The organism is Oceaniglobus roseus (genome assembly GCF_002869745.1).
GTDB lineage: Bacteria > Pseudomonadota > Alphaproteobacteria > Rhodobacterales > Rhodobacteraceae > Oceaniglobus > Oceaniglobus roseus.
Window position 1 is genome coordinate 1 of the sequence record NZ_PNOS01000010.1, and the last position, 53,888, is coordinate 53,888.

A 53,888-nucleotide genomic window follows, 5' to 3' on the forward strand; every position below is an offset into this window, starting at 1 on the left:
GGCGGCGCCTCGGGCGGTTCGGTGCCCGCGGGCTGCGCCGCCTCGGGCGCCACGTCGGGGCGGGTCAGGGCGGCGAACTGCTCCTCGCTCATCAGCGTGACGTTGGCGACCTCGGGGGGCGGCAGCGGTTCGCTCGAGAACATTCCGCCGAACAGCGCGAAGCCGATCAGCAGAAGGTGCGCGCCTCCCGAGATGTAGTGGCCGGTGTTCACGGGCGGCCCCCTAGTTCCCTGTGCCGGTCTGCGGCGCCGGGTCCGTCCCGTCGAGACGCGGGCCGCCGGAATCAGTGACGAGCCCGATGTTGGAGAAACCCGCCGAATTCAGCGCCCCCATCAGCTGCACCACCCGTTCATAGGGAATGGTGCCGTCGGCGCGCACGAAGACCTTGTCCGACGTCCGCTCGGCCGCGATGGCGCGCAGCTGGGCGATCAGGTCCAGGCTCTCGGTCTCGTTGTTCATCAGCAGGATCCGGCCGTCGCCGGTGAGCGTGATCGTCAGCGGCTCCTCGTTCTCGACCGGCAGCGCCTCGGCGCTGGTCTTCGGCAGGTCGATCGGCACGCCCACGGTCAGCAGCGGGGCGGCCACCATGAAGACGATCAGAAGCACCAGCATCACGTCCACGAAGGGCGTGACGTTGATGTCCGACATAGGCTTCCTGCGGCTCCTGCGGCGCCGACGTCCGCCGCCGCCGCCGCTGTCCTTCGCGATGACCCCTGCCCCCATGTCAGCTGTCCAGCTGGCGCGACAGGATGGTGGCGAATTCGTCGGCGAAGCTTTCGTAGCCGCGCACGATCCGGTCCTGGTCGGACGAGAGCTTGTTGTAGAAGATGACCGCCGGGATCGCCGCCATCAGGCCAAGGCCCGTGGCCAGCAGCGCCTCGGCGATGCCCGGCGCGACGACGGCCAGGTTCGTGTTCTGCGCCTGGGCGATGCCGATGAAGGCGTTCATGATCCCCCAGACCGTGCCGAACAGCCCGACGAAGGGCGCGGTGGACCCGACGGTGGCAAGCAGCGGCAAGCCCCTCTCCAGGCTTTCCGACTCCTTCGCGATGGCGACGTCCATCGACCGGTCGATGCGCGCCTGCGCCCCCGGGATCAGCGCGCCGTCGTTCCTGTGCGAGCGGCGCCATTCGGTCATGCCCGCGGCGAAGACCGACTCCGCCCGCCCCGAGGGGTCGGGACCGATCTTGTCATAAAGTTCGTCCAGCGGCTCGCCCGACCAGAAGGCGGCGTCGAAGCGCGCGGCCTCGCGGCGGGCACGGGCGAAGACGATGTGTTTCTGGATGATGATCGCCCAGGCCCAGAAGGAGGCGAAGATCAGCAACAGCATGACGAGTTTGACCGTCAGCGTCGCGTGGGCGAACATGCCCCACAGCGAGAAGTCGACATCCTGCGCCAGCGCGAGGGTTTCCGTTTCCATATGACCTGCTCTTTTCCGCGGCCGTTCTGTGCCGACCTTCGGAACGCGATTCTATAGTATCGCCGCAAGGATTCCAACGCCCCTCGGATCACAGGCCCGTTTCCCCGCCGATGCCGCCCCCCTCGCCCGGGTCGGATCACCCCAGGCGGGCACGCAGCGGGGCGGGCAGGCGCGCCGCGCGACCGTCCGCGCCGATGGCGGCCAGGGTCACGCGGGCGCGGAACAGTTGCGTATCGCCGCGCAGCACCGACTGGCGCAGGACCAGCCGCGCGCCGGTCGCAGCTTCCAGGGCGGTGGTGACGGTCAGTTCGTCGTCGTACTGCGCCGGGCTCAGGTAATCCGCCTCGATCCGGCGGACGGCGAAGACGATCCCCTCCTCGGCGCGAAGCCGCCGCTGGTCGATGCCGATGCTGCGCACCCATTCGCTGCGTCCGCGCTCGATGAACTTCAGGTAGTTGGCGTAATAGACGATCCCGGCGAGATCCGTGTCCTCGTAGTAGACGCGGCAGATGAATTTGTGGACGGCGTCCTGCATGGCGGTCCCCCTTGGCTGTCCGAGGTGCGTGGGTCGCACGGAGGGCGGGGCGGCTGCAATCCCCGGCGCCTGGCCGCCGCCCGGAGTGCGCGGGCCGTCAGCCCGCCCGGTTCATCCGCGCGAAGAGGCGCAGCGCATGGGACGGGTCGCGCGCGGCTGGCGGCAGGACCGGATCGTAGGCGGCGCGGACCAGGTCGCCGATCTCGGGGCGCAGGATGGTCTGCCCCGATGGCACGGTGGCGAGCGGCGAGCGGGTGGTGAAGGCGGTGTCGGACCACAGCAGGATCGTCTGCACCGCCTGCGACAGCGACAGCGTGTCGGCCGAAACCGAGGACAGGTGATCGTCCATCCGCAGGAACACGAAGGCCGCCTTGATCGCCCCGGCCTCGTCGAAGCGGAAGATGCGGTACTGGTTGGCATCGGCCGCCTTCAGCCGGTCGAGCAGCGGGCCGAGGTCGGGAATCATCCGCTCCAGCCCCGGCACGCCGGTCAGGTCGTCCCAGGCGCGCAGGAAGAAGATCATCAGGTTGGCGCCGAGTTCGGGGTCGGTCTCGGCCATCTTGTGCCCGGCGAGGGTCACAACGGCCTCGATCGCGCCCTTCACCACCGGCAGCGTCTCGTCCTCGACCCCGAAGACCACGGGCACCAACGGCCGCCCCCATCGCGCAAAGGCGAAGCTGCCGTCGGCGCGGGTGAAATGGGCGGTGACGTCCTCGGGGGTCATCGGCCGCGGCCCGGAGCACGGGGGTCTTGCGTAGGATGGGTGATATCACCCATCCTGCCGGCGAGAGGCAGGCAATACGCCATCACAGCGCCGCAGCCACCTCTTCGGAAATGTCGAAGTTGGCGGTGACGGACTGCACGTCGTCGTCGTCCTCCAGCGCCTCGATCAGCTTCATCAGCTTCTGCGCGTTCTCGAGGTCGAGCTCGGTGCGGGTCTGCGGCTTCCAGATCAGCTTCGTCGTCTCGGACTCCCCGAGTTGCGCCTCCAGCGCCGTCGCGACCTCGTTCAGGTCGGTGTCGGCGCAATAGATCCAGTGCCCGTCGTCGTCGCTCTCCACGTCCTCGGCCCCGGCCTCGATCGCGGCCATCATCACGTCGTCGGCGGACCCGGCCGAGGCGGGATACATGATCTCGCCCTTGCGGTCGAACATGAACGACACGCTCCCGGTCTCGCCGAGGTTGCCGCCGTTCTTGGTGAAGGTCGAGCGCACGTTGGACGCGGTGCGGTTGCGGTTGTCGGTCATCGCCTCGACGATCACCGCCACGCCGTTCGGCCCGTAGCCTTCGTAGCGGATCTCGTCATAGTTCTCGGCGTCGCCGCCGACGGCCTTCTGGATCGCCCGCTGGATCACGTCCTTCGGAACCGAGACCGCCTTGGCTTCCTTCACCGCGAGGCGCAGGCGCGGATTCTTGTCGGGATCGGGGTCGCCCATCTTGGCGGCGACCGTGATCTCCTTGCTCAGCTTGGAGAACACCTTCGCACGGGCCGCGTCCTGACGCCCCTTGCGATGCTGGATGTTCGCCCATTTCGAATGGCCTGCCATGGCTCCGACTCTCCCGATCCCGACTGTCGTGATGATGCGCGCCTCTCTAGCGCAAGCCGGGGGGGTGCATCAAGCCTTGCGGCGGGGGGCGCGGGAAGGGGCGTTCAGCGGTCGCTGTCCCAGGCCTGGATCCGCGACATCGCCAGCTGGAACAGGCCGTAGACCAGGGCGACCCCCGGCAGCAGCGCCATCCAGCCGTCGTCGGCCAGGGCGATGCTCGCCACCGCCACGCCGACGAGCATCGCGGTGAGCGTCAGCCCCAGCAGGAAACAGGCGACCGGGCGGCGGAGATGCATCAGCGCCTCTCCGAGGCCGAGGCGCTGGCGCGCGTAGTCGGGAATGTAGTTGGCCTCAGACATCGGAACCTCTCAGGCAGGCGCGCATCAGCAGCAGGCTGGCACAGACAAGCGGGATCATCGCGACAAGACCGTGGCTCAGGTGGACGGGATCGGCCCGCAGGACCGCGACTGCCAGGATGGCCAACGCGGTGAACAGGACTGTACCGAGAACGAGCGGCAGAGCAGAGCGGCGGGTCATGTCGGTTCTCCATCTGGATGCAACCTCAGGGTGTTTTTGAATCGTGTCGGAATCCGGGCAAGGATAAGGCGCGGCCGGATTTGCCGCGAGAATCCTGACCGACAGGACAGGTCAGCCTAAAAAATGGGCAAAAAACCTGACTTTTGAGACAGGTGGCCAGGCCGCCTCAGGGCGGAACCTGACCCATAAGTCAGGTTTACGCGCCGAATGGGCACAATCCGCCCTGGATCACCGCATTGTCGCGGCGTTGGGGCCGGACCGGGCGAATCGCCAGTCGGAGAGAAAACGCCGAGTCGCCTTTCCAGACCGTTAATCGTCCGCCTCCGCCTTTGCTCCCCGGGGCGCCGCCGCTAGAGTGGCGAAAAACGAACCGTATGAGGATCGGCAGTCATGTCCATTTCACGACGCAACGTCACGCTGGGTCTCGCGCTGTCCGCGCTTTCGGCCTGCGGTGCCGCGCCGCGTTTCTCCGGTCCCGCGGCCGGCGGCCCCGACCCGGCCTTCCTGCCCCAGCCGAACCCGGGCTGGGACGCCTGGGTCGCGGGCTTCAAGGGGCGCGCCGCCGCCCGCGGGATCGCGCCCGCCACCCTCGACACCGCCTTCCGCGGCGCGGGCTTCCTGCCCGGCGTGATCGAGCGCGACAGGAACCAGACCGAGTTCAAGCGCTCGCTCGAGGATTACCTCTCCATCGCCGCCAGCGACGAACGGGTGGCGAAGGGCCGCGCCAACTATGCCCGCTACCGCGGCCTGCTGAACGAGATCGAGGCGCGCTACGGCGTTTCCGCCGCCATCGTCACCGCCGTCTGGGGGCTCGAAAGCATGTACGGCGAGCGGCGGGGCACGGTGCCGGTCGTCTCCGGCCTCTCCACCCTCGCCTACGAGGGCCGGCGGGGCGAGTTCTTCGAGAACCAGCTGATGGCGGCGCTGAAGATCCTGCAGAACGGCGACACGACGCCCGCCAACATGACCGGCAGCTGGGCCGGGGCGATGGGCCACACGCAGTTCATCCCCGCGTCCTACCTGGGCTATGCCGTCGACTTCCGCGGCGACGGGCGGCGCGACATCTGGAGCGAGGATCCCACCGACGCGCTGGCCTCCACGGCCAACTACCTCTCCCGCTCCGGCTGGCGGCGGGGCGAGGCATGGGGCGGCGAGACCGGCAGCCCCGGCGCCGCCGTCGGCGGGCGGACGCTCCAGCCGCAGGCGGGCGGTCCGGTCTTCGTCGTCGGGCGCAATTTCGGGGTCATCAAGCGCTACAACAACTCCGACGCCTATGCGATCGGCGTCGGCCACCTCGCCGACCGGATCGCCGGGGCGGGACCGCTCCGGGGCACCTTCGGGCCGGACGAGAACGGGCTCACCAAGGCCGACCGGCAGGAGCTCCAGAACCGCCTGACCCGCGCGGGATATGATACCGGCGGCACGGACGGGGTGATCGGGACGAACAGCCGCGCGGCGATCTCGGCCTACCAGCAGGCCCGCGGCATGGCGGTGACGGGCGAACCCTCGGTCGCGCTGCTCGCCAGCCTGCGCTGAGGCCGCCGCAGCGCGTCACGGCGCGCCGAGGGGCGGCGGGGCCCCGTCCCCGCCGAAGCGGGGATGGGGAACAGGGCGTGGCGCGGAACGCGCCGCCTTGAAATCGGTCCTGCCGGATCAGACGCCCCCCGGCAGGCCGAAGGCGGCGTTCTCCAGCGACAGGACCGTGGTGCCCCCGCCCTCGGTCCTGACCAGCACCCGGCGCGGGGCGAGGCGGCCCGCGGGCAGCTCCACCCGGTAGGGCAGCAGGTGCGGGCAGCCCTGGAGCGTGCCGCTCCACTGCCGCGCGGCGCCGGGTCGGATCGCGACGCAGAGGCTCGCGTCGGAGAACTGCACCGTCACCGTGTCGCGGTAGAGAATCGCCTGGCGCGGCGCGGCCCCGCCCCCTCCGGTCGCGGACGCCGGGACCGGCGCGGAGCGCGGCGCCGCCCCGCAGCCCGCCAGCGCGGCGCAGAGCAGAAGGAGGCCGAGCCGCCTCACAGCGGCCAGATCAGCGGGATGGTCACGCATGCGGTCAGCCCCAGCAGGATGTTGAGCGGGATGCCAACCCGCAGGTAATCGGTGAACTTGTACCCCCCCGGCCCGTAGACCAGCGTGTTCGTCTGGTATCCGATGGGGGTCGAGAAGGCCGCCGAGGCCGCGAACATCACCGCCACCACCAGCCCCCGCGGGTCGAGCCCGAGGGCATTGCCAAGCTCGATGGCGATGGGGGTGAAGATCACCCCGATGGCGTTGTTGCTAACCATCTCGGTCAGGGTCGAGGCGATCAGGTAGAGGCAGAGGATCACCGCCACCGGCGGCAGGTGTTCGAGCCATGGCTCCAGGGCGCCCACCAGCAGTGTCACCGCGCCGGTGGACTGCATCGCCGCGCCCACGGCGAGCATCGCGAAGATCAGCGCCAGAAGCCGCCCCTCGACGAAGGAGAAGGCCTCGTCGGCGTCGATGCAGCGGCTGAGCAGGATCACCGTCACCGCCACCACCGCCAGCGCGAAGATCGGCGCGATGCCGAGCGCGGCGAGGATCACCACCCCGGTCAGCGCGCCGATGGCGACGGGCGCCTTGTTGCGCCGATAGGCCAGGTCCGAGGGCCTCGCGATGTCGACGAGGTCCATGTCGGCGGCGAGGCGCTGGATGTCGGCGGGCGCGCCTTCGAGGAGCAGCGTGTCGCCGACCCGCACCACCACGTCGTCGAGCTGCCGCCCGATGTTCTGGTTCCGCCGGTGCACCGCGAGCGGATAGACCCCGTAGCGCCGACGCAGGCGCATCGAGCCCAGCGAGCGGCCCACCATCCGCGCGCCCGGCGTGATCAGCACTTCCACCGTGTCGGTCTGCACCGAGGACAGCTTGTCGACCGAGCGCAGGTCGGCGCTCTGCTGCATGCCCAGCAGCTCGGCCATCTCGGTCCTCAGCACCACCCGGTCCCCGGCCTCCAGCGTCACGTCGGGGAACTGGCGGCGCAGCGAGGCGTCGCCGCGCAGCACGTCGATCACCCGCACGCCCTCGCGCTTGAACAGGTCCGCCTCCATCACCGGCTTGCCGATCAGAGAGGAGGATTCGGGCAGCGCGACCTCGGTGAAGTACTTCATCTTCCGCCGGTCGCCGAGCATCGCCACCATGGTCTGCCGCTCGGGCAAAAGGCGGCGCCCGACGATGGCCATGTAGGCGCCGCCGATGCAGACCTGCAGGATCCCGAGCGGCGCGATCTCGAAGATCGAGAAGCCTTCCATCCCGGACTGCCGCGCCACGCCGTCGACAAGGAGGTTGGTGGAGGTGCCGATCAGCGTGATCGTGCCGCCGAGGATCGCGGCATAGCTGAGCGGGATCAGCAGTTTCGAGGGCGAGATGCCCATGCGCTTGGCCAGTTGCACGAAGACCGGGATCATCACCACGACCACGGGCGTGTTGTTCATGAAGGCCGAGCCGGCGGCGACGATCACCAGCGACATCACGATGGTGCGGCGCGGCGCGCTCTCGGCCTGCCGGTCCGCCTGTTCGGTCAGCCATTGCAGCGCGCCGGTCCTGACCAGCCCGCCCATGATCAGGAACATCGCGGCGATGGTCCAGGGCGCCTGGTTCGAGAACACGGCGATGGCGTCGTCGTAGGGCAGCAGGCCGAGGACGAACATCAGCGACGCGCCCGCGATGGCGACCACCTCGGTCGGATAGGTCTCGCGCGCGAACATCACGAACATCACCACGACGACCACGAAGCACAGGATCGCCTGCGTCATCGGGTCGAAGCTGAAATAGGTCATCGTTCGCGCATCTCCGGGCCGGGCAGGCCGTCGGCGACCATATCCGCCCGGCCCGACCGATCAAGCCCTCGATGTCGCGCGCCACCGCCGGGTGTGTCTTCGAGGTCCGGCAGGCGCGGGCGCGGCTGGACCAGGAACAGGCCGGCGAACATCACCGCCACCGCCGCCCAGATCCAGCCCGTGTAGCGCTCGCCGAGCAGCGCCATGGCCCAGAGCAGCCCCGCCGCGGTCACGAGGTAGCTGACCTGCGCCGCGAAGACCGCGCCGGCCCGCCCGACGAGCCAGACATAGGTGGTGTAGACGACGGCGTGGATCACGGCCGAGACCAGGATCGCCACCTCGGGCGGACCCGGATCGGCCAGCGGGTTCACCCACTGGCCCGTGACGACCGCCAGCGGCAGCGCCACGACGGCCCCCGCGATGGAGGCGCCGAGCAGCACCTCCACGGGGTCGAGCCCGTGGGTGCCCCAGCGGCTGACGACGTTGCCTTCCAGCGCATAGAACAGCGGCGCGACCAGCGCGAGCGGCAGGAACACCGCCATCGCCGGGTCGGGCAGCGCCGTTTCCGGCGCGGCCAGCAGGATCACCCCCGTCGCCCCCAGCAGCAGGCCGAGGAGGCGCGCCTTCGAGAAGCCCTCGTTGCGCATCGCGAGTGCCACCGGGAAGGCGAACATCGGCACCAGGGACAGGAGGATCGAGATCACGCCCGAGGGCAGGTGCCGGATCGCGGCGTAGGAGGCCGAGTTCGGCAGCACCGTCCCGATCAGCGCGATCAGCAGGTAGAAGCCCACCTGCCGCCGCCCGCCCGGCAGTCCCCGCCCCCGCACCGCCTGCACCGTGCCGAGGATCAGCGCGCCAAGCGTCAGCTGCCAGAAGATCAGCCCCAGCGGCTGGTGCCCGGTCGAGACCGCGATCTTGCCCAGCGGCTGCGTCGCCCCCCAGCCGATGCCGAGCAGCACCAGAACGCCCATCAGTTCCAGGGTCTCGCGCCGCATCGTCCTGCCTTTCGGGTGTGGTTTCCGGAACCCCTGCCGCAATCGGCCGGCGGGGGCAAGGGTGCGGGCCGATGTGCGGACGGGGCCGGGGGCTTGGCGGCCCGCGGCGGATCGGCGTAGACTGGCGGCAGCGGAGCGGGAGAAGGCAGATGTCGGGTTTCGTTCAATGCACGGTCCTTGTCCTTGCCCTGGGCCTTCCACCCGGCCCCGGTACGGCGCAGACGGAGCTTCCCGCCGCGCTCCAGCCCGACGCGATCCGCGCCGCCTATGCCGCGGCGGTCGAGGATACGGACCCCCTGCCCCCGCTCGCCCTTGCCGCGCTGGTGGCCGCGGAGGACCGAGATTTCTTCGACCGCCCACCCGCGGCCTCGACCATCTCGCTGGCGATCGCCGCCTGGTATCCCGACCCCTCGGCGGACCGCCTGTCGCGGATGGCGGCCGGCATCGCCATCGGCACCACGCTCAACTGGGAAGAGATCCTCGACTGGTACGCCCGGCGCGTGTTCTTCGGCCAGGGCTGCTTCGGGATCGAGGGCGCGGCGCGCGCCTATTTCGGGCGCGAGATCGGGGAGCTCGGCCCCGGAGACTTCGCCTTCCTCGCGGCCCTGCCGAAGGCCCCTGCCCGCTTCCATCCGGTGCGCGACCTCGCCCGCGCGACCGGGCGGCGCGACTTCGTGCTGGGCGAGATGGTGAAGACCGGCGCCCTGGACGCGGAGGAGGCGGAGGCGGCGCGGGCGCAGCCGCTCGGGACGCTGGCGGTGCCCGGAACCTGCGCGCGCTGAGGGGGCGCCCGGCCTGCGACTTTCGGAAAGGGGTCAGCCGCGCAGTTGCGACAGGGCGGCAAGGGCCACGACCAGCAGCATCGACGCCGCCATGGCGACGTTGATCGCCCGCTGGGTGCGCGGCGGCAGGTCCAGCCGGTTCAGCGCGATCCCGAGCCAGAGCCAGCCGAGGTGGATCGGCACCCAGATCAGGTTCAGGATCAGGAACTTCGCCGCCATCTCGGCCCCGGGACTGCCCGGCAGGAAGGGAAAGCCCGAGAACAGCGCCGTGTTGACCGCATAGGCCTTGGGATTGATCGCCTGCAGCATCAGCCCGCCGACGATGCCAGGGGGCCGCTCGGCCTCGATGAAGGCGAGGCGGGCGCCCGCGAAGGCGATCCTCAGCGCGAGGTAAAGCAGGTAGCAGGTGGAGGCGACGACCAGCAGCGTGCGGATCGCGGGCGCCGCCAGCAGAGCCGCCGCCAGCCCGCTGACCACCGCCAGGGCAACGAGGTTGGTGCCGATGAACAGCCCCAGCACATAGCGCATCCCGGCCCGCGCCCCGAACCCCGCCCCGACCCCCGCGGTGGACAGGACGCCGGGGCCGGGTGTCACGATCAGGAAGAAGACGGCGGCGGCGAAGGTCAGCATCGCCCGGTGTCCGTGCGGGCGCCTCGGGTCACTGGCGCCGTCCCGCGACCCAGACACCGGCGATGGCGCGGTCGTCGCCCATCATGATCGTCGGGAACACCGCTTCCCAGATGTCCGCCGCCCGGTCCGCCCGCTGCGCGATGGCGGGGGTCGAGGCGAGGTCGAGCGCGACGAGGTCGGCCTCGGACCCCGCGGCCAGCGTGCCGACGCGATCCGCCATGTGCATCGCCCGGGCCGAGCCTTCTGTCGCGAGCCACAGAAGCTGCGCGGGATGCAGCGGCGTGCCGCGCAGCTGGCCGATCTCGTAGGCCGCGGCCATGGTCCGCAGCATCGAGAAGGACGACCCGCCCCCCACGTCCGTCGCCAGCGCCACCGGGAGGCCGCGCGCCTTAAGCCCCGCCATGTCGAACAGGCCCGAGCCGATGAAAGTGTTCGAGGTCGGGCAATGGACCAGCGCCGCCCCGGCCTCGGCCAGCCGGTCGACCTCGCGCGGGGCAAGGTGGATGGCGTGGCCGAACAGCGCCCGCTCGCCCAGCAGGTCCGCCGATTCGTAGGTGTCGAGATAGTCGCGCGCCTGCGGGTGCAGGTCCTTCACCCAGGCGATCTCGTCCAGCTGCTCCGAGAGGTGGGTCTGCATCAGGCAGTCCGGATGCTCGCGCCAGAGCGCACCGAGCGCGTGCAGCTGCTCGCGGCTCGACGTCGGCGTGAAGCGCGGCGTGATCGCGTATTCCAGCCGCCCCCGCCCGTGCCAGCGCCGAAGCAGCGCCTTGCTGTCGTCATAGGCCGACTGCGCGGTGTCGCAGAGCCCTTCGGGCGCGTTCCGGTCCATGCAGGTCTTGCCCGCCACCGCGCGCAGCCCCCGCTCCGCCGCCTCGGCGAAGAAGGCCTCGACGCTGACCGGATCGGAGGTGGCGAAGGAGCAGACGGTGGTGGTGCCGTTCGCCAGCGTCAGGTCGAAGAACCGCGCCGCGATCGCGGCGGCATAGTCCGGGTCGGACAGGCGCATCTCTTCGGGGAAGGTATAGCTGTTCAGCCAGTCGATCAGCCGCTTGCCCCAGCTCGCGATGATCCCAGTCTGGGGGAAGTGCACGTGGGCGTCGACGAACCCCGGCAGCAGCAGCGCCTCGCCCATGTCGCGGACCGGCACCTGCGGGTGCGCCGCGCGCAGCGCGTCGGCGGCGCCGGTGGCGCGGATCGTCCCGCCCTCGACCAGCACCGCGCCGCGGCGTTCGTGGCGCACCGCCTCGTCCGGCGGGACGGCGAAGGGATCGGCGTGGAACGGCAGCAGCTGACCGAGGATCAGCTGCGCGGGAGCGGTGGACAGGGGGGAGGGAGCGGCGGACATTCCCCTTCCTACGGCGGCCCCGAAGCAAGGTAAATTCCCCTTATCCGCTGGCCGCACCCCCTGCCCTGCCCTATGGTCCGCGCAACGCCAGACAGGGGAGATCCGCATGAGCGATCAGGACGTCGTCACCGAGGAGAGAGAGGACGAGGACGACGCCTATGCGCTGGACCAGAAGACGGTCGCGGCGATCCTGGAGGCGGTCGAGAACGGCGACGCGGCCGAGCTGACGCGGCTGATGGAGCCGCTGCACGCCGCCGACATCGCCGACCTCCTGGAACAGATCGACAGTTCCGACCGGCGCGCGCTCATCACGCTCTACGGCAAGGAGTTCGACGGCGAGATCCTGTCCGAGCTCGACGAGTCGATCCGCGAGGACGTGATCTCGGCCCTGTCGCCACAGGTGCTGTCGGACGCCGTGCGCGAAATGGAATCCGACGACGTCGTCGACCTGCTGGAAGACCTCGAGAAGCCGCAGCAGGACGCGATCCTCGAGGTGCTGGAGGCCGCCGACCGCCTCGCCGTCGAGCGCGCGCTGTCCTTCCCGGAATACTCCGCCGGCCGCCTGATGCAGCGCGAGGTGGTGATGGCGCCCGAGCACTGGACCGTGGGCGAGGCCATCGACTACATGCGGAACAAGGACGACCTGCCCGACCAGTTCTATCATCTCATCCTCGTCGACCCGCGGCTGCGTCCCACCGGCTATGTCGCGCTCGGCAAGCTGATGGCGGCGCGGCGCGACACGAAGCTGACCGACCTGCTGGAGACGAGCTTCCGCACCTTCGACGTGGACGAGGAGGAGGGCGACGTCGCCTATGCCTTCAACCAGTACCACCTGATCTCGGCCCCGGTGGTGGACGACGACGGGCGCCTTGTCGGCGTCATCACCATCGACGACGCGATGATCGTGCTGGACGAGGAGCACGAGGAGGACATCCTGCGCCTCGCCGGGGTCGGCGACGAGAGCCTGTCGGACAGCACCCTGACGATCGTGCGCCAGCGCTTTCCATGGCTCGCCATCAACCTCGGCACCGCGATCCTGGCCTCGGCCGTGATCGCGCAGTTCGAATCGACCCTCGCCGCGGTGGTGGCGCTGGCGGTGCTGATGCCCATCGTGGCCTCGATGGGCGGCAACGCGGCGACCCAGACGATGACCGTGGCCGTGCGCGCGCTCGCCACCCGCGACCTGACGCGGTCGAACGCGCTCAGGGTGATCCGGCGGGAACTGGTGGCGGGGTTCCTGAACGGCTGCGTCTTCGCGGTGCTGATGGGGGCGATCGGCATGGTCTGGTTCGGCACGCCGATGCTGGGCATCGTCCTCGGCGCGGCGATGATCATCAACCTCGTCGTGGCGGGGCTGGCCGGGGTGCTGGTGCCGCTGACGCTGGAGAAGGTGGGCGTCGATCCCGCGCTCGCCTCCGGGGCCTTCGTGACCACGGTGACGGACGTCGTCGGCTTCTTCGCCTTCCTCGGCCTCGCCGCCTTCCTGCTGATCTGAGGCCGCGATGGCACAGGAAACCCCCGAACCCGCAGACGACCCGGCCGCCGACCTCGCCGCCGCCAAGGCCCTGGCCCGCACCGCGGCCCATGCCCGCCGCAAGGCGGCCTTCGCCGCGCGTCCCGCCGATTCCTGCCGCCACCTGTCGGACATCCTCCGGCAGCACCGCGGCAGGCCGCTTTCGGGCTACCTGCCGATCCGGACCGAGATCGACCCGCTTCCGGCGATGGCCGAGGCCGCGCGCCACGGGCCCGTCGGCGTGCCGGTGATCCCGGGGCGCGACATGCCGCTGCGCTTCGCCCGCTGGACGCCGGACACGCCCCTGGTCCCCGGTCCGTTCGGCGCCATGGTCCCCGAGGCCCCCGAGTGGATGGTGCCCGGGATCCTGATCGTCCCGCTCCTCGCCTTCACCGCCACGGGCGCGCGGCTGGGCTACGGCGGGGGCTTCTACGACCGCACGCTCGAGGTTCTGCGCGCCGGGCGGCCGACGCTTGCCATCGGCTTCGCCTTCGCGGCACAGGAGGCGGAGCGCCTGCCCTTCGATCCGAACGACCAGCCGCTGGATCACGTCGTGACCGAGCGGGGCGTCCTCACGCCGGAGTAGCGGGCACGCTTCGCCGCCGCGTATCGAATGACGGGCGGCGCCCCCTCACCCCCCTGCCCCCCTCTCCCGAGGGAGAGGGGGGATCCCTGGCGGGGGTCTCGCCGCGACGGGCTCAGTAGCTGTGTTCGGCGTAGATCCGCTTCAGGTCGCCCTGCCAGGGGCCGTCGTATTCCGCCAGCAGCTCGTCGGCGGGGGTGCGCCCCGTCTCGACCGATTCCTTCAGCGCGTTCAGGAAATGCGTCTCGTCCGGGACGAGGCCACCCGCGCCGGGACGGGCACGGGCCTTGAGCCCCGCCTCGGCGATCGCCACCGCCTCTCGGGCGAGGTCGTGCATCGACAGCTCGCCGACCTTCGCCTGGAGCCCCTGTTCCGAGGCGGCGACGCGCAGCGCCTCGCGGGTCCCGGCGTCCCAGCCCTTCACCATGTCCCAGGCGGCGTCGAGGCTGCCCTGGTCGTACATCAGGCCCACCCAGAAGGCCGGGAGCGCGCACAGCCGCCGCCATGGGCCGCCGTCCGCGCCGCGCATCTCGATGAACTTCTTGATCCGCGCCTCGGGGAACAGGGTCGTCAGGTGGTCGGCCCAGTCCGACAGGGTCGGCGTCTCGCCGGGCAGCGCGGGCAGCTCGCCCTTCAGGAAGTCGCGGAACGACTGGCCGAGGGCGTCGATGTACCTTCCGTCGCGGTAGACGAAGTACATCGGCACGTCGAGCGCGTACTCGGCCCAGCGTTCGAACCCGAAGCCCGCGTCGAAGACGAAGGGCACCATCCCGGTGCGGGCGTCGTCGAGGCTGCGCCAGACGCGGGAGCGCCAGGACTTGTGACCGTTCTTCTTCCCTTCGAAGAACGGCGAGTTGGCGAAAAGCGCGGTGGCGACGGGTTGCAGCGCGATGGCGACGCGCAGCTTCTGGACCATGTCGGCCTCGGACGAGAAGTCGAGATTCACCTGCACGGTGCAGGTGCGGCGCATCATCTGGGTGCCGTGGGTGCCGACGCGGCCCATGTAGCTGTCCATCAGCTTGTAGCGGCCCTTGGGCATCAGCGGCATCTGCTCGTGCGTCCATTCCGGCGCGGCGCCGAGGCCGATGAAGCCGACGCCGATCTCGTCGGCCACCGACTTCACCTCGCGCAGGTGCTCGTTCACCTCGTCGCAGGTCTGGTGGATCGTCTCGACCGGGGCGCCGGAAAGCTCCAGCTGGCCGCCCGGTTCGAGGCTGACGTTGGCGCCGTCCTTCTCCAGTCCCAGCAGTTTTCCCGCCTCGGTCACGGGCTTCCAGCCGAAGCGGTCCCTCAGGCCCGCGAGGACGGCGTGGATCGAGCGTTCCCCCTCGTAGGGCAGCGGCAGCAGCGTGTCCTTGCAATAGCCGAACTTCTCGTGCTCGGTGCCGATGCGCCAGGCGTCCTTCGGCTTGCAGCCCGAGGCCATGTAGTCGGCGAGCTGCGCGAAGTTCTCGATCGGGCCGCCGCCGGACTGGGGGATGGACATGGGCGAGGTCTCCGGATCGTTTGGGCGCAGGGAACCCGAGGGTTGGAAGGATTTTCCGGCCTTGTCAATGCAGCCTAAGGCGGGGCTTCTGCCAGATGACGAACAGGCCGTGTGCGCGGCTGTTGCCCGCCTCGATCGCCCGCGCATAGTCGACGCCGGGCAGCGGCGCGAGGGCGTCGAACAGGGCCGACGCGTTCTCGGCGTCGCCCGGGATGGTCAGGGGCGGCGCGCCGTCCGCGTGCAGGATCCAGTCCATCCCCGCCGGGCCCTTCCGGCGGCCGTGGCGGCGGACCTCGATCCGCGCAAGGCTGTCGATCGAGACGGCGCCGCCGCTCTCGGGGCCGAAATAGGTGATCTGGCGCTCGGTCACCTCGACCATCCCCGCGCCGCCGCCCCCCGCGGGGAAGCGGGCGCGCCGGATGCCCTGGATCAGCATGCCGGCCCCGAGCAGCGCGAGCGCCGCGCCGATGGGGCGCAGGAGGCCGGTGCCGCCGGTGAGCCAGCCGAGGCCCGGAACCAGCAGCACGCCGCCGACGATGGCATCGCGCCAGCGGTGGAGGGCCGCGCGGGCCTCGGGGCGCAGGAAGCCGGTCACGGGGTGGCGCCCTGCGGGCCGTCGAAGAGGACGAGGGCGAAATCCTCGCCCCGCGTGAAGCCGAGGGCGCGATAGACGCTGGCGGCGGCTTCGGAGGCGGCGAAGAGGACGGCGCGGGCGGCGCCCGCCCCTCGCGCCTCGGCCAGGTGGAGGGCGAGCGCGCGGGCGGCGTGGCCGCGGCGGCGCAGCTCCGGCGGGGTGAAGACGCCGCCGACCTGCACGGCGTCGCGCCAGCGGGTGTTGAAGCCGGTCATCGCGACGGGGGCGCCGTCGCGGCAGAGCAGGCGGTGGCTGTCCTGTTCGATGTAGTGGGCGATGTCCTGGGCCGCTTTGGCCTGGGCCTCGTCGGCGGGGGTGCCGAGGACTTCGACGTGATAGGCGGCACGCCACTCGGTGGCGAGGGCGACGTTGGCCGCGTCGATGGGGTGCAGGGTTGCCCGGGTCGTGTCGGGCAAGATGAGGTCGGAGAGGTCGATCATGTAGCCCTGTTCATCCTCGCCCACCCGCGTGGGCGCGGTGTCGAGGGCGAATGCGCGGAGCGTGGCGCGGACCTGCGTGGCCTCGCCCGCTGCGCCGATGAAGGGCCCGAGGAAGACTTCGCGGAGGGCCTGCCAGTCGGTCTCCATGAGCGGGGGGACCTGCGGCAGGATCATCCCCTCGTTGGTGACGGCGAAGACGGCGTCGACCTTTGGCGACCTTCGCAGCAGGACGTTCAGCGCGCGCGGGTGGCCGCCGCCAAGCCCGTGGGCTGCGAGATTGCCCAAGGGAAACATCGAGGTTTGGAGGCGGGCGGAGAGGAAGGCCTCGATCTCCGGCACGTCGGCCCCGGTGGCGGCGTGCCAGCTCATCGCCAGTCCCCGAGCGTGGTCTGCCAGAGGGTCAGCGCCGCGACCGCGGCGGTATCGGCGCGCAGGATCCGGGGGCCGAGGCTGACCGGCGTCGCGAAGGGCAGCCCGTGGAGGCGGGCGCGCTCAGGGTCCGAGAAGCCGCCTTCGGGGCCGATCAGGATGGCCCAGGGGCCGGGCTTGGCGGCGGCCAGGCGGGCGGGTTCGCCGGTGAGGGATTCGTCGCAGAACATCAGGCGGCGGCCCTCGGGCCAGCGGTCAAGCAGCGCGGAGAGCTTCGCGAGCTCGGCCACCTCCGGAACGTATGTCGCGCCGCACTGCTCGGCGGCCTCGACGGCGTGGGCCTGGAGGCGGTCCTGGCGGATGCGCTCGGAATTGGTGAAGTCGGTCTGGACGGGACAGATCCGCGCCGCCCCCATCTCGACCGCCTTCTCGACGATGAAATCGGTGCGGGCCTTCTTGATCGGCGCGAACAGCAGCCAGAGGTCGGGGGGCGGCACCATGGGCGCGGTCCGCTCGACCACTGCAAGGGTGCCATTGCGCTTGTGGGCGCGGGCCACCTCGGCGGAAAAGGCGCCGTCGCGGCCGTTGAACAGCGTCACCGGCGCCCCCTCGGCCAGCCGCATCACGCCGAAGAGATAGTGCGCCTGGGCGTCGCTCAGGGCAACCGATTGCCCCGGAGACAGGGGCTGGTCTACAAACAGCCTGATCTTCGCAGCCAAGGAACCGCTCCATGTCCGACACATCGGGGACACCTGAAGGACAGGTGGCCGACGCCGTCAAGGGCAACTGGGTCGACCGGCTGGCCCCGGCGGCCGCCCGCCCCTACCTGCGCCTGTCCCGCGCCGACCGGCCCATCGGCACCTGGCTGCTGCTCCTGCCCTGCTGGTGGGGGCTGCTCCTGGCCACCGCGATGACCGGGGAGTTCGGGCTCTCGGACCTCTGGATCGCGGTCGGCTGCGCCATCGGCGCCTTCCTGATGCGCGGCGCGGGCTGCACCTGGAACGACATCACCGACCGCCACATCGACGGGTCGGTGGCGCGGACTCGGTCGCGGCCGATCCCCTCGGGGCAGGTCGGGGTGAAGGGGGCGCTGGTCTGGCTGGTGGCGCAGTCGCTGCTGGCGTTCTGCATCCTGCTGACCTTCAACCTCGCCGCCATCGCCCTCGGCATCGGCTCACTGGCGCTGGTCTGCATCTATCCCTTCGCCAAGCGGTTCACCTGGTGGCCGCAGGTGTTCCTGGGCCTCGCCTTCAACTGGGGCGTGCTGCTGGCATACACGGCCCATACCGGCAGCCTCGGCTGGCCGGCGGTGCTGCTGTATCTCTCGGGGATCGCCTGGACGCTGTTCTACGACACGATCTATGCCCACCAGGACGCCGAGGACGACGCGCTGATCGGGGTGAAGTCCACCGCGCGGCTGTTCGGCGAGCGCTCGCCGGTCTGGCTGCGCCGGTTCCTCGTCGCCACGGTGCTGCTGATGAGCGCGGCGGTGATCCTCGCGCTCGCCGGCCCGGCGAACCCGCTGACGCTCGCGCTGGCGCTCGGCGCGCCCTGGGCGATGGGCTGGCACCTGGCCTGGCAGCTCGGGCGGCTCGACACCGGCGATCCGGACCTCTGCATGCGGCTGTTCCGGTCGAACCGCGACGCGGGGCTGATCGCTGCGCTGTTTCTCGCGCTATCACAGCTGGTTTGATTGCCCCCCCGGGCGGGCAGCAGTAAAGACGGCCCGATGATCGACAGAAGATCAGAGCCACCGGAGCCCCGGATGAGACTGTCCTCCTACCTTCCCGCCGTGTTCGCCTTCACCATCGCCGCCGTCGTCAGCATCTTCTCGGCCAGCTTCGCGGTCGAGCAGATCGAGCGGACCTCGGTCCAGCAGGTCACGACGGCGATGCGGGACAAGGGATACGACTGGGTCACCGTCTCGGCCAACGGGTTGCAGGTGGGGCTGGCGGGCACGGCCCCGGACGAGGCCAGCCGCTTCCGCGCGCTGACCGTGGCCAACAACATCGTCGATTCGGCGCGGGTCATCGACGGGCTGGAGGTGGCCGCGGCCGAGAAGATCGACGCGCCGCACTTCTCGATCGAGATCCTGAAGAACGGCACCGGGGTGTCGCTGATCGGCCTTGTCCCGGCCGCGACCGACCGCGCCGCGCTGATGGACCGGATCCTTGCGATCAAGGGCGCGGGCCAGGTGTCGGACCTGCTGGAGACCGCCGACTTCCCCGCCCCCGACGGCTGGGAGCACGCCGTCGCCTACGGCATCCGCGCGCTCGAGCGGCTGGGCCGCGCGAAGGTGTCGATCGCTGCGGACCAGGTGACGGTCAGCGCGATCTCGGACAGCCGGCTGCACAAGAAGCAGCTCGAGACCGACCTCACCTCGGTGAAGCCCGCGGGGCTGGAACTGGTGCTCGACATCGCGGCGCCGCGGCCCGTCATCACCCCCTTCACCCTGCGTTTCCTGATCGACGGCGACGGCGCACGGTTCGACGCCTGCTCGGCCGCGACCGAGCAGGGGCGCGCCCGCATCGTCGCCGCCGCGCTCGCCGCCGGTGTGCCCGAGCCGGTGGACTGCACCATCGGCCTCGGCGTGCCGAGCCCGGACTGGCCGAAGGCGGCCGAGGCGTCGATCCAGGCGCTGGCCGCGCTCGGCGCCGGATCGGTCACGCTCTCGGACGTGGACGTGACGCTGGTCGCCGACGAGAACGCCACCCAGGCCGATTTCGATGCCGCCGTCGGCCAGCTGGAAGGCGCCCTGCCCGCCGCCTTCTCGCTGACCTCGGTGCTGCCCGAGAAGGCCGAGCAGCAAAGCGCCGAGGGCAAGGGCCCGCCCGAGTTCACCGCCACCAAGGGTGACAAGGGCATGGTGAAGCTCTCGGGCCGGATCCGCGACGACCGCGCCCGCACCGTGGTGACGAGCTTTGCCCGCGCGCGGTTCGGCATCGAGAAGGTCGAGGACAGCCTGCGCTCGGACGAGGCCCTGCCCGACGGCTGGTCGCCGCGGATCCTCGCGGCGCTGAAGGCGCTGGTGCAGCTGAACAGCGGTTCGATCGTCGTGAAACCCGACGTGGTCGAGGTGAAGGGAGTCAGCGGCAACCCCGACGCCCGCGCCGACGTCACGCGGATCCTCGGTGACCAGCTGGGCGCCCAGGGCAAGTTCAAGCTCGACATCCGCTACGACAAGAAGCTCGACCCGGTGCTGGGCCTGCCGACGCCCGAGGAATGCGTCGACCAGATCAACCAGGTGCTGGCGGCGCGCAAGATCACCTTCGCCCCCGGCTCGGCCGAGATCGACGCCGACGCGCGCGAGACGGTGGACAAGATCGCCGAGCTGCTGCGCACCTGCGACGACGTGCAGATGGAGATCGGCGGCTATACCGACAGCCAGGGCCGCGAGGTGATGAACCAGCAGCTGAGCCAGGCGCGGGCCGAGTCGGTGCTGACCGCGCTCGCCGCGCGGCGGGTGGCGACGGCGAACCTGACCGCCGTCGGCTTCGGCGAGGAGCGCCCGATCGCCACCAACGAGACCGAGGAAGGGCGCGAAGCCAATCGACGGATCGAGTTCAAGCTGATAGTGCCCGAGGGCGCCGAGACCGCGGCCTCCGACGCCGGGACACCGGAGGGGGGCGACGGGGCGGACGCCGCCGCAGCGGACGCCGGAACCGGCGACGCCCCGGCGGCGGAAGGCAGCGGCGACGAAGACACGATCACGGGCGGCGCGGGGACGGCAAATGAACAGAACTGAATTCATCATCGCGACCGCGATCGTCCTGTTCGTCGCCTTCATGCTGGGCTGGTTCGCCAGCTGGCTGGTCCACCGCCTGTCCCGCGTCAGCCAGAGCGACATCGGCGAACTCGACAACCTCGCCCAGCAGCTCCACGAGGCCGAGCAGACCCGCGACGAGGCCATCGCCTATGTCCAGAGCCGCGAGGCGGAGATGAACAACCAGCTGGCCCAGACCGAGGCCGAGCTGCGCGCCGCCATGGAGGGCCTGCGCGACGCCCGCCACGAGGCGGAGGAGCTGCGCGACTATATCGAGCGGGTGAACCAGAACGTCTGAGCGCACGCCCGGCCCGGCGAGGGCGGCGCGGGGGGCTGGCCGGGGATGGCTCCGGCGGGGATTTTCTGAAGCAAGGATGGGGGCGTCGGCCCCCCGGGGCCCGACGCTGCGGATCGGGCCGAGGCGGGAGCACGGTCGCCGCCACGACCGTCCCGCCAGTCATCAAACTGTCAACAAGCGCCTCTATCGGGAGTACCGTTCTGGGTGCCGCCATCGCGCGGTGCCCGTCAGAGAAATGGGGACACCGATGAAGAACACGATTTCCGCCTCCGTCGCGGCGCTGCTGGCCGCCGGGGCCGTGAACGCGCAGGACCTGCCGCAGGCCTCGAACCAGTGGTTCGCCAACGGCCAGGCCGCGATCCAGGAGCGTCTTGCGCGCCAGCCGAACACCGGCCGCGCGAAGAACATCATCCTGCTGGTGGCCGACGGCAACGGCGTCGGCACCAACTATGCCACGCGGATCTTCATGGGCCAGCAGGCCGGGGGCCTCGGCGACGATTTCGTCCTGCCCTACGAGGCGTTCCCGAACCTGGCGCTGGTGAAGACCTACTCGACCAACGGCCAGACGCCCGATTCGGCACCCACCGCGGCCGCGATGAACTCGGGCGTGAAGACGAAGAACGACCTGATCAACATCATGGACAGCGTCGCCGTCGGCGATTGCGAGGCGGGCGCCAAGGCCGGCACGAAGACCTTCGCCGAGATCGTGTCGGAGGAAGGCAAGTCGGTGGGCGTGATCTCGACCGCGCGGATCACCCACGCGACCCCGGCGGCCGTCTATGCCCGCACCGTGAACCGCGACTGGGAGGACAACTCGCTGGTGCCCGAGGGCTGCGCCCAGAAGGACATCGCGATGCAGCTGTTCGACCAGATGCAGGCCGGGGTGATCGACCTCGCCATGGGCGGCGGGCGGCGCCACTTCATCCCCGAGGACGTGACCGACGCGGAAGGCAAGACCGGCAAGCGCACCGACGGGCGCAACCTGGCGCAGGAGATCGTCGACATGGGCGGCGCCTATGTCCAGACCGAGGACGAGTTCCTGGCGATGCAGGCCCCCGGCAACGCGCCGATCCTGGGCCTGTTCGAACCCTCGCACATGATGTACGAGGCCGACCGCTCGGGCGAGCCGTCGCTGGCCGAGATGACCGAGGCCGCGATCAAGGCGCTGTCGGGCAACGAGAACGGCTACTACCTCGAGATCGAGGCCGGCCGGGTCGACCACGCCAACCACGACGGCAACCTCGCCCGCACCGTGCGCGACGGCGTCGCCTTCGCCGAGGCCGTCGCCAAGGCGGACGAGCTGACCGACGACGCCGACACGCTGATCATCGTCACCGCCGACCACGAGCACGCCATCGCCTTCAACGGCTACTGCGGCCGCGGCTCGGACATCCTGGGGCTCTGCATGGGCATAGACGAGGCGGGCGAGAAGAACACCGGCGAGCCGCTGCTGGGCGCCAACGGCAAGCCCTACACCGTCGCGGGCTTCCTGAACGGCGCCGGGTCGGTGCTGAAGGAGCAGGCGGACGGCAGCTATTCCGGCAGCTATCCCGAGCTGACCCAGGAGCAGGCGACCGACCTCGACTTCCTCCAGCCCGCGCTGGTGCCGATGTCGTCCGAGACCCACTCGGGCGAGGACGTGGCGGTCTATGCCAAGGGGCCCTGGGCGCACCTGTTCAACGGCGTGATCGAGCAGAACGAGATCTTCCACGTGATGAACTACGCCGCCAACCCGAAGTAGGGGCGGCCTTGCAACCGAAGGGGCCGCGGCGCGATCCGCGGCCCCTGCCGTTTCCCGCCCGGGGTGCATCCCCGCGGGCCGAATCCAGATCCTCCGGAGGACAAGATGCTGTCGCGACGCCTGTTCCTGGCCACCCTCGCCCCCGCGCTCGCCGCCCCTGCCCTGCTGCGCGCGGCGGAGGGGCCGCTGAAGATCCGCGACCTCTACGCGCGCGACCGGAGCCTGTCGGACCTCGCGCAGTCGCTGGTGGGCGAGCGGGCGACCTTCGCGGGCTTCATGGCGCCGCCGCTGAAGGCCGACTCGTCGTTCTTCGTGCTGACCCAGCGGCCGATGGCGGTCTGTCCCTTCTGCGAGACCTCCGCCGAGTGGCCCGACGACATCATCGCCGTCTACACCAAGCGCACGGTCGAGGTGACGCCGTTCAACGTCGGCATCGAGGTGCGCGGCGTGCTGGAGGCGGGCGGCTACAAGGACCCCGACACGGGATTCTGGAGCCTCGTGCGGCTGACCGACGCCACCTATGGCTGAGACGCCCGCCCTGTCGGTGCGCGATCTCGTGGTGCGGGAGGGGGAGCGGGTGCTGCTCTCGCTGCCCGCCCTGGACCTTGCGCCGGGGACGACGCTGGGGATCCGGGGGCCGTCGGGGGCGGGGAAATCGACGCTGCTCTTCGCGCTGGCGGGGCTGGATGCGCGGGCCACCGGGCAGGTGCTGTGGGGCGGTCTCGATCTTTTGGCGCTGCGTGGCGGGGGGCGGGCGGCGTTCCGGGCGCGGCGCATGGGCATCGTGTTCCAAGACTTCCTGCTGTTCGACGAGCTCGACGCGCTCGGCAATGCCAGTGTCTCGACACTCTACCGTACCCGCGGGGACAGGGCGCCCCTGAAGGCGCGGGCCGGGGCCCTGCTGGAGCGGCTAGGCGTTCCGGACGGGCGGCGCGCGGTGCCGACGCTGTCCGGCGGCGAGCGGCAGAGGGTCGCCGTGGCGCGTGCGCTGGCCCATGGGCCGGACATCCTGCTGGCCGACGAGCCGACGGCGAACCTGCACCGCGAGGCGGCCGAGGCGCTGGCGGGCGATCTGCTGGCGGCTGCGGCGGGGCCGGGCAAGGTGCTGGTCGCCGTCAGCCACGACGAGGCGCTGCTGGCCCGGATGGACCGGGTGATCGCGCTGAAGGACGGGACCCTGGCCGATGCGTGACCTCTGGGACGGGCTGCCCGCGGGGGTGCAGGACGTTGCCGTGCTGGCGCTTCTCCTGCTGCCGCTGCTGGTGACGGGGCTGGTCGTCACCCGCGGTTTCGCGCCCTGGCCACTGGCCCGCGCGATCCTGTGGCGGTTCCGCTGGCCGGTCCTGATCTTCGCGCTGCTGATCGCGGTGGCGGTCGGCACGGGGATCGGGCTGATCGCACAGGAGCGGGCGCTGCGGCAGGGCACGGCCGCCGCCGCCGACCCGTTCGACCTCGTGATCGGTGCGCCGGGCAGCGAGATCACGCTGCTGCTGGCCGCCGTGTTCCTGCAACCGAGCGACGTGAGCCTGCTGGACGGTGCCGCCTATGAGGCGATCGCGCAGGCGCGGGGCGTGGCGTTCGCGGCGCCGCTGGCCTTCGGGGACAGCGTGGACGGCGCGCCCGTGGTCGGAACGACGGCGGAGTTCGTGACGCACCTCTCCGGCGGCGCCCTGGCCGAGGGGCGGATCTGGGCGGAGCATGGCGAGGCGGTGGTGGGCGCGGGTCTGGGCCTGCCGCTCGGGGCCGGGATCGAGCCCGCCCACGGCACGGGGCCTTCCGCCGAGAGCGATGCTCACGCGGGCGAACACTTCACCGTCACCGGACGGCTGCCGCCGACGGGCACACCCTGGGACCGGGCCGTGCTGGTGCCGGTCGAGACGGTCTGGGAGGTTCACGGACTGGCGGCCGGCCATGCGCCGGAGCGGGCCGAGCAGGTGGGGCCGCCCTTCGACGCCGCCTATTTCCCCGGAACCCCCGCCGTGGTGGTCCGGCCCGAGTCGCTGGCCGCGGCCTATGCGCTGCGCAGTCAATTCAACGGAGAGCCGGGGACGATGGCCTTCTTCCCCGGCGCGGTGCTCTCGCAGTTCTACGGGATCATGGGGGACGTGCGGGCGGCGATGTCGCTGATGGCGCTGGTCAGCCAGGGGCTGGTGGCGGTCAGCGTGCTTCTGGGCCTGTTCATCCTGTCGCGGCTGACGCGCCGCCAGATGGCGCTCTTGCGGGCGCTCGGGGCGCCTGCGCGCTTCGTCCTCGCCGTCGTCTGGTGCCATGGCACGGCGCTGCTGGCTGCGGGGACCGTTCTGGGCGTCGCGCTCGGCTGGGGGGCGGCGGCGGTGCTGTCGCGGATCATCGGCGCGCGGACCGAGATCCTCCTGCACACCTCGCTCGGCTGGACCGAGGTTCACCTCGCCGCGGCCTTCCTGTCGCTCGCCAGTCTCGCCGCGTTGCTGCCCGCCGCCGCGGCCCTGCGCGCGCCGGTGATCGAGGGCTTGCGCGCCTAGCCGCCGTGGGCGTCGCGGCTGTCCGCCGGCGCCTCGGCGCGGTCGGTCATGCCGTAGTCGCGCAGGACATGGGCGACGCGCAGCCGGTAACCCGCGAAGACCCCGCCCCTGCCCTTCGCCTGCGCCGAGCGGTGGGCGTGGAGCGTGCGCCAGCGGGCGACGGCGTCCTCGTCTTCGAAGAAGGACAGCGACAGGAGCTTTTCCGGGTTGGTCAGGCTCTGGAACCGCTCGACCCCGAGGAAGCCCTCGACCTCATCGACCATCGGGCGCATGGCGGCGGCGATGTCGAGGTATTCGTCGCGGCGGCCCTCGGCCGGTTCGACTTCGAAGATGACGGCGATCATTGGCGGTCCTCCATGCCGTTCAGCTTGTGGCGCGTCGTTGTCTCACGTTGCGCCGGGCCGGTCCACGGGCGTCCGCGAGGACGGAACCCGCGCCTTGTCCTTCCCTGCCCCTCTGCCTAGTCTGCGCCGGAATTTGATTTGGGAGAGCAGGCACATGGCCGAGCGGATCGAGAAACACGGCCTTCAGGTCGACCGTCAACTGGCGGAATTCCTTGAAACCAGGGCAATTCCCGGCACCGGCGTCAGCCCCGACGCCTTCTGGGAGGGGCTTTCGGCGCTGGTCCACGGCTTCGGGCCCGAGAACCGCAAGCTGCTGGAGATCCGCGAGGAGATCCAGGCGAGGATCGACGAGTGGCACAAGGCGCGCCGCAACCAGCCCCACGACCACACCGCCTACAAGGCGTTCCTGGAGGAAATCGGGTATCTCCTGCCCGAGGGGGACAATTTCGAGATCGAGACGCAGAACACCGACCCCGAGATCGCCTCGGTGCCGGGGCCGCAGCTGGTGGTTCCGATCACCAACGCCCGTTACGCGCTGAACGCGGCGAACGCGCGGTGGGGGAGCCTCTACGACGGGTTCTACGGCACCGACGCCATGGGCTCGCTGCCGCCGAAGGGCGGATACGACCGGGGCCGCGGGGCGCGGGTGGTGGCGCGGGCGCGGGTGTTCCTGGACGAGGCCTTCCCGATCGAGGGCGGCAGCCATGCCGACGCGCGGCGCTATCACGTCCACAACGGCGCGCTGCTGGTGGACGACATGCCGCTGGTGGACCCGGCGAAGTTCGTCGGCTACCGCGGCCATCCGCGGGCGCCCGAGGCGGTGGTGATGCGGAACAACGGGCTCCACGTCGAGCTGGTGTTCGACCGGACGCACCGGATCGGCGCGCGGGACCAGGCGGGGCTGGCGGACGTGCAGATGGAAAGCGCGATCTCGGCGATCATGGACTGCGAGGATTCCGTCGCCTGCGTCGATGCCGAGGACAAGACGCTGGCCTATTCCAATTGGCTGGGCCTGATGAAGGGCGACCTGGAGGAGACCTTCGAGAAGGGCGGCCAGAGCCTGACCCGCCGCCTGAACGCCGACCGCGAATACACCGGGCCCGACGGAAAGCCGGTGGTGCTGAAGGGCCGGGCGCTGATGCTGGTGCGGAACGTCGGCCACCTGATGACCAACCCCGCAATCCTCGACCGGGACGGGAACGAGGCCTTCGAGGGGCTGATGGACGCCATGGTGACGACGCTGATCGCCATGCACGACCTCCAGCGGCAGGGCGGCAACTCGGCCACCGGGTCGGTCTATGTCGTGAAGCCGAAGATGCACGGGCCCGACGAGGTGGCCTTCACCGACCGCATCTTCACCCATGTGGAAGAGGTGCTGGGCCTGCCGAGGAACACGGTGAAGCTCGGGATCATGGACGAGGAGCGGCGCACCTCGGTCAACCTCAAGCAGTGCATCCGGGCGGCGAAGGCGCGGGTGGCCTTCATCAACACCGGCTTCCTGGACCGGACGGGGGACGAGATCCACACCTCGATGGAGGCCGGGCCGTTCTCGCGCAAGGATTTCATCAAGCGGAAGGCCTGGATCGGCGGCTACGAGAACCGCAACGTCGACATCGGGCTGGAGTGCGGGCTTTCGGGCAAGGCGCAGATCGGCAAGGGCATGTGGGCGATGCCCGACATGATGGCGGCGATGCTGGAGCAGAAGATCGAGCATCCGAAGGCCGGGGCGAACTGCGCCTGGGTCCCCTCGCCCACGGCGGCGACGCTGCATGCGCTGCACTATCACAGGGTCGACGTCTTCGCGGTGCAGGCGCGGCTGAAGAAGGGCGGGCGGCGGGCCCATGTGGACACGGTGCTCGACATCCCGCTCGCCACGTTCCGCGCCTGGGAACCGGCCGCGATCGAGCGCGAGGTGGAGAACAACGCGCAGGGGATCCTCGGCTACGTCGTGCGCTGGATCGACCAGGGGGTGGGCTGTTCCAAGGTGCCGGACCTGAACGACGTCGGGCTGATGGAGGACCGGGCGACCTGCCGGATCTCGGCCCAGCACATCGCCAACTGGCTGCACCACGGGGTGATCTCGAAGGAGGATGTCGAGGGCATCCTGCGCAAGATGGCCGCGGTGGTCGACCAGCAGAACGCAGGCGACCCGGCCTACCGGCCGATGGCCCCGGGCTTCGACGGGATCGCCTTCCAGGCGGCCTGCGACCTGGTGTTCGAGGGGCGGGTCCAGCCCTCGGGCTATACCGAGCCGGTGCTGCACCGGCGGCGGTTGCAGCTGAAGGCGGGGTGAGCCGGTTTCATACGTGATGGTGAGGGCGCTGCTCCGGAGACGGAGCCGCGCCTTTCTTTCTAGGGCGGATGCGTCAGCGGGGTCCAACTGCCGAGCGGCCCGGCGAACGCGCTGGTCTTCTATTGCACCTGGAAGTGGCGCCCGCTGCGAGCGCTCCGCTCCTCACTTAGGACAGTCCCCGACCGCGGGCGGGGGAGAAGCCCCCGCGACGTGCCGGAGGCACGCCTTCGGCGTGACGGGGCGGTCGGGTGCTGCCCGGCGTAGCCGCCGGGCGCGGCATCCCTGCTGGCTCGCGATGAATTCAGAGTGCACGGTCAGCTTCAACTGCTGAGGGTGGCGGGACACGGTGGTATCGCCTGCCTGTCCCAGGAAGCCTGACCGCTTCCCCTAGAGCAGCCGGTAATGCTGCCGGATCAGGTTCGCCATGCCGCGCGTCACCTCGTTCTGCATCACCTCGCCGGTGTAGAGGTTGATCTTCTGTCGCTTCAGCTCGGGCAAACCGCCGCCGTGGGCCACCTGCTCCATGAAGGCGGGTGCCGTGCCCTCGATCAGGGCCGTCACCGCGAGGTCGGCCGACACCGTCGCCTCGATCGCCGGGTCGGCGTCGCTGTCCACCGCCATCTCCCAGGCGATTCCCGCCTCATCCAGCGCCCGCTGCGCGCCGGGGCGGAAGATGCAGCTGGAACAGAAGGCCAGCCGGATCGGCCTCTGCCGCCAGGCCGTCCCGCCGATCGCGCCGTACCACTGGAGCGGCACGTCGATCAGCGTCTCGCCCCCCTCGCCCACCCCGTCCTCGGTCGTCAGGATGAAGTCGCACTCGCCACGGGCGAACATCAGCTTCAGCCCGCGGGTGTGGCAGGATTTCAGGTGCACCCGCACCCGCGGGAAATCGGCCGCAAAGCGCTGGAGCACCTTCGGCATCGCCGGGTGGACGATGTCGTGGGGCAGGCCGACGACGATCTCGCCCTCGAACGCGGTCGCCGTCATCCGCGCCATGACCTCGTCGTTCAGGTCCAGCATCCGCCGCGCGTAGGACAGCAGCTGCTCGCCCGCCGAGGTCAGCGAGACGGAGCGCGCGGAGCGGTCGATCAGGTTCAGCCCCATGCTTTCCTCCAGCCGCTTCAGCTGCATCGACACGGCGGACTGGGTGAGGTTCAGGAAGCCGCTGGCCTTCGTCACGCCGCCGGTTTCGGCGACGGCCACGAAGGAGCGCAGGGCGGTCATGTCGAGGTTTCTGGGCATATCACGATCCTTGATGCCACGCGTCAAAAACATTCGTTTTCCATATTGACCACAGCGCGCCATATACATCAACAGAAATGATGCGTCCCGCGTCATGGATCACCAAGATGAAAGGTTTGTAACATGTCCTCCCTGAGCCGTTCCCCGACCCTCGGCCGCGTCCGGACCGGTCGGCCCGGCCTTCTCGCCATGCTGGCCGCGGGTCTTGCCGCGCGTCGCCAGCGCCGGACGCTGCGCGATCTCGACGACGCGATGCTGCGCGACATCGGCCTGACCCGCCACGAGGCCCTGCTCGAATCGCAGCGCCCCCTGTGGGACGTGCCCGCGCAATGGCGCCGCTGACGAAGCTGTGTCCGATTCCTGACGGAAAAGCTTATATACCGCCGGTCAGTGTCTTGAAATGAAAGCCGCCCCTGCCGATATTCGGCCCGAGGGCGGCTTTCTCTTTGAGAAGTCCATGAACCGCCCCACCGTTACACACGCAAGGAGGCGATACATGGCTGACTATCAAACGATCCGCGCAGGGACCGGTACACGGTCCGCCGCGATCGACGAAGGGCTTCGCGCCCACATGAACAAGGTCTACGGCACGATGTCCGTGGGCCTGCTGCTGACCGCGCTGGTGGCCTGGGCCGTCGGCACGAACGAGCAGATGGTACAGGCGATCTTCGCGACCCCGCTGAAGTGGGTCGTCATGTTCGCCCCCCTGATCATGGTCTTCGCCTTCGGCGCCCTCATCAACAAGCTTTCGGCCGCCGGTGCGCAGCTGTTCTTCTACGCCTTCTCGGCGCTGATGGGCCTGTCGATCAGCTATATCTTCGCCGCCTACACGGGCATTTCCATCGCCCAGACCTTCCTCGTGACCGCGATCTCCTTCGCGGGGCTCAGCCTCTGGGGCTACACGACGAAGAAGGACATCTCGGGCTGGGGGTCGTTCCTGATCATGGGCGTGATCGGCCTGGTCGTGGCGTCGATCGTGAACATCTTCCTCGGCTCGCCCGCGATCATGTTCGCGATCTCGGTGCTCGGCGTGCTGATCTTCGCGGGCCTGACCGCCTATGACACGCAGCGGATCAAGACCGACTACATCCAGCACGCCTCGGCGATGGACCAGGAGTGGCTGGGCAAGTCGGCCATCATGGGCGCGCTGAACCTGTACCTGAACTTCATCAACCTGTTCATGTTCCTGCTCCAGTTCCTCGGCAACCGCGAGTGATCCGGGAACAGGTCTGAACGCCGAAGGGCCGGTCGCAGGACCGGCCCTTTTCTTTTGCGTCAGAGGCGGCGGTGCATCCGCATGGCGGGGAACAGGATGCCCGGCGCCAGGCGGATGTCCACGGGGCCGAGGCTGCGGAAGCCGAGCGCGGCGTAGAAGGGCTGCGCCGTCAGGGTCGAGAGGCAGTCGAGCTGCCCCACCCCGGCGCGCCGCGCCTCGTCCATCGCATGGGAGAGCAGCGCCCGGCCCAGCCCCTGGCGCACCCGGCGGTGATCGGTGACGACGTGGCGCACATGGGCCATGTCGCGCGGCCCGAGCCCGCCGGCGGGCGAGGTCCATGTCCAGCCGCCGGCCGCCGCCACCTCGCCCTCCGCCGTGCAGACGACATAGTAGCTGCCCGAGGCCAGAAGCCGCGGCTGCGCGCGGGCGATCAGCGGTACGGCCGTGACCATCACCGAGGGCGGATAGTCCTTTCGCAGCAGCGCCGGATAGCTGGCGGACAGCAGGCTGTCCACCGCCGCCAGGTCGGCGGCTGTCGCGGTGCGGATCGTCAGGGTCTCCTCGGCCATGGCTGTCTCCTCTGCGGGCCGGATGGGCGCAGGGGCCGGGCGCGGGGAGCTTGCAGGGGAGGTGTCCGGAATGCAAAAGCCGCGCGGGGGTCCCTGCGCGGCTTGCTCTGTCCGTCTAGGTCGGAAGGCTTACTTGATCTTGCCTTCCTTGTAGTCGACGTGCTTGCGCGCGACGGGGTCGTACTTCTTTACGACCATCTTCTCGGTCATGGTTCGGGCGTTCTTCTTCGTGACGTAGAAGTGGCCAGTGTCCGCCGTCGAGTTGAGACGGATCTTGATGGTGGTCGGCTTTGCCATGGATGTCTCTCCTCGGGTCCGTGTGATGCGGCGCGCACGGGGGCGCCTGCAGAATTCCTGAGCCCCGGCTTTTACCCGAGGCCGCGACGCTGTCAACCTCGATTCCGCAGGGACGTGCCGGAATCCGCCCGCGGCGGCGGCGGTGCGTGCCGGTCCCGTGTCCCCTGGTGCGCGGAGGGCCTGTAAGCCGGATTCTGTTCCCCGCAGGCCGTGACCTGCGGTTCGATGACCATTCCTCTGGCCCGCCGGTTGCCCGGCGGGTCTGGCTGCCAACCCGGATCTCGGGGCTGAAGCGGCCCTGGGGAAGTCCCCGTGAGATCCCTATTCGGCATTGCTCCCGGTGGGGCTTGCCGTGCCACCCCTGTTGCCAGGGGCGCGGTGCGCTCTTACCGCACCGTTTCACCCTCACCCCTGCGTGCAGGGGCAGTCTGTTCTCTGTGGCGCTATCCGTCGGGTTGTCCGCCGGGTTTTCCCGGCAAAGCCCGCCCGGGCGTTACCCGGCACCGCTGCTTCAGGGAGTCCGGACTTTCCTCGCATCCCTTGCGGGACGCGCGGCCATCCGGCCCTCCGCGCGCCGCCCGCTTAGGCGCTCGCGCCGCCCGGGTCAACGTGCAACAGCGCGGCGGCCTGCGCCTGCGCCACATCCGCGGCCGAGAGGGCGCCCCGCCCCCAGGGGCGGAAGCGCAGGCGGAAGGCCGAGAGCAGCGTTTCCGGGTCGACCTCCTCGGGATAGCCGATGCGCGACAGGGCCGCGGCGAAGGCGGCGGGGTCGCAGGGGGCGGGGCGAAGGTCGGTCGGCCAGACCGAGAGGCCGCCCCGCGCCAGGCGGCGCCAGTCGAAGCGGGGGCCGGGATCGACCTTGCGGCCCGGCGCCATGTCGGAATGGGCGATGACGCCCGCGGGCGGGATGGACCAACGCTCGAGGATGCCGGGCAGAAGCGCTTCCAGCGCCGCCATCTGCGCCTCGGGGAACGGCGCGGCACCGTCGTTGTCGAGTTCGATGCCGATCGAGCGGGAATTGACGTCGCCCCTGCCCCGCCACGCCCCTGCCCCGGCGTGCCAGGCGCGCATATGTTCGTCGACAAGGCCGAAGATCCGTCCGTCGGCGCCGATCAGGTAATGCGCCGAGACTTCGAACGCCGGATCGCAGAGCCGATCGCGCGCCGCCTCGCAGCTGGCCATGGCGGTGTAGTGCAGCACGACCAGCTCGGGGCGAAGTCCGTCACGCCGCCCGCCCTGGTTCGGAGAGGGATGGCGGATCACCTCCGGCGGCAAGGTCAGTTGTTGGCGACCGAGCGGAACGGCGAGGGATCCCAGTAGCAGGCGAATCCGTCGCCGTCGGGGTCCACGCCCAGGTTGTCCTTCTGCGGCCCGCCGTTCTTGAGGAAGTCCTCCTGCGCGCGGTCGGATGAGCCGTAGCCGGCGCAGGCGCGCTGGAACTTGCTGTCGGCGTTGCGGCTCGAGCGGCTGTAGACGGGCTGACCCACGCGGTTGGTGGTGGACAGCGCATAGGCGACGATGTTCGGATCGCTTTCCGCGGGGCGGCTCGGCAGCGCGGTCGGCTGCACCACGCGGTAGTTCTCGCGGTTGTTCTCGATCCGGGCGCGGTCCGATTCGATCGACTCGCGGCTCGACACCGCGCTGAAATCCTGTTCGTCCGAGATGCCGGGGTTGTTGCCCACCGGCTGCGTCGCGGACAGCGGCGCGCCGCTGACGGGCTCGGCCGGGGGCAGTGTCGCGGGCGGCAGCTCGGTCGTGCCGGGGCCGACCGCCAGACTCGACGTGCCGTCGCCCACGGGCAGGCCCGCCGCGCGCAGGTCTTCGTCCGAGATGACGCGGCTGGTGGAGATTCCGCCATCGACGGGGGCGGGGTTGGTGGCGGTCGAGGGCTGCTGGGCGTCGTAGCCGCCCGAGCGCAGCGCGGTCTCGCGGGCGGCGCGCTGGCGCTCGTAGGCCTCGTAATCCTGGAAGCCGACACCCTGGCCGCTGTCCGGCACCACCGGTTCGCATCCGGCAACGCCGATGACGGTCAGAAGGAGAAGTGCGCCGAGGCCGGTTGTGCGTGTCACGTCGTCGTCCACCCGATTGCTTGTCCCAAGCAACGAAACCGCGCGCCGCACGGTTCCGTCTCAGGCCCGATTGCCTACCACCATTTCGCGGGCTTTGCCACAAATCCGGCGGCACGTTCCAGCGCGTATGCGGTGTTCAGAAGCTCGGCCTCGTCCCAGGGCCGCCCGATCAGCTGCAGGCCAAGGGGCAGGCCTTGCGCGTTCACGCCCGCAGGGACCGCGATGCCGGGCAGACCGGCGAGGTTCACGGTCACGGTGAAGACGTCGTTCAGGTACATCTGCACCGGATCCGCCTCGGCCATGGAGCCGAGCGGGAAGGCCGCCGAGGGGGTGGCGGGCGTCAGGATGGCGTCGACACCATCGGCGAAGACCTGTTCGAAGTCGCGCTTGATCAGCGTGCGGACCTTGCGGGCGCGGTTGTAGTAGGCGTCGTAGAAACCGGCCGACAGGACGTAGGTGCCGACCATCACACGCCGCTTGACCTCGTCGCCGAAGCCTTCGGCACGGGTCTTCTCGTACATCTCGGTGATGCCGTCGCCCTGGCTCAGCTTCGCGCGGTGACCGAAGCGCACGCCGTCGTAGCGGGCGAGGTTGCTGGACGCCTCGGCCGGGGCGATGACGTAGTAGGCCGGGAGGGCGTATTTCGTGTGCGGCAGCGAGATGTCGACGATCTTCGCGCCCGCGTCCTTCAGCATGGCGGTGCCGTCGGCCCAGAGCTTCTCGATCTCCCCGGGCATCCCGTCCATGCGGTATTCCTTCGGGATGCCGATGGTCTTGCCGCGGATGTCGCCGGTCAGCGCCGCCTCGAAATCGGGCACGGGCAGGTCGGCCGAGGTCGAATCCTTCGGGTCGTGGCCGCACATGGCGCCGAGCATGATGGCGCAGTCGCGCACGTCCTTCGCCATCGGCCCCGCCTGGTCCAGCGAGGAGGCGAAGGCGACGATCCCCCAGCGGGAGCAGCGGCCGTAGGTGGGCTTCAGGCCCGTGATGCCGGTGAAGGCCGCGGGCTGGCGGATCGAGCCGCCGGTGTCGGTGCCGGTGGCGGCAAGGCAGAGGTCGGCGGCCACGGCGGCGGCGGATCCGCCGGAGGAACCGCCCGGCGTCAGCGCCGCGTCGTCGTTGCCCGAGCGCCAGGGGTTCACCACGTTGCCGTAGGTCGAGGTCTCGTTCGACGAGCCCATGGCGAACTCGTCCATGTTGAGCTTGCCGAGCATCACCGCACCGGCGTCGAACAGGTTCTGCGTGACGGTGGATTCGTACTGGGGACGGAAGCCGTTCAGGATCGCCGAGCCGGCCTGCGACGGCACGCCCCTGGTGCAGAACAGGTCCTTGATCCCGAGGGGGATGCCGCACATCGCGGGTGCGTCGCCCCCGGCGATCCGCGCGTCCGCCGCCTTCGCCTGTTCGCGGGCGATCTCGGGCGTGTGGTGGACGAAGGCGTTGAGCTGGCCCGAGGCTTCGGCCGCCGAAAGGCAGGCTTCGGTCAGCTCGACCGCGGTGATCTCGCCCGAACGCAGCTTGTCGCGGGCGGCGGCGATGGTGAGGCTGTTCAGGGCGCTCATTCGACCACCTTCGGCACGGCGAAGAAGCCTTCGCGGGCATCGGGCGCGTTCGCCAGCACCGCCTTCTGCTGGTTGCCGTCCGTCACCACGTCCTCGCGCCGCTTCAGCCGCATCGGCGTGACGCCGGTCATCGGCTCGACGCCCTCCACGTCCACCTCGTTCAGCTGCTCGATGAAGCCGAGGATGGTGTTGAACTCGGACGCGAGGGCGGGCAGGTCGGCAGGCTCGACCTTGATCCGGGCAAGCTTGGCCACGCGGGCGGCGGTTTCGGTGTCGATGGACATGGGCGGCTCCGGTAAACTTCGCCCACGCGTTTATCCAAGTGGCCGGGCGGCTTCAAGCATGTGGCGGCGCAGCACCTCGATCATCCAGCCGAGCATGAGCGCGTTCAGCAGGTGCCAGAGCCAGTGGGTGCCCAGCGGCAGGACCGGGCAGAGCGCCGTGTCGAGCGAGCGGGCGGCGAGCGAGAGGCACAGCAGCGCCGCGCCGATCGCCTGTCCGCGGGCGACGCCGGGCAGGCGACGGCGCAACGCGACGGCGTAGAGCGCGATCAGCAGCGGGATCGGCCAGTACATCGCGGAGGTCGAAAGGCCCGGGACCAGGCGGAACAGCGGCGTCAGCAGCGCGAGCCATGGGATGACGAGCACCGCGCCGAGCGCCGACCAGAGCGGGGAGAGCCGCCAGAAGTGGCGGTTGGCGGCGAAGGTGTAGGTCAGCACGAACAGCAGGATCGGCAGCACGTCCGCCAACCCGGCCCAGGCGGTCGCGTAGGTGTGCAACAGGAACGACCCGATGCCGATGGCGAACAGCAGTGCCGAGAGCAGGCGGGGCAGCGCCATGCCGCCCGTGCGCCGCCACATCGCCAGTGCGGCGAGCAGGAAGGCGGCGTTCGTCAGGGCGTTCACCGGCTCGGCCCAGAACGAGGGGTCAAGCCGCTCGCAATAGCCGTCGACCGCCCTGCCCCATTCCATTCGCCGCCCCCTGCCCTAGCTCTGGTGCAAAACCTAGGAGGATCTCATGAAAATCACATGGCTCGGACACGGCAGCTTCCGCATCGAGGTGGCCGATCAGGTGCTGCTGATCGACCCCTGGTTCACCGGCAACCCGGTGTTCCCCGAAGGCCGCAAGGACGAGGCGGTGGCCGGCGCGACCCATGTGCTGCTGACCCACGGCCATGGCGACCACGCCAGCGACGCGGCCTCGCTGGGTCTGCCGGTGGCGGGGATGGTCGAGCTGATGAGCTGGCTCGGCGACAAGGTCGAGACGACGGGCTTCAACAAGGGCGGCACGATCACGCTCGGCCAGGTGAAGGTGACGATGGTGAACGCGGTTCATTCCTCGTCCAGCCCGGACGGGAAGATCGCCGGCTCGGAATCGGGCTTCATGATCTCGGGCGAGGGAAAGACGCTCTATTTCAGCGGCGACACCGACATCATGGCCGACATGGAATGGATGGGCGAACTCCACAAGCCCGACATCGGCATCCTCTGTGCGGGCGGCCACTATACCATGGACATGGAGCGCGCGGCCTGGGCAGCGAAACGGTACTTCAAGTTCCGCACCGTGATCCCCGGCCACTACAAGACCTTCCCGGCGCTGGCGCAAAGCGCCGACGCGATGATCGCCGCACTGCCGGACGTTCAGGTGCTGACGCCGGAGGTGATGGAGACGGTCGAGGTCTGAGCCTCAGCGGCGGCGCGCGTAGTCCTCGGCCAGCGCCGCCGGATCGGCCCCGGCGCGGTAGCGGGCGAGGGTCCAGAGGTTCCCCGCCCCGCGCCGCATCCAGCCCTCGGCCTCGTACCGGGCGGCGGAGGTGGTCGCGGTGGCCGGGAGCTGCCTGAGCCGCCCCTTCAGCGCGCGGGCCAGGGCGACATCCTCCATCAGGGGAAGGTCCGGCACGCCGCCGACGCTTTCCAGAAGGTCGCGGCGGATCAGCAGCCCCTGGTCGCCGTAGGGCAGCCCGAACGCGCCCGAGCGCAGGTTGGCCCAGCCCGCGACAAGCTTCGGCGCCATCCCCTCGGCCCGGAAGGCCAGGCGGAAGTGGCCCGCCCTGTCGGGGTGACCGGCGACATGCGCCTCGACCGCCTCGACCCAGCCTTCGGACAGCCGGGTGTCGGCGTGGAGCAGCAGCAGCCAGTCCGTCGCCGCCGCCGCCACGCCCCGCGCCAGCTGCCCGCCCCGCCCGGGCGGGCCGGTGACGATCTCGGCCCCGAGCGCCTCGGCCAGCCTCGGCGTGCCGTCTTGCGAGCCCCCGTCCGACACCACCAGCCGCGCGATCAGCCCCGCGTGCAGGCCCGGCATCAGCGCTTCGGCGCAGGGCGCCAGCGTGTCGGCGGCGTTCAGGGTCGGGATGACGAGGGTCAGGGGCGCGGGCATCGGCACATGGCGTCGGGAAGGCTCGGGCCCTATATACGGGAGCGAGCGAGCAAGGAAAGCAGACATGACCGACCACCCGAGACGCATCCTGGCCATCGGCGGGGACGAGCGGCGCGATTTCCTCCAGAACCTCGTCAGCAACGACGTGCCCGCCGCCGACGGCGTGTTGCGCTATGCCGCGCTGCTGACCCCGCAGGGAAAGTACCTGGCCGATTTCCTGATGTTCGAGCGCGAAGGCACCCTCTACCTCGACGTCGCCGCGCCGCTGTTCGACACGCTGAAGCAGCGCCTGACCATGTACCGACTGCGCCGCAGGATCACGCTGGAGGAGGTGGACATGCCCGTTCACCGCGGCACCGGGACCGCGCCCGAGGGCGCCATGGCCGATCCGCGGCATCCCGCGCTCGGCTGGCGGGGATATGGCGAGGGGTTCGCCGGAGACGATACCGACTGGACCGCGCTGAGGGTGGCCCATTGCATCCCGGAATCGGGGATCGAGCTGGTGCCCGATGACACCTACATACTCGAAGCCGGGTTCGAGCGGCTGCACGGCGTCGACTTCCGCAAGGGCTGCTATGTCGGGCAGGAGGTGACGGCGCGGATGAAGCACAAGACCGAGCTGAAGAAGGGTCTTGCGCGCGTCACGGTCGAGGGCGAAGCCGACGCGGGCACGCCGATCACCTCGGGGGGCAAACCCGCCGGCACGCTGTTCAGCCGCTCGGGCGGGGAGGCCATCGCCTGGCTCCGGTTCGACCGGGCGGACGGGGACATGCAGGCCGGTCCGGCCGTGGTCCGGCGATCACAGGACGCCTGAAGGTATCCGGCGGCGGGGGCGCAGACACGCCCCGGTTGTTTTCCTGCCGAAACAGACCTCAATTCAGCCGAAGTTGAACCAATTTCCTCTGGCAAATCAACCTTGACGCAAAGGTAGAGACCGACCGGACCCGCAGGGCCGTCGCACCGAAACTTCCGATGCGAGGGTCCGGTCGTATTCTTTGAAGACCTCCGGACATGTCTGAAACTCGGGATAATCCCGGGGCGCCGCCTTCCGGGCGCGTCCGATCCATGAACGGAGCGTAGCATGACAAGAACTTCCGATTCCTCGAAGCAGGTTTCTGCTCTGGGCGGCCTCGATCTGGACCTCGGGCTGGATTCCGGGCTTGCCGGACTGGCCGCGGCCGGCGGCAACGGCAACGGCAACAACGGGAACGGCAACGGCAACGGCGGCAGCACCGGCGGCGGCAACGGGGGCGGCGGCAGCACCGGCGGCGGCGGCAGCACGGGCGGCGGCGGCAGCGTTCTGTCGGGGATCACCCTGACGAGTTCCGAAACCAAGGTGCTGGGCACTGATGACGACGACGTTCTCACGGGATCGGGCGCCTCGCAGAAGATCATCGGCCTCGACGGCAACGACACGATGTACGGGCTTGGCGGCAACGACACGATGCCCGGCTGCGACGGCGATGACCTGATCGACGGCGGCGAAGGCGAAAACGTGCTGAACGGGGGCCGCGGCAACGACAGCCTCTATGCCGGAAGCGGCGACGACACCATCAATGGCGGTCAGGACAATGATTCCATCTGGGCCGGGGACGGGCGCAACCGGGTCTCGGGTGGCAGCGGCAATGACGTGATCTCGGCCGGTGCGGGCGCGGATACCATTTCCGGCGGCAGCGGCAACGACCACATCGACGCCGGCGACGGCAACAATCGGGTCTCGGGCGGCAGCGGCAACGATTACCTGGGCGCCGGCGACCACAGGGACCTGATGTATGGCGGTTCGGGCAACGACACCATCGAATCCGGCGGCGGCAACGACGTCGTCGCGGGCGGCCGGGACAACGACTTCATGGACGGCGGAGAGGGCGACAACCGGCTCGACGCGGGCAGCGGCAACGATACGGTCCTTGCCGGATCGGGGGTCGACACGATCAACGGCGGCAGCGGCAACGACTGGATCTCGGCCGGCGACGGCGACAACCGCCTCACCGGCGGCAAGGGCAACGACTGGATCGACTCCGGCAGCGGCAACGACTGGATCGCGGCCGGCAGCGACAACGACACCGTCTCTTCCGGAAGTGGCAACGACCTCGTCTTCGCGGGCGGCGGCGACGACGTTGTCGAGGCCGGGCGCGGCGACGACACCCTCTACGGCAGCAAGGGCGACGACACCGTCGATGGCGGACGCGGCAACGACTCGATCAGCGGCGGCTCCGGCGAGGACCTGATCTACGGCGGTCTCGGTGACGACATCCTGAAGGGCGGCCGCGACGCCGACACCTTCGTCTTCCACGTCACCGGCGACTACGCCGAGGACTTCACCAACCGCGACGTCATCACCGACTTCGACCTGGACGAGGATGTCATCCGCCTGGCCTTCGACGGCGGCTGGGAAGGCCCCGTGACGCTCGAGCGGTTGATGGCCGAGATCGACATCTTCGAGGAGGACGGACAGGTCGTCATCGGCTACGAAGGCGGCGGCGACGGCGCGACGGCGGACAGCTATCGCCAGGCGGTCACGCTGGAAGACGTGGAACTGGCCGACCTGACGATCGACCACTTCGACATTCTCTGAACCTCGGCGGGAAACCTCGGCCCTGGCCCCGCCCCACCGGCGGGGTCAGACGCGTTTGCGGCGTGCCTCAGGCGCGCTCGGAATATTCCATCGTCTCGGTGTTGACGATGATGTCCTCGTCCTGGCCCACGAAGGGGGGCACCAGGATGCGCACGCCATTGTCCAGCACCGCGGGCTTGAAGCTGTTGGCGGCGGTCTGGCCCTTCACCACCGGCTCGGTCTCGACGACCTTGCAGGTGACCTTCTGGGGCAGCGTCGCGTTCAGCGCCTCGGACTCGTAGTATTCGATGTGGATCGTCATGCCGTCCTGCAGGAACGGCCGCCGCTCGCCCAGGATGTCGGCGGGCAGTTCGATCTGCTCGAAGGTCTCGGAATCCATGAACACCAGCATCCCGTCGGTCTCATAGAGGAACTGCTGGTCCTTCTGCTCGAGCCGGACACGCTCCACCTTGTCGGCGGACCGGAAGCGTTCGTTCAGCTTCGTGCCGTTCCTGAGGTTCTTCATCTCGACCTGGGCGAAGGCGCCGCCCTTGCCCGGCTTGACGTGGTCGACCTTCACGGCAGCCCACAGGCCGCCATTGTGCTCGAGCACGTTGCCCGGGCGGATTTCGTTACCGTTGATCTTGGGCATATGTCAAAACCGTGACAGAAGGTTGATGGATTTCCGGCGCACCCTATATCTTGGCGGACTGGGAGTGGCAAGCCGCCGTATCCGGCGCTGACCATGCGTCAGCTATGCGCGGGGCGCATGGGTGCCATTCCAAAAGACGTAACCAGAATCGCGGGCTGAGCGTCCATAAGGGACCCCACGCCAGAAACGCAAGAGCAAGAAACAAAAGGACGACGAGATGTCAGATTTCGTTGATGGCACGGCTTTCAATCACGAGCAAGGCAATCGGGCGCGCAAGCTCTTTGCCGCCGTCGTGCTGGCCGCGCTGGACGATGCCATTGCCGACGACAAGAAGTACGGCAACGGCCCCGAGCAGATCGCCCGCTGGGCCCGCTCCCGCGACGGCCGCGAAGTGCTGTCCTGTGCCGGGATCGACCCCAACGAGCGTGTGGTGAACGGCCTCATGGAGTTCGTTGCCAAGGGTGTGCGCACCTCCGTCGCGCTGTCGCGCGAAGAGAGCGAGCGTCGTCATGCCGCGCAGGCCGAAGCGGCCTGATCCCCTTTCTGCCCTCACACACCGAAAGACGCCGCCCCCACCGGGCGGCGTTTTCCGTTGCGCCCCGGCGCTGCCCCTTCCCCTTCCCGCCGTCGCGCCCTAAGCCTTGCCGCGGGCGGAACACCGGCGGAACCGGGCGAAGACAGGGCTAGGCGGGCACCATGGCCAGGGCGATCATGATCCAGGGCGCAGGCTCGAACGTCGGCAAGTCGATGATCGTCGCCGGGCTGGCCCGCGCCTGCCTGCGCCGCGGACTCTCCGTCGCGCCGTTCAAGCCGCAGAACATGTCGAACAACGCCGCCGTGACCGTGGACGGGGGCGAGATCGGCCGCGCCCAGGCGCTGCAGGCGCGGGCGGCGGGGCGCGATCCGGTGATCGACATGAACCCGGTCCTGCTGAAGCCCGAGACCGACACCGGCGCCCAGGTGATCCTGCGCGGCCGCCGGTTCGCCACGCTGCGCGCCCGCGAGTACGGCGCGCGCAAGCACGAGCTGCTGCCGGTGGTGCTGGACAGCTTCCGCACGCTGGCCGCCACGGCCGACATCGTGCTGGTCGAAGGCGCGGGCAGCCCTGCCGAGATCAACCTGCGCGCGGGCGACATCGCCAACATGGGCTTCGCCGAGGCGGCGGGCCTGCCGGTGGTGCTGGTCGGCGACATCGACCGGGGCGGGGTCATCGCGCAATGCGTCGGCACCCATGCCGTCCTGCCCGATGCCGACCGCGACCGGATCGTGGCCTTCCTGATCAACAAGTTCCGCGGCGACGTCTCGCTCTTTGACGAGGGGGTGACCGAGATCGCCTCGCGCACCGGCTGGCGCCCGCTTGGCGTACTGCCCTGGTTCGACGGCGCCTGGCGCCTGCCGGCCGAGGACATCCTCGACATTTCCTCGCGCGGGGCCGGGCCGGTGAAGATTGCGGTGCCGCGGCTGAACCGGATCGCCAATTTCGACGATCTCGACCCGCTGGCGGCGGATCCGGGCATCGCGGTAGAGATCGTGCCGCGCGGCCGCCCCCTGCCCGGCGACGCCGACCTGGTGCTGATCCCCGGCAGCAAGACCACTATCGCCGACCTGGCCGACTTCCGCGCCCAGGGCTGGGACATCGACCTGCTGGCCCATGTCCGGCGCGGCGGTCAGGTGCTGGGCGTCTGCGGCGGCTACCAGATGCTGGGGCGGGAGATCGTGGATGCCGAGGGGATCGAGGGCACGCCGGGCCGCTTCCCGGGACTCGGCCTGCTGGACGTGACGACGGAGATGGCCCCGGCGAAACGGCTGGCGCGCACCACCGCGCTGCATCCCGACAGCGGGACCGAGGTGCAGGGCTACGAGATCCACCTGGGCGTGACCGAGGGGCCGGACCGCGCCCGCGCCTGGCTGACGGTGGACGGCCGGCCCGAAGGCGCGGCCTCGGCCGACGGGCGGGTGCGCGGCTGCTACCTGCACGGGCTGTTCGCCTCCGACGCCTTCCGCACGGCGTTCCTCGGCGGCCTCGGGGCGGCGCCGGGCACGTTGTTCTACGAGTCGGGGGTGGAGGAGACGCTCGACGCCCTCGCCGACCACCTGGAGCGCCATGCCGATGTCGGCGCGCTCCTGGCCCTGGCCGCAGAGGTGCGTTGAGAGCCCCGCCCTATGGGCGGCGCTACTCGAAGTCGCGGATCGAGATGGCGCGCATGATCTCGCGGCGGACCAGCTTGCGGACGTTCCGCGTGATCCGCTCCCCGAGCGTGCCCTGAAGCTCTTCGCGGACGATTTCGGCGACGAGATCGCGCAAGGCCTGTTCGTCCAGCACCGCCTCGCCCAGGCCATGGGACAGGTCATCCTCCTCAAGCACCCGGCGCGGACGCTCTTCCATACCGCTGCGCCCGAAGGCATGGCGGCCGTGACTTTCGGCCTCGAAGATCTCGGCGTCGGCCACGGCATGGCCGCCGTCGTGGGCGGAGACCTCCTCGAAGGAGCGGCGGCGCCGGCTGCTGAAGGTGTCCGGCGAAACGGAATCCCCGGCGCTGTCTCGGTCGGCGGAAAACGCGTGCTCCGTCGGCGTGCCGCGCTGCGCCCGGCGATCCTCCGGCGTCGGGCGATGCGCGAAGTCGTCGGCAGGGCGGGCTGGCGCCTCTGCCTCCTCCGCTTCGTCGAACGCCATTTCGGACACGACGGCGGCGGTCTGGGCCGCGACCAGATGCTTCAGAAGCTCCTCGTCCGAGGGCGAAACCGGGGGGGCCGCCGGTGCGTCGGCGGCGGACGCGTCCCTGCGCCCTGCCCGGTCGTCGTCGGTGGCGGGAGTGTCCGTCGCATCGGCATCGAGGCCGGTCAGCACCAGCGCATCCAGGCTCGCCACACCGTCCTGCGGGGCAAGCGGCAGCGGCGCGGCACGGCGGGACCCGAGGCGCGGCACGGCCGAGGGCCGGTGCTGCGTCGTGTCCTCGCTGCCGTCCGGCTCGAAATCGACGCCCTGCGCGTTGACCGCCGCCTCAAGCTCGGCAATCCGCCGCTCGAGCTCGGTCGCATAGGCGCGGCCCGACGCGATCCGGTCGCGCGGCGTCTGTCCATGCGTCGCCCCTGTGCAGGAGGCGGGTCGGGGCTGGGATGGGGATGGGGACTCCGGTGCGGCCCCGGCGGGCGCAACGGGCGCGACAGGATCGGCCACGCGAAGATCGGAGGTCAGGACCAGCTTCGTGATCGCGGAAGGCCGTGATTTCACGGAAGAGACAGCGCCCGGAGCCACGGCGGAGGGGTCCGATGCGGACGGGACAGAGGACGAGGGCAGCGCCGCTTCCGGGCGCGGCGCACGCCGCGACTCGACGGAGACGAGCCGCCGGATGGACGAAAGGACGTCTTCGATTTCGGCGTTGGCTACGTGTTCGGACATTGATCTGCCTCTGACTGCTCAGCGCACAGCGTACCTCGAAGTCAGGTCGCGCACAACTGATAGAGCGCGCAAATGGTTGAAGAACAATGTATGCGAACGATCCCGGACCCTGCCGGCCCCGGCTATTGCTTGCCGAGTCCCTTCAGGATCCGGTCGAGCTTCTTGCCCTGAGGGCTGACCTTGTAGGTCGGCGCGTCGCGCACCGCGTTGTAGTAGGCGGCCGGATCGTAGGTGACGATGCCGAGCCCCAGATGCTCGACCGTCAGCAGCCCCATCGAGGAGAGCAGCGCGTAGACCGCCGTGTAGCGGTCGGTCTCGGACGAGATCCGGGTGGTACGGGCGTCGAGCAGGTCCTGCTCGGCGTTCAGAACGTCGAGCGTCGTGCGCGCGCCGAGCGTGGCCTCTTCCTGCACGCCGCGGAAGGCGACCGAGGCGGCGCGCACCTGCTCGTCGCTCGACCGGAGGCTGGCCGCCGAGACGGCCAGCAGCGCCCAGGCGTTGCCGACGTTCTGCTCGACCGAGTGCTGGGTCAGATGCAGCGTGGCGCGGGCGCGGTCGCGGTTGGCCTGCGCCTGGCGGTAGACCGAGCTCAGCCGACCGCCCTGGTAGATCGGCCCCGACAGCTGGATGCCGACGGTGCGCTGGTCGTTCAGGTCCTGGTCCAGCCCGATCGAGGCGGTGGCGTTCAGGGTCGGACGCATCGACGCCTCGGCGCGGGAGATGTTCAGCTCGGCCACCGTCACCAGCCGCATGGCCTGGAGGATGTTCGGATGGGTGCGCCGCGCCACCGCCTCGGCGGCGTCGAGCGAGTCGGCGGTCTTCGGCGGTTGCGGCGGCGGGGCCAGGGGCCCGGGGTACTGCCCGACCGCGCGGCGATACTCCTCGCGCGACTGCGCGAGATCGCCAAGCGCCAGGGCAAGCCCCGCCTGCGCGCCGGCCAGCCGCGCCTCGGCCTGGGACACGTCGGTGCGCGTCACCTCGCCCACCTCGAACCGGTCGCGGGCGGCGCGCAGCTCGCGCTCGATCACCGAGACGTTGCTGCGCCGCAGCTCGACCACGGCGGTGTCGCGGCGCACGGCCATGTAGGCGTTGACGGCATCCAGCAGCACCGTCTGCTCGGCCGCAACCAGCGCCTCGCGGGTGGCGAGCACGGTTTCCTTCGCGGCGTCGATGCTGAGCGCGGTGGCGCCGAAATCGTAGAGCAGCATGTTGGCCTGAAGCCCGACCGAGGCGGTCACGTCCTCGCCGCGCGCGGTCGGCCGCGTCGCGCTCAGACCGGCGGTATAGTTCAGCACCGGCCGCAGGGTCGACACCGCCTGGGCCACGTCCTCGTCCGCGGCGCGCAGGGTGGCGCGGTTCTGCTCCAGAAGGCCGCTGTGCTTGTAGGCCATGATCAGCGCGTCGGTCAGGCTTTCCGCCCGCGCGGCCCCGGTCGCGGCCAGAAGGCTGCCCGTCAGGACGATGGTCCCGAGGGCGCGGCTCATCCGGGTCATTCTCATCGCAAACACTCCTGGAAACGGACCTGCGTCCGACGAAGAACTAGAGGGCAAAGGCGGACCGCCGCGCCAAGCCGGGCAGCACCGGGGCGCTGGCGTTGAACAGGTCGCGCCAGCTGACCCCGCTTTCCGAACGGTATCCGAGCCGCACGACACCAAGGACGCCATCCATGAACAGGCAGCAGATCCGGCCATGCTGCGCCAGCTGGTCGAGAAGCGCCTGCGGCAGCTGCTGCACGCCGCCCTGGACGAGGATCACGTCGTAGGGGCCGTGCTTGGCGGCGCCCTCGCTCAGGGGGCCCTCGACCACGGCGGTGTTGTCCGCCTCGGTCTGCGAGAGGGTCGCCGCGGCCTCGCGGGCCATGCCCTCGTCCTCCTCGACGGCGACGACGGCCTCGGCCAGGCGGGCGAGAACGGCGGTGGAATAGCCATAGCTGCACCCGACGTCGAGAACCAGCTCGTCGGGCTGCACATCCACGGCGTCCAGCATCTTGGCCAGCGTGCGCGGGTCCAGGATCACGCGGCCGCCGCCAAGCTCCATGTTCTCGCCGACATAGGCGGCCTCGCGCCGGCCGGCGGGCACGAACTGTTCGCGCGGCACGCTCAGCATCGCGTCGATGATCGGGAATTTCGTCACGTCGGAGGGGCGGATCTGGTTGTCCACCATCATCGTGCGGCGCCGGGCGAAGTCACTCATGGACTGAACTCATCCGTTCATTCTGGGTCAGGATCGGTGTGACACAAAGCTTCCCCCGGAACAACCTTCGGATCGGCCTTCCGGACCCTCGCGTGCGGGGCCGTAGCGGACGCGCCACGTTTCACGGCAACGTGACGGGACCGGCCGGGCCTTGCCGGGCCGGCGCGGAGAGGCTGTCGCCCGCGCCGCTCTTGGCCTAGAACCGCTGCGACCGCTTCACGGACCCCCGATGCCCGCCTCGCCCGCCCCTTCCGCCCTGCTGCCCTGGACCCTCCGCCCGAGGCTCGCCTACGCGCTCTACCAGGGTCTCGCCCACCTGCTGCTGCTGCCGCTGCTGGGCTGGGCGGCGTGGAAGGCCCGGCGCGAGCCGCTCTATACCGCGCACCTGCCGCAGCGCTTCGGCGCCTGTCCCGAGGCGGCGGCGGGATGCCTCTGGGTCTTTGCCGCATCGCTGGGCGAAACGCGGGCGGTCACGCCGCTGCTGCGCACCCTGCTGGCCCGGGGGCACCGGCTGCTGCTGACCCACAGCACGCCGGCCGGACTGGCCGAGGGGCAGCGCCAGTTCGCTGCCGAAATCGCGGCGGGCCTCGTCGTGCAGGGATACGCCCCGCTCGACCTTTTCTGGGCCGTGCGCCGCCTGCTGCGCCGCGCCCGCCCCGCGGCGCTGCTGGTGGTGGAAGCCGAGGTCTGGCCGGCCCAGATCGCCGAGAGCGTCCGTGCGGGCGTGCCGGTGGTCAAGGTCAACGCCAACCTCACCGAGCGGTCGCTGGAGCGCGACCTCGCCAGCCCGCTCCGGCGGATCATCCTGTTCTTCTACAAGGGATTCTCGCTGGTCCTCACCAAGACCCCCGATCACGTCGCCCGCTACGAGCGGGCCGGCGTCGATCCCGCGCGGCTGCTGCGGGTGGGCGAGCTGAAGTTCGACCTGCCGCCCCGGCGCGACCTGATCGCCCGCGCGGCCGATCTGCGCCCGCAACTGGCGGGGCGGCGCGGGGTCTGGGCCGTCGCCTCGTCCACCGAGGCGGAGGAGGAGGCGCTGTTCGGCGTGCTGCGCGCCCTCCACGACCGGCTCGCCGATCCACCCCTCGTCGTCTGGGCGCCGCGCAGCCCGCAACGCTTCGATGCCGTCGCCGCGCGGCTCGCGCGGGAAGGATGGCGCAGCGCCCGCCGGTCGGTCCTGTTCGACGACGGCTTTCGCGGCGACGCGCCCGCGGGGCTCGACGTGCTGCTGGCCGACAGCCTGGGCGAGATGGACTTCACCTATGCGCTGGCCGATGTCGTCTTCGTCGGCGCCACCCTGACCGACATGGGCGGCCACAACGCGACCGAGCCCCTGATGGTGGAGCGCCCGGTCGTCACCGGCCCCAGCACCTGGGCCATCCCCGCCCCCGCCGCCGAGGCGGTCGCGCGCGGGGCGATGCGGGAGTTTGCCGACGGCGCCGCGCTGGCCGACGGGCTGGTGGAGCTGTTCCGCGACCGCCACGCGCTTGCCGCCTTCGCCGCCCGCGCCCGCGGCCTGACCGAGCGGCACACCGGCGCGGCCCACCGCAGCGCGGCGGCGATCGAGCTCCTGCTGGCGGGGCGTCATGGCTGAGGCACGGGTCGCGCTCAGGGCCGAGGCCTCGGCCGCCATCGGCCTTGGCCATGTGCGGCGGATGCTGGACCTTGCCACGGCGCTGACCGCCGCGGGGGCGGACGTGCGCCATGCCGGCGGCCCCGAGACCTGCGCCGTCCTGACGGGACTCGGGACCGATCCGGCGCGCGTCGTCCGCTGCGGCGCGGACCCGGGCTGGATCGAGGCCGAGGGGATCACCCACATCGTCGCCGACCTGCAATGGCCCGGCAACGCGGGTGCCGCGGCAGGGATCGCCGCGCTCTGCGAGAGCGGGCGTCCCGTCACGGTCATCGATTCGATGCCGCCGGACCAGTTCGACACCGCGCCCGGCGCGGTGTCGCCCCGCCTCGTCGTCACGCCCTACCTCGACGCCGCCACCCTGCGCGCGCCGCCCCGCGCGCGGGACTGGGCGACCGGCCCCGCCTTCGCGATCCTCGACGCCTCCTACGCCGCCGCCCGCGAAGTGCTCGACCCCGGCCGCCCCCTGCCCCGCCGCGTGCTGGTCAGCTGCGGCGGCTCCGACCCCTCGGGGCTGAGCCTGCGGGTGGCCCGCGCGCTGGCGCCGACCGGCCTTTCCACCGACCTGATCGTCGGCCCGCTCTTCGCCGACCGCGAGGTGCGCGCGCTGGAGGCGCTGGCCGGGACCGCGCCGGGGCTCTGCCTGCATCCCCCGCAGCCGGGGCTGGCCGGCATGATCGCGCGGGCGGGTCTGGTGGTGGGCCGGGTCGGGCTGTTGCGCTATCAGGCGGCGGTGCTTGGGCGCACCGGCCTCTACCTGCACGAGGGGCCGGCCTTCCGCGCCTATCTCGAAGGCTTCGCGGCCGCGGGGCTGGCCGAGGTGTTCTTCGCCGAGGATCCGCAGGGCGAGGCGCGCTTCCTCGACCGTCTGGCCGGGCTTGCCGATCCGGCCCGGCTGTCCCATGTTCTGACCCTCAACCGCGCCGCGCTTGCCGCGGTGGACGGCGCGGGCGCCGCCCGCGTGGCGGCACGGATCCTGGCGCAGGGCAAGGAGCGATGACATGGAGAGCCTGACGCTGGAGGGCAAGACCCTCGGCCCCGAGGCCAAGGCGCTGCTGATCGCCGAGATCAGCGCCAACCACGATCGCGACCTCGACCAGGCGCTGGCGCTGGTCGACATCGCCGCCGACGCGGGCTGGGACTGCCTGAAGCTGCAGACCTACGACGCCGACAGCCTGACCGTGCCTTCGGACCACCCCTCGATGCGGATCGACAAGGTCTGGGGCAAGGACACGCTCTATGAGCTGTACCGGACCGCCGGGATGCCGATGGAGTTCCACGAGCCGCTCTTCGCCAGGGCGCGCGAGCGGGGGCTCCTGCCCTTCACCTCGATCTACGACCCCCGCGACCTCGACTTCATCGAGGGGCTGGGCTGCGCGCTCTACAAGATCGCGAGCTTCGAGATGACCTTCGACGACCTGCTTTCCGCCGTGGCGGGCACCGGCAAGCCCGTGATCCTGTCCACCGGCATGGCCAGCATGGACGAGGTCGCCCACGCGCTCGACGTGCTGGACCGGGCGAATTCCGGTCCCGTGGTGCTGCTGCACTGCTGCTCCAGCTATCCCGCCCCGCTCGACCAGATCAACCTGCGCGCCATGACGGCGATGGGCGAGGCCTTCGGGCGGATGACGGGCTTTTCCGACCACACCATCGGGTCGCGCGGGCCGCTGGCGGCGGCGGCCATGGGGGCGGTTGCGATCGAGAAGCACTTTACCAACGATCCTTCGCGCAAGGGCCCGGACCACCGGTTTTCCGCGACGCCCGAGGTCATGGCCGAGATCGCCGAGGGCGTGGCCGAAATCCACGCCGCCCGCGGCACGGGGCTGAAGGGCACCACGGCGGCGGAGGAAGGCAACAAGGCCGTCGGCCGCCGCTCGGCCTTCGCCCTGCGCGACCTCGCGGCGGGCGAGGCGCTGTCGCCCGGGGACTATCGCTTCGTGCGGCCCGCGGCGGGCATTGCGGCGAACCGGCCCGAGCTTCTGGTCGGCGCGCGCCTCGCCCGCGCGGTACCGAAGGGCCATCCGATCACCGAGGCCGACCTCGCATGACGACGCTCGCCGTCATGCAGCCGACCTTCGCGCCATGGCTCGGCTATTTCGCCCTGATCGACCGGGCGGACCTGTTCCTTTTCCTCGACGACGTGCAGCTGTCGCGGCAGAGCTGGCAGACGCGCAATCGCCTGAAGGGCCCCGACGGGCCGGTGACGCTGAGCCTTGCCGTGGCGCGCAAGCCGTCGAAGCCGAAGATTTCCGAAGCGCGGCTGGCCGACACCGACTTCGCCGCCAAGCTGAAGGCGAAGGCCGAGACCCTGCTCGGCAAGGCCCCCCATGCCGAGACCAGCCTGAAGATCCTCTCCGACAACCTCGACGCCGCCGAAGGCAGCCTGATGAAGCTGAATACCGGCATCATCGAGGGCATCTGCGCCGCCGTGGGTCTCGACGGCGCGCGGCGCAACGCCTCGGACATGGAGGCGCCGCCGGGGGAGAAGGCCGAACGGCTGGTCGCGCTCTGCCGCGCGGCAGAGGCCGACACCTATCTCTCCCCCGTCGGCGCATACGACTACCTCGCCGGGGACACGAAGTTCGAGGATGCGGGCATCGACCTCAGGTTCCTGAACTACAGCTGCCCCGAGTATCCCCAGCCGCATCCGCCCTTCGTCTCGCACCTCTCCGCCCTCGACGCGCTGGCGCAGGTCGGCCCCGACGGCTTCCTGCCGCTCCTGCGCGAGGGCTACGGCGACGACCTGACCCTCACCGACATGGAAAGACCCGCGCCATGACCACCGACCTCGTCGCCCACTACCGCGCGCTGCTGGCCCAGCACGGCCCCGGCGCGAAGGCGGTGCAATACGCCGACGCACCGACCCAGCAGGCACGCTTCGCGGTGCTGGCCGGGGTGGACGAGAAACTCGGGTCGGTGCTGGACGTGGGCTGCGGGCTGGCGCATCTGTGCTTCTACCTGCGCGACCGGGGCTGGGGCGGGCAGTACCACGGCGTCGACATCGTGCCCGATTTCGTCGACCTCGCCCGCGACGCGCTGGCCGACGATCCCTTGGCCGAGGTGAGCCTGGCGACGGAGACCCTGCCCAAGAGCTTCGACTATGCCCTGCTCTCGGGCGTGCTTAACAACCGGATCGACGACAACTGGGGTTTCGCAACGGGGATGCTGCGGCGGATGTGGAACGCGGCGGACAAGGGCATCGCCTTCAACGCCATGACATCGCATGTGGACTATGAAGACCCGGGCCTCTGGTACGTCGACCCCATGAAGATGTTCGACTTCTGCAAGCGCGAGCTTGGCGGCCACCCGGTGCTGCGGCACGACTACACGATCCGGCCCGGCGGCTTCCCCTTCGAATTCGCGATGTACGTCTACAAGTCGCCGCGTTCGGTCAGCACCTGAAACATCCGCTCGGCGCGGTCCCAGTCCTCTTCGGTGTCGATGTCCTGCACCCGCCAGCGCGGCAGCACCAGCGGCAGGGTGCCCGGCCCGAAGGGCGGCGCGTCGCTTCGCCAAGCGGCGGTGCGCGCCCAGTAGAACTGTCCCGCGTCGTGGTAGGCCGGTTCCAGGTCCTGCGAGCGGGTGGCGTACTGCGCCGCATCGAACATGGCGAGCCGCCCCTCGGGCGTGATCCGGACCGCCCTCTGGATCGGGAAGCCGTAGCCGGTGACGGGGATCACCCATTCGGCCCCCGCCAGCATCTCGCGCCCCCGCGCCAGGTCCTCGGCCTTCACGAAGGGCGCGGTGGCGTAGAGGCAGCAGAGCGCCTCCGGCAGCGCCCCCTCCCCCTCCAGCCAGTCGAGCGCGTGGCGCACCACGGCGATCGTCGTCGCATGGTCGTCGGACAGCGCTACGGGCCGCAGGAACGGCACCTCCGCCCCCTCGGTACGGGCGACTTCGGCGATGCCCTCGTCGTCGGTCGAGACCAGGATCCGCCCGAACCCCGCCGCCCGCGCCGCCTGGATCGGCCAGGCAATCATCGGACGGCCCGCGAAAGGCCGGACGTTCTTGCGCGGAATCCGCTTCGAGCCGCCCCGCGCCGGAATCAGGCAGACGCTCACCCCAGCGCCTTGCCGAGCGAGGCCACCACCGCGTCCTGCTGCGCCTCGCTCAGCCCGGCGTAAAGCGGGATCGAGATGGCGCGCGCATAATAGTCCTCCGCCACCGGGAAATCGCCGGGCCCGAAGCCGTGCCGCCGCCAGTAGGGCTGGGTGTGGACGGGGATGTAATGGACGTTCACCCCGATCCCGTCGCCGCGCATCGCCTCGAACACCGCGCGCCGCCTCTCCGCATCCACCCGCACGACATAGAGGTGGAAGGACGAGATCACCCCCTCGCTGCGCCCCGGCAGCGCCACGGGCAGGTTGCCAAGCATCCGGTCGTAGCGCGCCGCCAGCGCGTTCCGCCGCGCGACGTAATCCTCCAGCCGCGCCATCTGGGTGACGCCAAGCGCCGCCTGAAGCTCGGTCATCCGGTAGTTCAGCCCGAGGTCGAGCTGCTGGTAATACCAGGGCCCGTGGCTTTCGCCTTCCATCAGGGCCGGATCGCGGGTGATGCCGTGGCTCCTGAACCGCTCCATCCGCGCGGCGAGCTCGGGATCGTTCGTCACCGCCGCGCCACCCTCGGCCGTGGTGACGATCTTCACCGGATGGAAGCTGAACACGCAGATGTCGGAGTGCTCGCAGGCGCCCACCGGCATCGCGCCGAAGGCCCCGCCGATGGCATGGCTCGCGTCCTCGACCACCCGGACCCCGTAGTGCCGGGCCAGCGCCCCGATCCGCGCCATGTCGCAGGACTGCCCACACATGTGCACCGGCAGCACCACCTTCGGCAGCCGCCCCGACGCCGCCGCCCGCTCCAGCTTCGCTTCCAGCGCGTCGGCCGACATGTTGAAGGTCCCCGCGTCGATGTCGACGAAATCCACCTCCGCCCCGCAGAGATGCCCGACATTGGCCGAGGCGACGAAGGTGTTCGGCGAGGTCCAGAGCAGGTCGCCCTCCCCGAGACCGAGCGCGAGGCAGGCGATGTGCAGCGCCGAGGTGGCCGAGTTCACCGCGACGGCGTGGGCCGCCCCGGTCGCCTGGCACAGCGCCGCCTCGAAGGCGGGCACCCGCGGCCCCTGGGTCAGGAAGTCCGAGCCCAGCACCTCGACCACCGCGGCGATGTCGGCCTCGGTGATGTCCTGGCGGCCGTAGGGGATCACGCCGCGGCCGCCATTTCGAGAAACTCGTCGCGGCTCAGCCACTCGGTGTTGCTGCCCGAGTTGTACTGGAACCCCTCGGGCACCGGCGCCCCGCGCTCGCCCAGACGGTTTGTCGTGAAATCGCAATCGAAGGCGAAGGAAATCGTCGGCTTGATCACGAAATGGTCGGAAAACTCCAATGTCAGGTGACTGTCGTCGGCGGGGCACATGACCTCGTGCAGCTTCTCGCCGGGGCGGATGCCGACGATCTTCTGCGGCAGGCCCGGCGCCATCGCCTCGGCCAGGTCGGTCATCCTCATCGACGGGATCTTCGGCACGAAGATCTCGCCCCCCTGCATCCGGGTGAAGTTCTTCAGCACGAACTGCACCCCCTGGTCGAGCGTGATCATGAAGCGGGTCATGTCGGGGTGGGTGATCGGCAGCTCGGTCGCGCCCTCGTCCAGCAAGCGCCGGAAGAACGGCACCACCGACCCGCGCGAGCCGACGACGTTGCCGTAGCGCACGGCGGCGAAGCGGGTGCGCCGCGACCCCACCATGTTGTTCGCCGCGACGAACAGCTTGTCGGAGGCAAGCTTGGTCGCCCCGTAGAGGTTCACCGGGTTCGCCGCCTTGTCGGTCGACAGCGCGATCACCCGGTCGACCTCGGCCGCGAGCGCCGCCTCGATCACGTTCTGCGCCCCGTGGATGTTGGTCTTAACCGCCTCGAACGGGTTGTATTCGGCCGCCGGCACCTGCTTCAGGGCCGCGGCGTGGATCACGAAATCGACCCCGTCCATCGCTTCCTTCAGCCGCGCGCCGTCGCGCACGTCGCCGATGAAATAGCGCATGCAGGGCGCGTCGAAGACCTGCGCCATCTCGAACTGCTTCAGCTCGTCGCGCGAGAAGATGATCACCTTGTTCGGGGTGTGGTCGCGCAGGATGTGCTCGACATACTTCTTGCCGAAGCTCCCCGTGCCGCCGGTGATCAGGATATTCTTGCCGTTGAACATGTCTGCCGCTTCCGTAACTCTCGGCCCCACAGATAGGGGAGCCGCGGTCCGGATGCCACGACAAACGGCAGCCGCGCGGCCCGAGCGACAGGAGCTTGCCGATGTTCACCCGTGCCGAACTGGAAGACGCGGCGGCGCTGGTCCACCGCCGCATGGCGCCGACGCCGCAGCATGCCTGGCCGCAGCTGTCGGCGCGGGCGGGCTGCACGGTGGTGGTGAAGCACGAGAACCACACGCCGACCGGCGCCTTCAAGGTCCGCGGCGCCTTCACCTTCATGGACTGGCTGATCCGCACCCATCCGGACACGCCCGGCATCGTCACGGCGACCCGCGGCAAACACGGCCAGGGACAGGCGCTGGCCGCCACCGCCGCCGGGCTGCGGGCG

58 protein-coding genes, 1 other RNA gene and 1 pseudogene (1 of these 60 running past the window's edge) are annotated in these 53,888 nt (G+C 70.3%); 25 read left to right on the forward strand and 35 right to left on the reverse strand.

Going from position 1 to position 53,888, the window contains the following annotated elements; all coding sequences use genetic code 11:
• The 8 genes and pseudogenes from A7B20_RS06790 to A7B20_RS06825 all read right to left on the reverse strand — a co-directional run.
• Positions 1-212, reverse strand: a pseudogene (locus tag A7B20_RS06790) (energy transducer TonB); the annotation flags it as partial.
• Between the two features lie 10 nt (positions 213-222).
• Entirely contained in the window at positions 223-723 is a 501-nt protein-coding gene (tolR, locus tag A7B20_RS06795; protein ID WP_102107813.1) for a protein TolR, read from the reverse strand.
• 1 nt (position 724) lies between these two features.
• Complete coding sequence (gene tolQ / locus A7B20_RS06800; protein ID WP_102107814.1) at positions 725-1,420, reverse strand: protein TolQ; 696 nt, start codon at positions 1,418-1,420, stop codon at positions 725-727.
• 136 nt (positions 1,421-1,556) lie between these two features.
• Positions 1,557-1,955 (reverse strand): tol-pal system-associated acyl-CoA thioesterase, encoded by a 399-nt coding sequence (gene ybgC, locus A7B20_RS06805; protein WP_102107815.1) that lies wholly within the window; start codon positions 1,953-1,955, stop codon positions 1,557-1,559.
• A 97-nt stretch (positions 1,956-2,052) separates the two neighbouring features.
• Positions 2,053-2,679: a hypothetical protein gene (locus A7B20_RS06810; RefSeq protein ID WP_102107816.1), complete on the reverse strand. Its 627-nt coding sequence runs from the start codon at positions 2,677-2,679 to the stop codon at positions 2,053-2,055.
• 82 nt (positions 2,680-2,761) lie between these two features.
• Complete coding sequence (locus A7B20_RS06815; RefSeq protein ID WP_102107817.1) at positions 2,762-3,502, reverse strand: YebC/PmpR family DNA-binding transcriptional regulator; 741 nt, start codon at positions 3,500-3,502, stop codon at positions 2,762-2,764.
• 104 nt (positions 3,503-3,606) lie between these two features.
• Complete coding sequence (locus A7B20_RS06820) at positions 3,607-3,861, reverse strand: hypothetical protein (protein WP_102107818.1); 255 nt, start codon at positions 3,859-3,861, stop codon at positions 3,607-3,609.
• Entirely contained in the window at positions 3,854-4,039 is a 186-nt protein-coding gene (locus tag A7B20_RS06825) for a hypothetical protein (RefSeq protein WP_102107819.1), read from the reverse strand. The genes A7B20_RS06820 and A7B20_RS06825 overlap by 8 nt, the downstream gene beginning before the upstream one ends.
• A 390-nt stretch (positions 4,040-4,429) precedes the next feature.
• Here A7B20_RS06825 and A7B20_RS06830 point away from each other — a divergent pair, with 390 nt between their 5' ends.
• Positions 4,430-5,575, forward strand: coding sequence for a lytic murein transglycosylase (locus tag A7B20_RS06830; protein ID WP_102107820.1), 1,146 nt, complete (start codon positions 4,430-4,432; stop codon positions 5,573-5,575).
• Positions 5,576-5,692: 117 nt separating this feature from the next.
• Here the strand turns inward: A7B20_RS06830 and A7B20_RS06835 are convergent, their stop codons facing one another.
• The 3 genes from A7B20_RS06835 to A7B20_RS06845 are packed head-to-tail and all read right to left on the reverse strand — an operon-like array spanning position 5,693 to position 8,825.
• Positions 5,693-6,085, reverse strand: a complete 393-nt coding sequence (locus A7B20_RS06835; RefSeq protein ID WP_157937617.1) for a hypothetical protein — start codon at positions 6,083-6,085, stop codon at positions 5,693-5,695.
• Positions 6,052-7,830, reverse strand: a complete 1,779-nt coding sequence (locus tag A7B20_RS06840) for an SLC13 family permease (RefSeq protein WP_102107822.1) — start codon at positions 7,828-7,830, stop codon at positions 6,052-6,054. Before A7B20_RS06840 ends, A7B20_RS06835 begins: the two co-directional genes overlap by 34 nt.
• Positions 7,827-8,825 (reverse strand): DMT family transporter, encoded by a 999-nt coding sequence (locus A7B20_RS06845; protein WP_102107823.1) that lies wholly within the window; start codon positions 8,823-8,825, stop codon positions 7,827-7,829. Before A7B20_RS06845 ends, A7B20_RS06840 begins: the two co-directional genes overlap by 4 nt.
• Positions 8,826-8,974: 149 nt before the next feature.
• Between A7B20_RS06845 and A7B20_RS06850 the strand changes: the two genes are divergently transcribed.
• On the forward strand, positions 8,975-9,607 hold the full coding sequence (locus A7B20_RS06850; protein ID WP_157937618.1) for a transglycosylase domain-containing protein: 633 nt from the start codon (positions 8,975-8,977) through the stop codon (positions 9,605-9,607).
• Between the two features lie 33 nt (positions 9,608-9,640).
• Here the strand turns inward: A7B20_RS06850 and A7B20_RS06855 are convergent, their stop codons facing one another.
• On the reverse strand, positions 9,641-10,237 hold the full coding sequence (locus tag A7B20_RS06855; RefSeq protein WP_102107825.1) for a LysE family translocator: 597 nt from the start codon (positions 10,235-10,237) through the stop codon (positions 9,641-9,643).
• 28 nt (positions 10,238-10,265) lie between these two features.
• Positions 10,266-11,582 carry a guanine deaminase gene (guaD, locus tag A7B20_RS06860; RefSeq protein WP_102107826.1) on the reverse strand — a complete coding sequence of 439 codons (1,317 nt, stop codon included), beginning with the start codon at positions 11,580-11,582 and terminating at the stop codon, positions 10,266-10,268.
• 106 nt (positions 11,583-11,688) lie between these two features.
• On the opposite strand from guaD, the gene mgtE reads away from it, so the two are divergent.
• Together mgtE and A7B20_RS06870 are read left to right on the forward strand one after the other, a co-directional pair.
• Positions 11,689-13,077, forward strand: a complete 1,389-nt coding sequence (gene mgtE, locus A7B20_RS06865; RefSeq protein ID WP_102107827.1) for a magnesium transporter — start codon at positions 11,689-11,691, stop codon at positions 13,075-13,077.
• A 7-nt stretch (positions 13,078-13,084) separates the two neighbouring features.
• Positions 13,085-13,681, forward strand: a complete 597-nt coding sequence (locus A7B20_RS06870; protein WP_102107828.1) for a 5-formyltetrahydrofolate cyclo-ligase — start codon at positions 13,085-13,087, stop codon at positions 13,679-13,681.
• Between the two features lie 112 nt (positions 13,682-13,793).
• On the opposite strand, the gene A7B20_RS06875 is transcribed toward A7B20_RS06870, so the two are convergent.
• The 4 genes from A7B20_RS06875 to A7B20_RS06890 all read right to left on the reverse strand — a co-directional run bounded on the left by A7B20_RS06875 (position 13,794) and on the right by A7B20_RS06890 (position 17,326).
• Entirely contained in the window at positions 13,794-15,164 is a 1,371-nt protein-coding gene (locus A7B20_RS06875; protein WP_102107829.1) for a glutamate--cysteine ligase, read from the reverse strand.
• A 64-nt stretch (positions 15,165-15,228) separates the two neighbouring features.
• Positions 15,229-15,759, reverse strand: coding sequence for a hypothetical protein (locus A7B20_RS06880; RefSeq protein ID WP_102107830.1), 531 nt, complete (start codon positions 15,757-15,759; stop codon positions 15,229-15,231).
• Positions 15,756-16,607, reverse strand: a complete 852-nt coding sequence (locus A7B20_RS06885) for a GNAT family N-acetyltransferase (protein WP_102107831.1) — start codon at positions 16,605-16,607, stop codon at positions 15,756-15,758. The genes A7B20_RS06880 and A7B20_RS06885 overlap by 4 nt, the downstream gene beginning before the upstream one ends.
• Positions 16,604-17,326, reverse strand: coding sequence for a 16S rRNA (uracil(1498)-N(3))-methyltransferase (locus A7B20_RS06890; protein WP_102107832.1), 723 nt, complete (start codon positions 17,324-17,326; stop codon positions 16,604-16,606). The genes A7B20_RS06885 and A7B20_RS06890 overlap by 4 nt, the downstream gene beginning before the upstream one ends.
• An 11-nt stretch (positions 17,327-17,337) precedes the next feature.
• Between A7B20_RS06890 and ubiA the strand changes: the two genes are divergently transcribed.
• The 7 genes from ubiA (at position 17,338) to A7B20_RS06925 (ending at position 24,910) form a co-directional block, all read left to right on the forward strand.
• Positions 17,338-18,300 (forward strand): 4-hydroxybenzoate octaprenyltransferase, encoded by a 963-nt coding sequence (ubiA, locus tag A7B20_RS06895; RefSeq protein ID WP_102107833.1) that lies wholly within the window; start codon positions 17,338-17,340, stop codon positions 18,298-18,300.
• Between the two features lie 72 nt (positions 18,301-18,372).
• Positions 18,373-20,352 (forward strand): OmpA family protein, encoded by a 1,980-nt coding sequence (locus A7B20_RS06900; protein ID WP_102107834.1) that lies wholly within the window; start codon positions 18,373-18,375, stop codon positions 20,350-20,352.
• A complete protein-coding gene (locus tag A7B20_RS06905) occupies positions 20,339-20,668 on the forward strand; it encodes a hypothetical protein (RefSeq protein WP_102107835.1) in 330 nt (109 codons plus the stop codon). The genes A7B20_RS06900 and A7B20_RS06905 overlap by 14 nt, the downstream gene beginning before the upstream one ends.
• A 247-nt stretch (positions 20,669-20,915) precedes the next feature.
• Positions 20,916-22,409 (forward strand): alkaline phosphatase, encoded by a 1,494-nt coding sequence (locus tag A7B20_RS06910; RefSeq protein ID WP_102107836.1) that lies wholly within the window; start codon positions 20,916-20,918, stop codon positions 22,407-22,409.
• 105 nt (positions 22,410-22,514) lie between these two features.
• A complete protein-coding gene (locus tag A7B20_RS06915) occupies positions 22,515-22,937 on the forward strand; it encodes a hypothetical protein (RefSeq protein ID WP_102107837.1) in 423 nt (140 codons plus the stop codon).
• Positions 22,930-23,601: an ABC transporter ATP-binding protein gene (locus A7B20_RS06920; protein ID WP_102107838.1), complete on the forward strand. Its 672-nt coding sequence runs from the start codon at positions 22,930-22,932 to the stop codon at positions 23,599-23,601. The genes A7B20_RS06915 and A7B20_RS06920 overlap by 8 nt, the downstream gene beginning before the upstream one ends.
• Complete coding sequence (locus tag A7B20_RS06925; RefSeq protein WP_102107839.1) at positions 23,594-24,910, forward strand: ABC transporter permease family protein; 1,317 nt, start codon at positions 23,594-23,596, stop codon at positions 24,908-24,910. Before A7B20_RS06920 ends, A7B20_RS06925 begins: the two co-directional genes overlap by 8 nt.
• On the opposite strand, the gene A7B20_RS06930 is transcribed toward A7B20_RS06925, so the two are convergent.
• Positions 24,907-25,254 carry an antibiotic biosynthesis monooxygenase family protein gene (locus A7B20_RS06930; RefSeq protein ID WP_102107840.1) on the reverse strand — a complete coding sequence of 116 codons (348 nt, stop codon included), beginning with the start codon at positions 25,252-25,254 and terminating at the stop codon, positions 24,907-24,909. The two genes, A7B20_RS06925 and A7B20_RS06930, sit on opposite strands and share 4 nt — an antisense overlap.
• A gap of 154 nt (positions 25,255-25,408) precedes the next feature.
• Here A7B20_RS06930 and A7B20_RS06935 point away from each other — a divergent pair, with 154 nt between their 5' ends.
• Entirely contained in the window at positions 25,409-27,547 is a 2,139-nt protein-coding gene (locus A7B20_RS06935; protein ID WP_102107841.1) for a malate synthase G, read from the forward strand.
• Positions 27,548-27,934: 387 nt separating this feature from the next.
• On the opposite strand, the gene A7B20_RS06940 is transcribed toward A7B20_RS06935, so the two are convergent.
• The gene (locus A7B20_RS06940) at positions 27,935-28,789 is read right to left on the reverse strand and encodes a LysR family transcriptional regulator (RefSeq protein ID WP_102107842.1); all 855 of its coding nucleotides are present in this window, start codon (positions 28,787-28,789) and stop codon (positions 27,935-27,937) included.
• A gap of 123 nt (positions 28,790-28,912) precedes the next feature.
• On the opposite strand from A7B20_RS06940, the gene A7B20_RS06945 reads away from it, so the two are divergent.
• A complete protein-coding gene (locus A7B20_RS06945) occupies positions 28,913-29,131 on the forward strand; it encodes a DUF1127 domain-containing protein (RefSeq protein ID WP_102107843.1) in 219 nt (72 codons plus the stop codon).
• Positions 29,132-29,285: 154 nt separating this feature from the next.
• The gene (locus A7B20_RS06950; protein ID WP_102107844.1) at positions 29,286-30,005 is read left to right on the forward strand and encodes a Bax inhibitor-1/YccA family protein; all 720 of its coding nucleotides are present in this window, start codon (positions 29,286-29,288) and stop codon (positions 30,003-30,005) included.
• Between the two features lie 59 nt (positions 30,006-30,064).
• Here A7B20_RS06950 and A7B20_RS06955 read toward each other — a convergent pair whose 3' ends face one another.
• The 8 genes from A7B20_RS06955 to A7B20_RS06985 all read right to left on the reverse strand — a co-directional run bounded on the left by A7B20_RS06955 (position 30,065) and on the right by A7B20_RS06985 (position 35,473).
• Complete coding sequence (locus A7B20_RS06955; protein ID WP_102107845.1) at positions 30,065-30,574, reverse strand: GNAT family N-acetyltransferase; 510 nt, start codon at positions 30,572-30,574, stop codon at positions 30,065-30,067.
• Positions 30,575-30,703: 129 nt separating this feature from the next.
• A complete protein-coding gene (rpmG, locus tag A7B20_RS06960; RefSeq protein ID WP_099826815.1) occupies positions 30,704-30,871 on the reverse strand; it encodes a 50S ribosomal protein L33 in 168 nt (55 codons plus the stop codon).
• Positions 30,872-31,038: 167 nt separating this feature from the next.
• An RNA gene (rnpB, locus tag A7B20_RS06965) (RNase P RNA component class A) lies at positions 31,039-31,442 on the reverse strand.
• 11 nt (positions 31,443-31,453) lie between these two features.
• A complete protein-coding gene (locus tag A7B20_RS21550) occupies positions 31,454-32,146 on the reverse strand; it encodes an N-acetylmuramoyl-L-alanine amidase (RefSeq protein WP_245866650.1) in 693 nt (230 codons plus the stop codon).
• A gap of 2 nt (positions 32,147-32,148) precedes the next feature.
• A complete protein-coding gene (locus tag A7B20_RS21555; RefSeq protein ID WP_245866651.1) occupies positions 32,149-32,940 on the reverse strand; it encodes a hypothetical protein in 792 nt (263 codons plus the stop codon).
• A 74-nt stretch (positions 32,941-33,014) separates the two neighbouring features.
• Positions 33,015-34,502 (reverse strand): Asp-tRNA(Asn)/Glu-tRNA(Gln) amidotransferase subunit GatA, encoded by a 1,488-nt coding sequence (gene gatA / locus A7B20_RS06975; RefSeq protein ID WP_102107846.1) that lies wholly within the window; start codon positions 34,500-34,502, stop codon positions 33,015-33,017.
• The gene (gene gatC, locus A7B20_RS06980; RefSeq protein WP_102107847.1) at positions 34,499-34,786 is read right to left on the reverse strand and encodes an Asp-tRNA(Asn)/Glu-tRNA(Gln) amidotransferase subunit GatC; all 288 of its coding nucleotides are present in this window, start codon (positions 34,784-34,786) and stop codon (positions 34,499-34,501) included. Before gatC ends, gatA begins: the two co-directional genes overlap by 4 nt.
• Before the next feature lie 30 nt (positions 34,787-34,816).
• On the reverse strand, positions 34,817-35,473 hold the full coding sequence (locus A7B20_RS06985; protein WP_102107848.1) for a hypothetical protein: 657 nt from the start codon (positions 35,471-35,473) through the stop codon (positions 34,817-34,819).
• Positions 35,474-35,519: 46 nt separating this feature from the next.
• Between A7B20_RS06985 and A7B20_RS06990 the strand changes: the two genes are divergently transcribed.
• Positions 35,520-36,185 carry a metal-dependent hydrolase gene (locus A7B20_RS06990; protein ID WP_102107849.1) on the forward strand — a complete coding sequence of 222 codons (666 nt, stop codon included), beginning with the start codon at positions 35,520-35,522 and terminating at the stop codon, positions 36,183-36,185.
• A 3-nt stretch (positions 36,186-36,188) separates the two neighbouring features.
• On the opposite strand, the gene A7B20_RS06995 is transcribed toward A7B20_RS06990, so the two are convergent.
• Positions 36,189-36,878 (reverse strand): TIGR04283 family arsenosugar biosynthesis glycosyltransferase, encoded by a 690-nt coding sequence (locus A7B20_RS06995; RefSeq protein ID WP_102107850.1) that lies wholly within the window; start codon positions 36,876-36,878, stop codon positions 36,189-36,191.
• A 64-nt stretch (positions 36,879-36,942) separates the two neighbouring features.
• Between A7B20_RS06995 and ygfZ the strand changes: the two genes are divergently transcribed.
• Positions 36,943-37,692 (forward strand): CAF17-like 4Fe-4S cluster assembly/insertion protein YgfZ, encoded by a 750-nt coding sequence (ygfZ, locus tag A7B20_RS07000; protein ID WP_102107851.1) that lies wholly within the window; start codon positions 36,943-36,945, stop codon positions 37,690-37,692.
• A gap of 267 nt (positions 37,693-37,959) precedes the next feature.
• Positions 37,960-39,453, forward strand: coding sequence for a calcium-binding protein (locus A7B20_RS07010; RefSeq protein WP_109791154.1), 1,494 nt, complete (start codon positions 37,960-37,962; stop codon positions 39,451-39,453).
• Positions 39,454-39,520: 67 nt separating this feature from the next.
• On the opposite strand, the gene efp is transcribed toward A7B20_RS07010, so the two are convergent.
• Positions 39,521-40,084, reverse strand: a complete 564-nt coding sequence (efp, locus tag A7B20_RS07015; RefSeq protein ID WP_102107853.1) for an elongation factor P — start codon at positions 40,082-40,084, stop codon at positions 39,521-39,523.
• 217 nt (positions 40,085-40,301) lie between these two features.
• Between efp and A7B20_RS07020 the strand changes: the two genes are divergently transcribed.
• Together A7B20_RS07020 and A7B20_RS07025 are read left to right on the forward strand one after the other, a co-directional pair.
• Entirely contained in the window at positions 40,302-40,619 is a 318-nt protein-coding gene (locus A7B20_RS07020; RefSeq protein ID WP_102107854.1) for a DUF6280 family protein, read from the forward strand.
• A 161-nt stretch (positions 40,620-40,780) separates the two neighbouring features.
• Positions 40,781-42,235, forward strand: coding sequence for a cobyric acid synthase (locus A7B20_RS07025; protein WP_102107855.1), 1,455 nt, complete (start codon positions 40,781-40,783; stop codon positions 42,233-42,235).
• A gap of 22 nt (positions 42,236-42,257) precedes the next feature.
• Here A7B20_RS07025 and A7B20_RS07030 read toward each other — a convergent pair whose 3' ends face one another.
• The 3 genes from A7B20_RS07030 to A7B20_RS07040 all read right to left on the reverse strand — a co-directional run bounded on the left by A7B20_RS07030 (position 42,258) and on the right by A7B20_RS07040 (position 45,677).
• Entirely contained in the window at positions 42,258-43,316 is a 1,059-nt protein-coding gene (locus A7B20_RS07030; protein WP_157937619.1) for a hypothetical protein, read from the reverse strand.
• Between the two features lie 290 nt (positions 43,317-43,606).
• On the reverse strand, positions 43,607-44,977 hold the full coding sequence (locus A7B20_RS07035) for a TolC family outer membrane protein (protein ID WP_245866660.1): 1,371 nt from the start codon (positions 44,975-44,977) through the stop codon (positions 43,607-43,609).
• 46 nt (positions 44,978-45,023) lie between these two features.
• Positions 45,024-45,677 (reverse strand): protein-L-isoaspartate O-methyltransferase family protein, encoded by a 654-nt coding sequence (locus A7B20_RS07040; RefSeq protein WP_102107857.1) that lies wholly within the window; start codon positions 45,675-45,677, stop codon positions 45,024-45,026.
• Between the two features lie 229 nt (positions 45,678-45,906).
• On the opposite strand from A7B20_RS07040, the gene A7B20_RS07045 reads away from it, so the two are divergent.
• The 5 genes from A7B20_RS07045 to A7B20_RS07065 are packed head-to-tail and all read left to right on the forward strand — an operon-like array spanning position 45,907 to position 50,712.
• On the forward strand, positions 45,907-47,271 hold the full coding sequence (locus A7B20_RS07045) for a 3-deoxy-D-manno-octulosonic acid transferase (protein ID WP_102107858.1): 1,365 nt from the start codon (positions 45,907-45,909) through the stop codon (positions 47,269-47,271).
• Positions 47,264-48,310: a hypothetical protein gene (locus A7B20_RS07050; RefSeq protein ID WP_102107859.1), complete on the forward strand. Its 1,047-nt coding sequence runs from the start codon at positions 47,264-47,266 to the stop codon at positions 48,308-48,310. The genes A7B20_RS07045 and A7B20_RS07050 overlap by 8 nt, the downstream gene beginning before the upstream one ends.
• 1 nt (position 48,311) lies before the next feature.
• Positions 48,312-49,358, forward strand: coding sequence for an N-acetylneuraminate synthase family protein (locus A7B20_RS07055; protein ID WP_102107860.1), 1,047 nt, complete (start codon positions 48,312-48,314; stop codon positions 49,356-49,358).
• The gene (locus tag A7B20_RS07060) at positions 49,355-50,089 is read left to right on the forward strand and encodes a WbqC family protein (RefSeq protein ID WP_102107861.1); all 735 of its coding nucleotides are present in this window, start codon (positions 49,355-49,357) and stop codon (positions 50,087-50,089) included. Before A7B20_RS07055 ends, A7B20_RS07060 begins: the two co-directional genes overlap by 4 nt.
• Positions 50,086-50,712 carry a class I SAM-dependent methyltransferase gene (locus A7B20_RS07065; RefSeq protein WP_102107862.1) on the forward strand — a complete coding sequence of 209 codons (627 nt, stop codon included), beginning with the start codon at positions 50,086-50,088 and terminating at the stop codon, positions 50,710-50,712. Before A7B20_RS07060 ends, A7B20_RS07065 begins: the two co-directional genes overlap by 4 nt.
• Here the strand turns inward: A7B20_RS07065 and pseF are convergent.
• The 3 genes from pseF to pseB are packed head-to-tail and all read right to left on the reverse strand — an operon-like array spanning position 50,682 to position 53,502.
• Entirely contained in the window at positions 50,682-51,371 is a 690-nt protein-coding gene (gene pseF, locus A7B20_RS07070) for a pseudaminic acid cytidylyltransferase (protein ID WP_102107863.1), read from the reverse strand. The genes A7B20_RS07065 and pseF overlap by 31 nt on opposite strands.
• Positions 51,368-52,513, reverse strand: coding sequence for a UDP-4-amino-4,6-dideoxy-N-acetyl-beta-L-altrosamine transaminase (gene pseC / locus A7B20_RS07075; protein ID WP_102107864.1), 1,146 nt, complete (start codon positions 52,511-52,513; stop codon positions 51,368-51,370). The genes pseF and pseC overlap by 4 nt, the downstream gene beginning before the upstream one ends.
• The gene (gene pseB, locus A7B20_RS07080; protein WP_102107865.1) at positions 52,510-53,502 is read right to left on the reverse strand and encodes a UDP-N-acetylglucosamine 4,6-dehydratase (inverting); all 993 of its coding nucleotides are present in this window, start codon (positions 53,500-53,502) and stop codon (positions 52,510-52,512) included. The genes pseC and pseB overlap by 4 nt, the downstream gene beginning before the upstream one ends.
• 101 nt (positions 53,503-53,603) lie before the next feature.
• Here pseB and A7B20_RS07085 point away from each other — a divergent pair, with 101 nt between their 5' ends.
• Positions 53,604-53,888, forward strand: partial view of a threonine dehydratase gene (locus tag A7B20_RS07085; RefSeq protein ID WP_216641177.1) — the 5' portion only. 684 nt of this gene lie beyond the right edge of the window; only the first 285 of its 969 coding nucleotides appear in the window; it begins with the start codon at positions 53,604-53,606; its stop codon lies off the right edge, out of view.

Coding starts and splice junctions, on each gene's coding strand:
- tolR (WP_102107813.1), bottom strand. CDS start 723: ATGGGGGCAGGGGTCATCGCGAAGGACAGCGGCGGCGGCGGCGGACGT.
- tolQ (WP_102107814.1), bottom strand. CDS start 1,420: ATGGAAACGGAAACCCTCGCGCTGGCGCAGGATGTCGACTTCTCGCTG.
- ybgC (WP_102107815.1), bottom strand. CDS start 1,955: ATGCAGGACGCCGTCCACAAATTCATCTGCCGCGTCTACTACGAGGAC.
- A7B20_RS06810 (WP_102107816.1), bottom strand. CDS start 2,679: ATGACCCCCGAGGACGTCACCGCCCATTTCACCCGCGCCGACGGCAGC.
- A7B20_RS06815 (WP_102107817.1), bottom strand. CDS start 3,502: ATGGCAGGCCATTCGAAATGGGCGAACATCCAGCATCGCAAGGGGCGT.
- A7B20_RS06820 (WP_102107818.1), bottom strand. CDS start 3,861: ATGTCTGAGGCCAACTACATTCCCGACTACGCGCGCCAGCGCCTCGGC.
- A7B20_RS06825 (WP_102107819.1), bottom strand. CDS start 4,039: ATGACCCGCCGCTCTGCTCTGCCGCTCGTTCTCGGTACAGTCCTGTTC.
- A7B20_RS06830 (WP_102107820.1), top strand. CDS start 4,430: ATGTCCATTTCACGACGCAACGTCACGCTGGGTCTCGCGCTGTCCGCG.
- A7B20_RS06835 (WP_157937617.1), bottom strand. CDS start 6,085: ATGCGTGACCATCCCGCTGATCTGGCCGCTGTGAGGCGGCTCGGCCTC.
- A7B20_RS06840 (WP_102107822.1), bottom strand. CDS start 7,830: ATGACCTATTTCAGCTTCGACCCGATGACGCAGGCGATCCTGTGCTTC.
- A7B20_RS06845 (WP_102107823.1), bottom strand. CDS start 8,825: ATGCGGCGCGAGACCCTGGAACTGATGGGCGTTCTGGTGCTGCTCGGC.
- A7B20_RS06850 (WP_157937618.1), top strand. CDS start 8,975: ATGTCGGGTTTCGTTCAATGCACGGTCCTTGTCCTTGCCCTGGGCCTT.
- A7B20_RS06855 (WP_102107825.1), bottom strand. CDS start 10,237: ATGCTGACCTTCGCCGCCGCCGTCTTCTTCCTGATCGTGACACCCGGC.
- guaD (WP_102107826.1), bottom strand. CDS start 11,582: ATGTCCGCCGCTCCCTCCCCCCTGTCCACCGCTCCCGCGCAGCTGATC.
- mgtE (WP_102107827.1), top strand. CDS start 11,689: ATGAGCGATCAGGACGTCGTCACCGAGGAGAGAGAGGACGAGGACGAC.
- A7B20_RS06870 (WP_102107828.1), top strand. CDS start 13,085: ATGGCACAGGAAACCCCCGAACCCGCAGACGACCCGGCCGCCGACCTC.
- A7B20_RS06875 (WP_102107829.1), bottom strand. CDS start 15,164: ATGTCCATCCCCCAGTCCGGCGGCGGCCCGATCGAGAACTTCGCGCAG.
- A7B20_RS06885 (WP_102107831.1), bottom strand. CDS start 16,607: ATGAGCTGGCACGCCGCCACCGGGGCCGACGTGCCGGAGATCGAGGCC.
- ubiA (WP_102107833.1), top strand. CDS start 17,338: ATGTCCGACACATCGGGGACACCTGAAGGACAGGTGGCCGACGCCGTC.
- A7B20_RS06900 (WP_102107834.1), top strand. CDS start 18,373: ATGAGACTGTCCTCCTACCTTCCCGCCGTGTTCGCCTTCACCATCGCC.
- A7B20_RS06905 (WP_102107835.1), top strand. CDS start 20,339: ATGAACAGAACTGAATTCATCATCGCGACCGCGATCGTCCTGTTCGTC.
- A7B20_RS06910 (WP_102107836.1), top strand. CDS start 20,916: ATGAAGAACACGATTTCCGCCTCCGTCGCGGCGCTGCTGGCCGCCGGG.
- A7B20_RS06915 (WP_102107837.1), top strand. CDS start 22,515: ATGCTGTCGCGACGCCTGTTCCTGGCCACCCTCGCCCCCGCGCTCGCC.
- A7B20_RS06920 (WP_102107838.1), top strand. CDS start 22,930: ATGGCTGAGACGCCCGCCCTGTCGGTGCGCGATCTCGTGGTGCGGGAG.
- A7B20_RS06925 (WP_102107839.1), top strand. CDS start 23,594: ATGCGTGACCTCTGGGACGGGCTGCCCGCGGGGGTGCAGGACGTTGCC.
- A7B20_RS06930 (WP_102107840.1), bottom strand. CDS start 25,254: ATGATCGCCGTCATCTTCGAAGTCGAACCGGCCGAGGGCCGCCGCGAC.
- A7B20_RS06935 (WP_102107841.1), top strand. CDS start 25,409: ATGGCCGAGCGGATCGAGAAACACGGCCTTCAGGTCGACCGTCAACTG.
- A7B20_RS06940 (WP_102107842.1), bottom strand. CDS start 28,789: ATGCCCAGAAACCTCGACATGACCGCCCTGCGCTCCTTCGTGGCCGTC.
- A7B20_RS06945 (WP_102107843.1), top strand. CDS start 28,913: ATGTCCTCCCTGAGCCGTTCCCCGACCCTCGGCCGCGTCCGGACCGGT.
- A7B20_RS06950 (WP_102107844.1), top strand. CDS start 29,286: ATGGCTGACTATCAAACGATCCGCGCAGGGACCGGTACACGGTCCGCC.
- A7B20_RS06955 (WP_102107845.1), bottom strand. CDS start 30,574: ATGGCCGAGGAGACCCTGACGATCCGCACCGCGACAGCCGCCGACCTG.
- rpmG (WP_099826815.1), bottom strand. CDS start 30,871: ATGGCAAAGCCGACCACCATCAAGATCCGTCTCAACTCGACGGCGGAC.
- gatA (WP_102107846.1), bottom strand. CDS start 34,502: ATGAGCGCCCTGAACAGCCTCACCATCGCCGCCGCCCGCGACAAGCTG.
- gatC (WP_102107847.1), bottom strand. CDS start 34,786: ATGTCCATCGACACCGAAACCGCCGCCCGCGTGGCCAAGCTTGCCCGG.
- A7B20_RS06985 (WP_102107848.1), bottom strand. CDS start 35,473: ATGGAATGGGGCAGGGCGGTCGACGGCTATTGCGAGCGGCTTGACCCC.
- A7B20_RS06990 (WP_102107849.1), top strand. CDS start 35,520: ATGAAAATCACATGGCTCGGACACGGCAGCTTCCGCATCGAGGTGGCC.
- A7B20_RS06995 (WP_102107850.1), bottom strand. CDS start 36,878: ATGCCCGCGCCCCTGACCCTCGTCATCCCGACCCTGAACGCCGCCGAC.
- ygfZ (WP_102107851.1), top strand. CDS start 36,943: ATGACCGACCACCCGAGACGCATCCTGGCCATCGGCGGGGACGAGCGG.
- A7B20_RS07010 (WP_109791154.1), top strand. CDS start 37,960: ATGACAAGAACTTCCGATTCCTCGAAGCAGGTTTCTGCTCTGGGCGGC.
- efp (WP_102107853.1), bottom strand. CDS start 40,084: ATGCCCAAGATCAACGGTAACGAAATCCGCCCGGGCAACGTGCTCGAG.
- A7B20_RS07020 (WP_102107854.1), top strand. CDS start 40,302: ATGTCAGATTTCGTTGATGGCACGGCTTTCAATCACGAGCAAGGCAAT.
- A7B20_RS07025 (WP_102107855.1), top strand. CDS start 40,781: ATGGCCAGGGCGATCATGATCCAGGGCGCAGGCTCGAACGTCGGCAAG.
- A7B20_RS07035 (WP_245866660.1), bottom strand. CDS start 44,977: ATGACCCGGATGAGCCGCGCCCTCGGGACCATCGTCCTGACGGGCAGC.
- A7B20_RS07040 (WP_102107857.1), bottom strand. CDS start 45,677: ATGAGTGACTTCGCCCGGCGCCGCACGATGATGGTGGACAACCAGATC.
- A7B20_RS07045 (WP_102107858.1), top strand. CDS start 45,907: ATGCCCGCCTCGCCCGCCCCTTCCGCCCTGCTGCCCTGGACCCTCCGC.
- A7B20_RS07050 (WP_102107859.1), top strand. CDS start 47,264: ATGGCTGAGGCACGGGTCGCGCTCAGGGCCGAGGCCTCGGCCGCCATC.
- A7B20_RS07055 (WP_102107860.1), top strand. CDS start 48,312: ATGGAGAGCCTGACGCTGGAGGGCAAGACCCTCGGCCCCGAGGCCAAG.
- A7B20_RS07060 (WP_102107861.1), top strand. CDS start 49,355: ATGACGACGCTCGCCGTCATGCAGCCGACCTTCGCGCCATGGCTCGGC.
- A7B20_RS07065 (WP_102107862.1), top strand. CDS start 50,086: ATGACCACCGACCTCGTCGCCCACTACCGCGCGCTGCTGGCCCAGCAC.
- pseB (WP_102107865.1), bottom strand. CDS start 53,502: ATGTTCAACGGCAAGAATATCCTGATCACCGGCGGCACGGGGAGCTTC.